The 56,226-nt window shown below is 64.4% G+C and carries 47 protein-coding genes and 9 pseudogenes (2 of these 56 running past the window's edge); 20 read left to right on the forward strand and 36 right to left on the reverse strand.

What is annotated here, in order from left to right:
* The 3 genes and pseudogenes from BAY1663_RS01255 to gloB form a co-directional block, all read right to left on the reverse strand.
* Positions 1-919 carry the 5' portion of an extracellular solute-binding protein gene (locus BAY1663_RS01255; RefSeq protein WP_037037446.1) on the reverse strand. Its footprint begins 908 nt before the window's first position, so the window shows 919 of its 1,827 coding nt (coding positions 1-919); its start codon is at positions 917-919; its stop codon lies off the left edge, out of view.
* 400 nt (positions 920-1,319) lie between these two features.
* Positions 1,320-2,896: pseudogene (locus BAY1663_RS01260) on the reverse strand (LysM peptidoglycan-binding domain-containing protein).
* 79 nt (positions 2,897-2,975) lie between these two features.
* On the reverse strand, positions 2,976-3,755 hold the full coding sequence (gene gloB / locus BAY1663_RS01265) for a hydroxyacylglutathione hydrolase (RefSeq protein ID WP_037037308.1): 780 nt from the start codon (positions 3,753-3,755) through the stop codon (positions 2,976-2,978).
* Between the two features lie 111 nt (positions 3,756-3,866).
* Here gloB and BAY1663_RS01270 point away from each other — a divergent pair.
* The 7 genes and pseudogenes from BAY1663_RS01270 to nudC all read left to right on the forward strand — a co-directional run bounded on the left by BAY1663_RS01270 (position 3,867) and on the right by nudC (position 11,773).
* Positions 3,867-4,620 (forward strand): annotated as a pseudogene (locus BAY1663_RS01270) (class I SAM-dependent methyltransferase).
* Between the two features lie 65 nt (positions 4,621-4,685).
* On the forward strand, positions 4,686-5,141 hold the full coding sequence (gene rnhA, locus BAY1663_RS01275) for a ribonuclease HI (protein ID WP_037037311.1): 456 nt from the start codon (positions 4,686-4,688) through the stop codon (positions 5,139-5,141).
* Positions 5,142-5,155: 14 nt separating this feature from the next.
* Entirely contained in the window at positions 5,156-5,899 is a 744-nt protein-coding gene (gene dnaQ, locus BAY1663_RS01280) for a DNA polymerase III subunit epsilon (RefSeq protein ID WP_037037316.1), read from the forward strand.
* 73 nt (positions 5,900-5,972) lie between these two features.
* A complete protein-coding gene (locus tag BAY1663_RS01285; protein WP_037037318.1) occupies positions 5,973-8,225 on the forward strand; it encodes an Orn/Lys/Arg decarboxylase N-terminal domain-containing protein in 2,253 nt (750 codons plus the stop codon).
* A 182-nt stretch (positions 8,226-8,407) separates the two neighbouring features.
* Positions 8,408-9,220 carry a crotonase/enoyl-CoA hydratase family protein gene (locus tag BAY1663_RS01290; RefSeq protein WP_037037321.1) on the forward strand — a complete coding sequence of 271 codons (813 nt, stop codon included), beginning with the start codon at positions 8,408-8,410 and terminating at the stop codon, positions 9,218-9,220.
* 37 nt (positions 9,221-9,257) lie between these two features.
* On the forward strand, positions 9,258-10,943 hold the full coding sequence (locus BAY1663_RS01295) for a hypothetical protein (protein WP_037037323.1): 1,686 nt from the start codon (positions 9,258-9,260) through the stop codon (positions 10,941-10,943).
* Positions 10,943-11,773, forward strand: coding sequence for an NAD(+) diphosphatase (gene nudC / locus BAY1663_RS01300; protein WP_037037325.1), 831 nt, complete (start codon positions 10,943-10,945; stop codon positions 11,771-11,773). Before BAY1663_RS01295 ends, nudC begins: the two co-directional genes overlap by 1 nt.
* Here nudC and BAY1663_RS01305 read toward each other — a convergent pair.
* Positions 11,741-12,526 (reverse strand): TSUP family transporter, encoded by a 786-nt coding sequence (locus tag BAY1663_RS01305; RefSeq protein WP_037037328.1) that lies wholly within the window; start codon positions 12,524-12,526, stop codon positions 11,741-11,743. The genes nudC and BAY1663_RS01305 overlap by 33 nt on opposite strands.
* Before the next feature lie 207 nt (positions 12,527-12,733).
* Here BAY1663_RS01305 and BAY1663_RS01310 point away from each other — a divergent pair, with 207 nt between their 5' ends.
* The 3 genes from BAY1663_RS01310 (at position 12,734) to BAY1663_RS01320 (ending at position 16,083) form a co-directional block, all read left to right on the forward strand.
* Positions 12,734-13,381: a membrane protein gene (locus BAY1663_RS01310; RefSeq protein ID WP_037037447.1), complete on the forward strand. Its 648-nt coding sequence runs from the start codon at positions 12,734-12,736 to the stop codon at positions 13,379-13,381.
* Between the two features lie 207 nt (positions 13,382-13,588).
* Positions 13,589-15,295 (forward strand): SagB/ThcOx family dehydrogenase, encoded by a 1,707-nt coding sequence (locus BAY1663_RS01315; RefSeq protein ID WP_037037330.1) that lies wholly within the window; start codon positions 13,589-13,591, stop codon positions 15,293-15,295.
* Positions 15,292-16,083, forward strand: a complete 792-nt coding sequence (locus tag BAY1663_RS01320; RefSeq protein WP_037037333.1) for an ankyrin repeat domain-containing protein — start codon at positions 15,292-15,294, stop codon at positions 16,081-16,083. Before BAY1663_RS01315 ends, BAY1663_RS01320 begins: the two co-directional genes overlap by 4 nt.
* Before the next feature lie 39 nt (positions 16,084-16,122).
* On the opposite strand, the gene BAY1663_RS01325 is transcribed toward BAY1663_RS01320, so the two are convergent.
* From BAY1663_RS01325 to BAY1663_RS01340, 4 genes and pseudogenes are all read right to left on the reverse strand, one after another.
* A complete protein-coding gene (locus tag BAY1663_RS01325) occupies positions 16,123-16,890 on the reverse strand; it encodes an SDR family oxidoreductase (RefSeq protein WP_037037335.1) in 768 nt (255 codons plus the stop codon).
* Positions 16,891-16,946: 56 nt separating this feature from the next.
* Positions 16,947-18,014 (reverse strand): phosphotransferase family protein, encoded by a 1,068-nt coding sequence (locus BAY1663_RS01330; protein WP_037037337.1) that lies wholly within the window; start codon positions 18,012-18,014, stop codon positions 16,947-16,949.
* Between the two features lie 205 nt (positions 18,015-18,219).
* The gene (locus BAY1663_RS01335; RefSeq protein ID WP_013982897.1) at positions 18,220-18,534 is read right to left on the reverse strand and encodes an SCP2 sterol-binding domain-containing protein; all 315 of its coding nucleotides are present in this window, start codon (positions 18,532-18,534) and stop codon (positions 18,220-18,222) included.
* Positions 18,535-18,593: 59 nt separating this feature from the next.
* Positions 18,594-19,294, reverse strand: a pseudogene (locus BAY1663_RS01340) (histidine phosphatase family protein).
* A 182-nt stretch (positions 19,295-19,476) separates the two neighbouring features.
* On the opposite strand from BAY1663_RS01340, the pseudogene sohB reads away from it, so the two are divergent.
* Both sohB and BAY1663_RS01350 read left to right on the forward strand, forming a co-directional pair.
* Positions 19,477-20,498: pseudogene (sohB, locus tag BAY1663_RS01345) on the forward strand (protease SohB).
* 15 nt (positions 20,499-20,513) lie between these two features.
* Positions 20,514-21,506, forward strand: coding sequence for a YhdH/YhfP family quinone oxidoreductase (locus BAY1663_RS01350; RefSeq protein WP_037037342.1), 993 nt, complete (start codon positions 20,514-20,516; stop codon positions 21,504-21,506).
* Positions 21,507-22,541: 1,035 nt separating this feature from the next.
* On the opposite strand, the gene BAY1663_RS01355 is transcribed toward BAY1663_RS01350, so the two are convergent.
* From BAY1663_RS01355 to BAY1663_RS01390, 8 genes are all read right to left on the reverse strand, one after another.
* Entirely contained in the window at positions 22,542-23,042 is a 501-nt protein-coding gene (locus tag BAY1663_RS01355) for a DUF934 domain-containing protein (protein ID WP_037037345.1), read from the reverse strand.
* Positions 23,026-24,684 carry a nitrite/sulfite reductase gene (locus tag BAY1663_RS01360; RefSeq protein ID WP_037037347.1) on the reverse strand — a complete coding sequence of 553 codons (1,659 nt, stop codon included), beginning with the start codon at positions 24,682-24,684 and terminating at the stop codon, positions 23,026-23,028. The genes BAY1663_RS01355 and BAY1663_RS01360 overlap by 17 nt, the downstream gene beginning before the upstream one ends.
* A 451-nt stretch (positions 24,685-25,135) precedes the next feature.
* On the reverse strand, positions 25,136-25,351 hold the full coding sequence (locus BAY1663_RS01365) for a DUF2970 domain-containing protein (protein ID WP_037037350.1): 216 nt from the start codon (positions 25,349-25,351) through the stop codon (positions 25,136-25,138).
* A 141-nt stretch (positions 25,352-25,492) separates the two neighbouring features.
* On the reverse strand, positions 25,493-26,020 hold the full coding sequence (locus BAY1663_RS01370) for an Hsp20/alpha crystallin family protein (protein ID WP_037037352.1): 528 nt from the start codon (positions 26,018-26,020) through the stop codon (positions 25,493-25,495).
* A 176-nt stretch (positions 26,021-26,196) separates the two neighbouring features.
* Positions 26,197-26,652, reverse strand: a complete 456-nt coding sequence (locus BAY1663_RS01375) for a hypothetical protein (RefSeq protein ID WP_037037355.1) — start codon at positions 26,650-26,652, stop codon at positions 26,197-26,199.
* Between the two features lie 22 nt (positions 26,653-26,674).
* Entirely contained in the window at positions 26,675-27,991 is a 1,317-nt protein-coding gene (locus BAY1663_RS01380; RefSeq protein ID WP_037037357.1) for a leucine-rich repeat-containing protein kinase family protein, read from the reverse strand.
* 98 nt (positions 27,992-28,089) lie between these two features.
* A complete protein-coding gene (locus BAY1663_RS01385; protein ID WP_037037359.1) occupies positions 28,090-29,112 on the reverse strand; it encodes an RNA methyltransferase in 1,023 nt (340 codons plus the stop codon).
* Between the two features lie 22 nt (positions 29,113-29,134).
* The gene (locus BAY1663_RS01390) at positions 29,135-30,283 is read right to left on the reverse strand and encodes an MFS transporter (protein WP_037037362.1); all 1,149 of its coding nucleotides are present in this window, start codon (positions 30,281-30,283) and stop codon (positions 29,135-29,137) included.
* A gap of 293 nt (positions 30,284-30,576) precedes the next feature.
* On the opposite strand from BAY1663_RS01390, the gene BAY1663_RS01395 reads away from it, so the two are divergent.
* Positions 30,577-30,873, forward strand: a complete 297-nt coding sequence (locus BAY1663_RS01395; protein ID WP_037037365.1) for a DUF1883 domain-containing protein — start codon at positions 30,577-30,579, stop codon at positions 30,871-30,873.
* A gap of 144 nt (positions 30,874-31,017) precedes the next feature.
* Positions 31,018-31,941 carry a DMT family transporter gene (locus tag BAY1663_RS01400; protein ID WP_037037368.1) on the forward strand — a complete coding sequence of 308 codons (924 nt, stop codon included), beginning with the start codon at positions 31,018-31,020 and terminating at the stop codon, positions 31,939-31,941.
* A gap of 87 nt (positions 31,942-32,028) precedes the next feature.
* Here the strand turns inward: BAY1663_RS01400 and BAY1663_RS01405 are convergent, their stop codons facing one another.
* The 4 genes and pseudogenes from BAY1663_RS01405 to metH form a co-directional block, all read right to left on the reverse strand.
* The gene (locus BAY1663_RS01405; protein WP_037037372.1) at positions 32,029-32,475 is read right to left on the reverse strand and encodes an SRPBCC family protein; all 447 of its coding nucleotides are present in this window, start codon (positions 32,473-32,475) and stop codon (positions 32,029-32,031) included.
* Between the two features lie 54 nt (positions 32,476-32,529).
* Positions 32,530-32,973 (reverse strand): SRPBCC domain-containing protein, encoded by a 444-nt coding sequence (locus BAY1663_RS01410; protein WP_037037375.1) that lies wholly within the window; start codon positions 32,971-32,973, stop codon positions 32,530-32,532.
* A gap of 103 nt (positions 32,974-33,076) precedes the next feature.
* A complete protein-coding gene (locus BAY1663_RS01415; protein WP_037037378.1) occupies positions 33,077-33,412 on the reverse strand; it encodes a DUF5629 family protein in 336 nt (111 codons plus the stop codon).
* Positions 33,409-37,100: pseudogene (metH, locus tag BAY1663_RS01420) on the reverse strand (methionine synthase). Before metH ends, BAY1663_RS01415 begins: the two are co-directional and overlap by 4 nt.
* A gap of 207 nt (positions 37,101-37,307) precedes the next feature.
* Between metH and BAY1663_RS01425 the strand changes: the two are divergent.
* From BAY1663_RS01425 to BAY1663_RS01440, 4 genes and pseudogenes are all read left to right on the forward strand, one after another.
* Positions 37,308-39,589 (forward strand): annotated as a pseudogene (locus BAY1663_RS01425) (fatty acid cis/trans isomerase).
* Positions 39,590-39,706: 117 nt separating this feature from the next.
* Complete coding sequence (nfuA, locus tag BAY1663_RS01430) at positions 39,707-40,291, forward strand: Fe-S biogenesis protein NfuA (protein WP_037037381.1); 585 nt, start codon at positions 39,707-39,709, stop codon at positions 40,289-40,291.
* Positions 40,292-40,456: 165 nt separating this feature from the next.
* A pseudogene (locus tag BAY1663_RS01435) lies at positions 40,457-41,439 on the forward strand (response regulator).
* Positions 41,440-41,441: 2 nt separating this feature from the next.
* Positions 41,442-42,398, forward strand: a complete 957-nt coding sequence (locus tag BAY1663_RS01440; RefSeq protein ID WP_037037382.1) for a sensor domain-containing diguanylate cyclase — start codon at positions 41,442-41,444, stop codon at positions 42,396-42,398.
* 74 nt (positions 42,399-42,472) lie between these two features.
* Here BAY1663_RS01440 and BAY1663_RS24910 read toward each other — a convergent pair whose 3' ends face one another.
* The 10 genes from BAY1663_RS24910 to BAY1663_RS01475 all read right to left on the reverse strand — a co-directional run bounded on the left by BAY1663_RS24910 (position 42,473) and on the right by BAY1663_RS01475 (position 49,706).
* The gene (locus tag BAY1663_RS24910) at positions 42,473-42,604 is read right to left on the reverse strand and encodes a hypothetical protein (RefSeq protein WP_256206495.1); all 132 of its coding nucleotides are present in this window, start codon (positions 42,602-42,604) and stop codon (positions 42,473-42,475) included.
* 31 nt (positions 42,605-42,635) lie between these two features.
* Positions 42,636-42,962, reverse strand: a complete 327-nt coding sequence (locus BAY1663_RS24915; RefSeq protein WP_256206496.1) for a hypothetical protein — start codon at positions 42,960-42,962, stop codon at positions 42,636-42,638.
* Between the two features lie 11 nt (positions 42,963-42,973).
* Complete coding sequence (locus tag BAY1663_RS24920; RefSeq protein ID WP_256206497.1) at positions 42,974-43,642, reverse strand: hypothetical protein; 669 nt, start codon at positions 43,640-43,642, stop codon at positions 42,974-42,976.
* Between the two features lie 24 nt (positions 43,643-43,666).
* Positions 43,667-44,656 (reverse strand): GlxA family transcriptional regulator, encoded by a 990-nt coding sequence (locus tag BAY1663_RS01450; protein WP_037037385.1) that lies wholly within the window; start codon positions 44,654-44,656, stop codon positions 43,667-43,669.
* A 142-nt stretch (positions 44,657-44,798) separates the two neighbouring features.
* Positions 44,799-45,884 carry a DNA topoisomerase IB gene (locus BAY1663_RS01455; protein WP_037037387.1) on the reverse strand — a complete coding sequence of 362 codons (1,086 nt, stop codon included), beginning with the start codon at positions 45,882-45,884 and terminating at the stop codon, positions 44,799-44,801.
* 74 nt (positions 45,885-45,958) lie between these two features.
* Positions 45,959-46,123 carry a hypothetical protein gene (locus tag BAY1663_RS24380; protein WP_164838419.1) on the reverse strand — a complete coding sequence of 55 codons (165 nt, stop codon included), beginning with the start codon at positions 46,121-46,123 and terminating at the stop codon, positions 45,959-45,961.
* A 95-nt stretch (positions 46,124-46,218) separates the two neighbouring features.
* The gene (locus tag BAY1663_RS01460; protein ID WP_037037390.1) at positions 46,219-46,911 is read right to left on the reverse strand and encodes a DUF421 domain-containing protein; all 693 of its coding nucleotides are present in this window, start codon (positions 46,909-46,911) and stop codon (positions 46,219-46,221) included.
* A gap of 60 nt (positions 46,912-46,971) precedes the next feature.
* The gene (locus tag BAY1663_RS01465) at positions 46,972-47,250 is read right to left on the reverse strand and encodes a hypothetical protein (protein WP_037037393.1); all 279 of its coding nucleotides are present in this window, start codon (positions 47,248-47,250) and stop codon (positions 46,972-46,974) included.
* Positions 47,251-47,382: 132 nt separating this feature from the next.
* Positions 47,383-47,649 (reverse strand): hypothetical protein, encoded by a 267-nt coding sequence (locus tag BAY1663_RS01470; RefSeq protein WP_037037396.1) that lies wholly within the window; start codon positions 47,647-47,649, stop codon positions 47,383-47,385.
* A gap of 422 nt (positions 47,650-48,071) precedes the next feature.
* The gene (locus tag BAY1663_RS01475; protein ID WP_037037398.1) at positions 48,072-49,706 is read right to left on the reverse strand and encodes a methyl-accepting chemotaxis protein; all 1,635 of its coding nucleotides are present in this window, start codon (positions 49,704-49,706) and stop codon (positions 48,072-48,074) included.
* A 375-nt stretch (positions 49,707-50,081) separates the two neighbouring features.
* On the opposite strand from BAY1663_RS01475, the gene BAY1663_RS01480 reads away from it, so the two are divergent.
* Entirely contained in the window at positions 50,082-50,912 is an 831-nt protein-coding gene (locus BAY1663_RS01480; RefSeq protein ID WP_037037401.1) for an undecaprenyl-diphosphate phosphatase, read from the forward strand.
* A 113-nt stretch (positions 50,913-51,025) separates the two neighbouring features.
* On the opposite strand, the gene BAY1663_RS01485 is transcribed toward BAY1663_RS01480, so the two are convergent.
* Entirely contained in the window at positions 51,026-51,919 is an 894-nt protein-coding gene (locus tag BAY1663_RS01485) for a LysR family transcriptional regulator (protein WP_037037404.1), read from the reverse strand.
* 101 nt (positions 51,920-52,020) lie between these two features.
* On the opposite strand from BAY1663_RS01485, the gene BAY1663_RS01490 reads away from it, so the two are divergent.
* Complete coding sequence (locus BAY1663_RS01490; protein ID WP_128576019.1) at positions 52,021-52,599, forward strand: GNAT family N-acetyltransferase; 579 nt, start codon at positions 52,021-52,023, stop codon at positions 52,597-52,599.
* Between the two features lie 358 nt (positions 52,600-52,957).
* Here BAY1663_RS01490 and BAY1663_RS01495 read toward each other — a convergent pair whose 3' ends face one another.
* From BAY1663_RS01495 to BAY1663_RS01510, 5 genes and pseudogenes are all read right to left on the reverse strand, one after another.
* On the reverse strand, positions 52,958-54,547 hold the full coding sequence (locus BAY1663_RS01495) for an ABC-F family ATPase (RefSeq protein WP_037037406.1): 1,590 nt from the start codon (positions 54,545-54,547) through the stop codon (positions 52,958-52,960).
* A 29-nt stretch (positions 54,548-54,576) separates the two neighbouring features.
* Positions 54,577-54,792, reverse strand: a pseudogene (locus BAY1663_RS24925) (site-specific integrase); the annotation flags it as partial.
* Between the two features lie 250 nt (positions 54,793-55,042).
* On the reverse strand, positions 55,043-55,441 hold the full coding sequence (locus BAY1663_RS01500) for a cupin domain-containing protein (RefSeq protein WP_256206498.1): 399 nt from the start codon (positions 55,439-55,441) through the stop codon (positions 55,043-55,045).
* A 57-nt stretch (positions 55,442-55,498) separates the two neighbouring features.
* The gene (locus BAY1663_RS01505) at positions 55,499-55,978 is read right to left on the reverse strand and encodes a carboxymuconolactone decarboxylase family protein (RefSeq protein ID WP_037037409.1); all 480 of its coding nucleotides are present in this window, start codon (positions 55,976-55,978) and stop codon (positions 55,499-55,501) included.
* Between the two features lie 69 nt (positions 55,979-56,047).
* Positions 56,048-56,226 (reverse strand): annotated as a pseudogene (locus BAY1663_RS01510) (SDR family oxidoreductase) (it continues 576 nt past the right edge of the window).

The following is a 56,226-nucleotide window of genomic DNA, read 5'->3' on the forward strand; positions in this document are numbered from 1 at the left end:
CGCCGCGCATCGCCGCCGGGAACTGATAGCCGTTCGCCCAGTTTTTCGCCTGGTGCTCGATATAAAAATCGAATTCGCCGACCTTGAATGCCTCGAAGGCGACCACATTGTCCCGGTAGAACTCGACCTCGATCCGGTTGAAGTTGTATTTGCCCTGATTCACCGGCAGTTTGGCGCCCCACCAGTCGCGCACGCGCTCGAACACCACCTGTCGTCCGGGTTGCACTCGGCTGATGCGGTAGGGGCCGCTGCCCAGCGGCGGTTCGAAGGTGGTGGCCTTGAAGTCGCGGTTCTTCCAATAGTGCTGCGGCAGCACCGGTAGTTCGCCGAGGCGCATGATCAGCAACGAATCGGGCTGCTCGAAGATGAAGCGGATGCGGTGGCGGTTGAGGATGTCGACACGCGCCACGCCGCGCAGGTTGGTGCGGTATTGCGGATGGCCGTCGCGGATCAGCAGCCGGTAGGAGAACGCCACGTCGTAGGCGGTGATCGGCTTGCCATCGTGAAAGCGGGCCTCCTTGCGCAGGTTGAAGACCACCCAGCTGTGGTTGTCGCTGTACTCCACCGACTCGGCGATCAGGCCGTAGCTGGAAGCGGGTTCGTCGCCGGAGGGATCGTAGAGGCCGGTGCCGACCATCAGCGGCTCGTTCAGCTCGCTGATGCCGTACTGCAGGAAACCCGGCGTCGCGCTCGGGCTGGTGCCCTTGAAGGTGTAGGGATTGAGGGTGTCGAAGGTGCCGGCCGCCATCAATTTGACCCGTCCACCCTTGGGCGCACGGGGATTCACCCAGTCGAAGTGGGTGAAGGAGGCTGGGTACTTAAGAGTGCCGAACTGCGCATAACCATGGCTTTCGCTGATGGTCGCGAGGGCGGGAAAGCTCAAGGCCAGACAGGCTAGTAACAGGGGCAGCAATCGCATCAGACAGGGAATCCGATCCATGGCGCTTTCGGGCTTCTCGGGCCGGTACAGTAACAGCTTGTATGCGCAGGAAAAAGGCTGGACAAACTGCCTGCCATGGGGGCGCGAACGGCGTTGGCGGGTGGCTTTGCGAAGGCCATGTCCGCGTCGGCTGTCGAGGCGGGGCAGCAGGGTGGACTTCAGCCCTCCCGGGGTCAGCATTTCGCCTGAGGTCACTCTCCCCGGGAAGGCGGCATGTACCCGCCGGCCCCGGGGGAGCCGGCTTGCCGGCGGGCGGTCATCGGCGTTGTGGTGGGTCGCCCGTAAGCGGGCTCCTAAAGCCCCCCCGGGCTTCGCTGGACCCGTGGTGGGTGCACGGCCACAAGGCTCCAGATTCTTGCCGCCAGGAGTGAGCCAGGGATCAGTTCGGCAGATAAAGGGTCAGCAACTGGCCGGGGCGCAATACTTCGGTGCCTTTCGGGTTCCAGATCTTCAGCTTGTTCAGCTGGACGTTGAAGCGCTTGGCGATCTGGTACAGCGAGTCGCCTTTCTGCACCTTGTAGTAGGTCGGCGAGCCACCCTTGCTTTTCGCTGTGGCAACGGCCGGTCCTTGCAGGAACAGCGCCTGGCCGACCTTGAGCTGGCTGCCGGAAAGGTTGTTCCAGCGTTGCAGGTCACGCACCGATACGCCCTGGGCCTTGGCGATGTCCCAGAGGTTGTCGCCGGACTTGACCCGGTAGCTGCGCGGAGTCGAGGCCGGTTGCCGGGCCACCGCATGTAAGAGCTCGCGTGAGGCGTTGGCATCGCTGCTGATGGGGAGGCTGAGCACCTGGCCGATACGCAGTGTGTTGCTTTGCAGTCGGTTGATGTCGCGGATGATGTTGACCGTCAGGTGGTGCCGGTTGGCGATGGCGCCGAGCGTATCGCCGGCGCGGACCCGGTACTGCTGCCAATCGACCAGTTCCTGCGGCTTCATCAGTGCCAGGTTGGCCGCCAGCATCTCGGCCTTCTCCAGGGGCACCAGCAACTGCTGCGGGCCGTCCAGGGTGATGCGGCGGGTGAAGGCCGGATTCAGCTGGTACAGCTCGTCCTCGTCGAGATCCGCCAGTTTGGCGACGCGCGCCAGGTCCATTCGCTGCTTGAGCGCAATGACCTCGAAGTAGGGTTCGTTGGCGATCGGGCTCAGATTGATGCCGTAGGCTTCGGGCGCCTCGATCAGCTGGGACAGTGCCAGCAGCTTCGGCACGTAGTCACGGGTCTCGCGCGGCAGCGGCAGGTTCCAGTAGTCGGTGGGCAGGCCGAGTTTCTGGTTGCGCTCGATCGCCCGGCTGACGGTGCCTTCGCCGGCATTGTAGGCCGCCAGCGCCAGCAGCCAGTCGCCATTGAACAGCCCGTGCAGGTAGCTCAGGTAGCGCAGGGCGGCATTCGTCGAGGCGGTGATGTCACGACGGCCGTCGTACCAGCTGGTCTGCCGGAGGTTGAAGTGACGGCCGGTGGAGGGAATGAACTGCCAGAGCCCTACCGCGTGCGCCGGCGAGTAGGCGAAGGGTCATAGGAGCTTTCGATGATCGGCAGCAGCGCTAGTTCGAGCGGCATGTCGCGCTCTTCCAGCCGCTCGACGATGTAATGGATGTAGGGGCTGCCGCGCTCGCTGGCGATCTTTATGTCGTTGGGGCGGCTGGCGAACAGCAGGCGCTGTTGCTCGATGCGGGGATTGTTTTCGAGGTGTTCCTGAAGCTTGTAGCCTTCGCGGATGCGTTCCCAGATATCCTTGTGGAGCGCTGTGGCGGTCTCGTCCGTCAGCCAGATGGGCTCCTGTTCCACCGCCGTCGCCTGGCGTCTGGTCTGCTCGAAGGAATCGTCACGCAGGGCGTTGCTTTGACAGCCCGCGAGGGCGATGCAGAGGGCGAGTGCCAATGCGCGACCAGAGGCTGCCAAGCGTCCGGTTCGTGGCGTTTCTTGGGAGCTGGCGGCATTGGCTGGAGGTTTCCCCGGAATCAAAATTCCGGGGATTCTAGGAATGCACCCAGATGGGGTCAAGCTTGCCCGTCCCGTTTCGGGAACTCGTCGACCTTGTTCAGAATCGATCCTTCCAGGCGCGCAGGGTCGCGAAAACCTCGACGTCGCTGCCCAGGCGGCTGCCGCAGTGCTGCTCGGCAGCTTCGCGAACCGCGGGGATAGCGCTGCGCAGGAAGGGGTTGGTGGCCCGTTCGATTTCCAGCGTGGTCGGCAGGCTGATACGGTCCGCGGCGCGCCACTGGGCTACTTCCCGTACCCGCTCGGCAATCTCCGGATTGTTCGGCTCGACGGCCTGGGCGAAGCGCAGGTTGCTTTGCGTGTATTCGTGGGTGCAATAGATGAGGGTGTTGTCGGGCGCGCGGGCCAGACGCTGCAGGGAATCGAACATCTGCGCGGCGGTGCCCTCGAACAGGCGGCCGCAACCGGCGGCGAACAGGGTGTCGCCACAGAGCAGCCAGGGCTGCTCGGCATCGGCATGGAAGTAGGCGATATGCCCGAGCGTATGCCCGGGAACCGCGATGACCCGCAGGTCCTGCCCGAGCACTTCGATGCGCTGGTTGTCGCCGAGCGCCTCGTCGCAGGCCGGAATGTTCTCGGCGGCGGGCCCGTAGACCCGGGCTCCGGTGGCTGCCTTGAGCTGTTGCACGCCACCGACATGGTCGTGGTGATGGTGGGTCACCAGGATCGTGCTCAACCGCCAGTCGGGATGGGCATGCAGCCAGGCCAGTACGGGGGCGGCGTCACCGGGGTCGACCACGGCGCAGGTCCGGGCGGCCTCGTCCTGGAGCAACCAGATATAGTTGTCGGTGAAGGCGGGGAGGGCTTCGATCTTCAACATGGGGCGGGTCGCCAAGTCTGTGACAAAGGCGCATCCTAGCAGGCCAATGGGAAAGTTGAACCCGAGCGAACTCATCGTCGAGCGAGCCCGCACGACGAACGGAGCCAAGCGATGAACGATCAACCGTCCACCCAATGCAGCGATTCCTGGCGGTCCCTGATCGACCAGGCCAGCCTCTGGTTCGAGGGGCCTCTCGGGCAGCAGCTGCTGGCGCAGGAACAGCACGTGCTGAACGAGGAGCTGAGCCGTTGTTTCGGCAGCTACCTGATCCACAATGGCCCATTCGCCGGAGCGTCGGTGGCGCCGCAGCACATCAAGCGCAGCGTTCGTCTCGGCGCCCCCTGCCCGGGGTGGAAATTCATTGCGAGGAGCAGGCCTGGCCGCTCGGTGAGCACGCCGCCGATGTGGTGGTGCTGCAGCATGCGCTGGACTTCAGCCTTTCGCCGCATGGGTTGTTGCGCGAAGCCGCCCGCGGGGTGCGCCCCGGCGGGCATTTGCTGATCGTCGGCATCAACCCTGGAGCGCCTGGGGCATGCGCCATCTGCTCTCGCGCGAGGCGCTGCGCGAGGCGCGCTGCATTCGTCCCTCGCGGGTAGGCGACTGGCTGAATCTGCTGGGATTCGCGCTGGAGAAACGCCGCTTCGGATGCTATTGTCCGCCGCTTTCTTCGAACGACTGGCAGGCCCGCCTGTCGCGACTCGAAACGCTGGGGCAGCGCTTGCAGGCGCCGACCGGCGGCTTCTACCTGCTGGTGGCGCGCAAGCTGATGATCGGCCTGCGGCCCTTGCGCCAGCAGCGGCGCGAGCGCATGGGGCAATTGCTGCCGATGCCTGTGGCGAAGGTCAGCCGTCGCGACGCGGAATAGCCGCTGCCGGGCATTTGGATACCGCGTCGGCTGCCGTGGCCCGATAGACAAGGCAAGTAATCTTCATGAGCGACGATTGGGTCGAGATCTACACAGACGGCGCCTGCAAGGGCAATCCCGGTCCGGGCGGCTGGGGCGCATTGCTCGTGTACAAGGGCGTCAAGCGCGAGCTCTGGGGCGGAGAGGCGGATACCACCAACAACCGCATGGAGCTGATGGCCGCCATCCGTGCCCTCGCCGAACTCAAGCGGCCTTGCAAGGTGCGCCTGGTCACCGATTCGCAGTACGTCATGCAAGGCATCAACGACTGGATGCCGAACTGGAAGAAGCGTGGCTGGAAAACCGCCAGCAAGCAGCCGGTGAAGAATGCCGATCTCTGGCAGCAGCTCGACGAGCAGGTCAATCGCCACCAGGTGAGCTGGGAATGGGTCCGCGGCCATAACGGCCATCCGGGCAACGAGCAGGCCGACCTGCTGGCCAATCGCGGCGTGGTCCAGGCCAAACGACAACCGATTGTGTAAGTGAGCGAAACCGTATGCGCAGCGTAGTGCTGGATACCGAAACCACCGGCATGCCGGTAACCGATGGCCACCGCATCATCGAGATCGGCTGTGTCGAAGTCATCGGCCGCCGCCTGACCGGCCGGCACTATCACGTCTACCTGCAGCCCGATCGCGAGGTGGACGAGGGCGCGATCGCCGTCCACGGCATCACCAACGAGTTCCTCCTCGACAAACCGCGTTTCCGCGACGTTGCCGACGAGTTCTTCGAATTCATCAAGGACGCGCAGCTGGTCATCCACAACGCGGCGTTCGACCTCGGCTTCATCAACAACGAGTTCGCCTTGCTCGGCCAGCAGGAACGGGCGGAGATCACCGACCACTGCACGGTGCTCGACACCCTGCTGATGGCGCGCGAACGCCACCCGGGGCAGCGCAACAACCTCGATGCCCTGTGCAAGCGCTATGGCGTCGACAACTCCGGGCGCGACCTGCACGGCGCTTTGCTCGATGCGGAGATTCTCGCCGACGTCTGGCTGACCATGACCGGCGGCCAGACCAACCTGTCGCTGGCCGGCGATGGCGAGAGCGCCGATGGCGGCCGGCCGCAACCGAGCCCGATCCGCCGCCTGCCGGCGGACCGGCCGCGTACCGCCGTGCTGCGTGCCAGCGAGGAAGAGACCGCGGCGCACATGGCGCGCATGGCCGCCATCGAGAAGGCGGCCGGGGCGGCGCCGCTGTGGCTGCAGCTGGAAACCGAGACCTCTACCCCGGCCTGAGGCCGGGCGCGCTGCGCTGTCGCTTTGCTGCGGACGCTTCTACCTGTAGGTGAATCGTTCGCAGAGCGCGCGCATGTATAAAGACCTGAAATTCCCCATCCTCATCGTCCATCGCGACATCAAGGCCGACACCGTGGCCGGCGAGCGCATACGCGGCATCGCTTCCGAACTGGAGCGCGACGGCTTCACCATCCTGCCGACGGCCAGCTCCAGCGAAGGTCGTATCGTTGCCTCGACCCACCACGGTCTGGCCTGCATCCTGGTTGCGGCCGAAGGTGCCGGCGATAACCAGCGGTTGCTGCACGACGTGGTGGAACTGATCCGGGTGGCCCGGCACCGTGCGCCGCGCCTGCCGATCTTCGCCCTCGGCGAGCAGGTCACCATCGAGAATGCGCCGGCCGAGGCCATGGCCGATCTCAACGAACTGCGCGGGTTGCTCTATCTCTACGAGGACACCGTGCCGTTCCTCGCCCGGCAGGTCGCGCGAGCGGCGCGCAACTACCTCGAGGACCTGCTGCCGCCGTTCTTCCGCGCCCTGGTGCAGCATACCGGCGAGTCCAACTATTCCTGGCACACGCCCGGCCACGGCGGCGGCGTGGCCTATCGCAAGAGCCCCGTGGGGCAGGCCTTTCACCAGTTCTTCGGCGAGAACACGCTGCGCTCGGATCTCTCGGTCTCGGTGCCGGAGCTCGGCTCGCTGCTCGACCACACCGGGCCGCTGGCGGCGGCGGAAGCCCGTGCGGCGCGCAATTTCGGCGCCGACCACACCTTCTTCGTGATCAACGGCACCTCGACGGCGAACAAGATCGTCTGGCATTCGATGGTGGCGCGCGGCGACCTGGTGCTGGTGGATCGCAACTGCCACAAATCCATCCTCCACGCGATCATCATGACCGGCGCGATACCGCTGTACATGAGCCCGACGCGTAACGAGCTGGGCATCATCGGGCCGATCCCGCTGGAGGAGTTCAGCCGCGAATCGATCCAGGCCAAGATCGCCGCCAACCCGCTGGCCCGCGGGCGACCGGCGAAGGTCAAGCTGGCGGTGGTGACCAATTCCACCTACGACGGCCTGTGCTACAACGCCAACCTGATCAAGCGAACCCTGATGGACAGCGTCGAGGTGCTGCACTTCGACGAGGCCTGGTACGCCTATGCGGCATTCCACGAGTTCTACGACGGCCGCTACGGCATGGATACGCGCGAGCAGGGGCCGCTGGTCTTCACCACCCACTCGACGCACAAGCTGCTGGCGGCCTTCAGCCAGGCCTCGATGATCCATGTGCTGGATAGCCAGACGCGCCAGCTGGATCGCGATCGCTTCAATGAAGCCTTCATGATGCACATCTCCACCTCGCCGCAGTACGGCATCCTGGCCTCCCTGGACGTGGCCTCGGCGATGATGGAGGGACCTGCCGGCCGTTCGCTGATCCAGGAGACCTTCGACGAGGCGTTGAGCTTTCGCCGGGCGCTGGCCAACCTGCGTCAGCACATCGATACCGACGACTGGTGGTTCAGCATCTGGCAGCCGCCGCTGGTCGATGGCGCCGAGGCGCTGGTAACGCCGGATTGGCTGCTGGAGCCGATGGCGGACTGGCATGGTTTCGGCGATGTCGCCAGCGACTACGTGCTGCTCGATCCGATCAAGGTCACCCTGGTGACGCCCGGGCTCACGGCGTCCGGAACACTAGGAAACAGTGGCATCCCCGCGGCGGTGGTCAGCAAGTTTCTCTGGGAACGGGGCCTGGTGGTGGAGAAGACCGGCCTGTACTCGATGCTGGTGCTGTTCTCGATGGGCATCACCAAGGGCAAGTGGAGCACGTTGTTGACCGAGCTGCTGGAGTTCAAGCGCCACTACGACGCCAATACGCCCCTGGTCGATGCCTTGCCCTCGATTGCCCGCCGGGGAGCGGCCGTCTATGCCGGCCTGGGGCTGCGCGATCTGTGCGATGCGCTGCATGCCTGCTATTGCGAGAACGCCACGGCCAAGGCCATGCGGCGGATGTACACGGCGCTGCCCGAGCCGGCGATGACGCCGTCGGAGGCCTATGACAAGCTGGTGCGCGGCGAGGTCGAGGCCGTGTCGATCGAGGCGCTGGAAGGGCGTATCGCCGCCGTGATGCTGGTGCCGTATCCGCCGGGCATCCCGCTGATCATGCCGGGCGAGCGATTCACCCGGGAGACCCGCTCGATTCTGGATTATCTTCGCTTCGCCCGGGATTTCGCCGAGCGCTTTCCCGGTTTCGATGCCGATGTGCATGGGCTGCAGCACGAGCTCGCGGTGAACGCCGGCGAATACACCGTCGACTGCATCCGTGAGGATTGAGACCCGCCGCGCGCGTATCCAGTCGGGATGCCCGCTATGCGGGGCGCTTGACGGCGTGGCCTGTTTCACATCGTCTGCATCGACATTCACCCGGCGCGGTGCCACTTGTTATAGTGGCCCACCGTCGTTGCAGGCCGCCTGCACGATGCTTTCCATGCGCCCTTGCTGTCGAGGATGATAGCGTGACCGAATACCAAGCCTTCCGCGTAGAGTTGGCAGACAAGATTGCCCGGGTCGTGATCAACAGGCCCGAGAAGATCAACGCGATGAATGCCGACTTCTGGTCGGAAATCATCGATATCTTCGACTGGATCGATGCCACCGACGCGGTACGCGTCGTGGTTCTCAGCGGAGCCGGCCAGCATTTTTCCTCCGGTATCGATCTGCAGCTGCTGGCGCAAGCCGGCAGTCAGCTGGGCAGCGACGTGGGGCGCAACGCCGAGCAACTGCGCCGCAAGATTCTTTCCCTGCAGGCCTCCTTCAACGCCGTGGATAACTGCCGCAAGCCGGTCATCGCCGCGATCCAGGGCTATTGCCTGGGCGGCGCGATCGACCTGATCTCGGCCTGCGACATGCGCTACAGCACGACGGATGCGAAGTTTTCCATCAAGGAAATCGACATGGGCATGGCGGCCGATGTGGGCACCCTGCAGCGCCTGCCGCGCATCATCGGCGACGGCATGATGCGCGAGCTGGCGTTCACCGGGCGTACCATCGATGGCGAGGAGGCCCGTGCCATCGGTCTGGTGAACCGCACCTATGCCGACCAGCAGGCGATGATGGAAGCCGTTCTCGACCTGGCCGGCGAAATTGCCGCCAAGTCGCCGGTGGCGATCCGTGGCACCAAGGAAATGATCCGCTACATGCGCGACCATCGTGTCGACGACGGTCTTGAATACATCGCCACCTGGAACGCGGCCATGCTGCAATCGGCGGACCTCAAGGTCGCCATCGCCGCCCACATGAGCAAACAGAAGCCGGATTTCGCCGACTGATGCGCCACTTCAACCTTGCGCGGGAGGCGCACTAGGCATGGTTACTGGAGCTACTTCACTCGGTCTGGTTCGCGACGAGCTGTTCGCCACCATGGAAGAGGCGGAACAGAGCCTCGAACACTTCATCATCGATCGCAATAATGGCGGCCTGCTGCAGCAGGCCGTGGAGAACCTCAAGCAGGTGCGCGGTACGCTCAACCTGATCGAACTGACCGGGGCGGAGCTGCTGGCGCAGGAAGTGTTGCAGCTGGCGACCGATATTCCGGTCGGCGCCGGGGAAGACCGCGACGTGCAGCTCGCCGCATTGAGCAACGCGCTGTACGTGCTACGCCGCTACCTGGAAAGCGTCGACGCCAGCCGCCAGGAAATCCCCGAACTGCTGTTGCCGGCCATCAATGTCCTGCGCCTGGCCTGCGGACAGCCGCCACTGCCCGAGAGCTTCTTCTTCAGCGTCCGCCTCGACCATGCCCGCCCGGCCGTCGAGGTACCGGCGCGCGCCGGCGGTGTATCCCGCGCCGAGGCCCGGCGCCTGCGCCAGATGTACCAGATCGGCCTGCTTGGCTTCATCCGCGAGGAGAACCTGCCGGCCAGCCTGAAGCTGATGGGGCGGGCGCTCAGTCGTCTCGATCACCTGTTCATCAATTCGCCGGCCAGCCGTCTGTGCTGGATCGGCAGCGCCGCGATAGAGGCCCAACTGGATGGCCAGCTTTTGCCGCGGAAGTCGCGCAAACAGCTGTTTTCCCGACTGGACCGGGAGCTGAAACAGATCATCGTCGGCAATGCCGCATACGAGGCGCCGCGCAGCTTGCTCAAGGAGCTGCTCTACGTGGTCGCCCTGGCAGACAGCAATGGCCCGGTCGCCAGCCAGGTGCGCCAGGTATTCTCGCTGAGCCCGCTGCCGTTCACCGACCACCTGCTCGAGGACGAGTCCCAGCGTCTTGCCGGGCCCGGGCAGGCGGTGATGCGTTCGCTGTCCTCGGCGATCCGCGAGGAACTTGCCAGCCTCAAGGATCTGCTGGACCTGATCGAGCGTGGAACGGCTCAGGCCGAGGCCTATTCGAATCTGCACAATCTGCTGGGCAAGATGGCCAAGACGCTGGGCATGGTCGGCCTGTCTTCGGCGGCCAGTACCCTGCAGGCGCAGTTGCCAGGCGTGTCCGGCTGGAGTCTCGAACAGGCGCCGCAGGCCGAAGCGCTGCAACGACTCGCCGATGCGGTGCTTTATGTCGAAAGCATGGTTGCCAGCCTGGAGCGCGGCGACCGTCGTGAAGCCAAGCCGCAAGTGGCGCGGCCCGGGATGGAGGCTGAGGCCTTTGCCAACCACCAACTGACCGAAGCCTGCATCGTGGTGATCGACGAGGCGACGGCCGGGCTGGCGTTGGCCAAGCGCGCCATCACCGCCTATCTCGAATCCAATGGTGAGAAGCTGCACCTGGCCAACGTGCCGTTCAGTCTGCAGGCGGTGCGGGGCGGGCTGCGTTTCCTCGAGCAGGAGCGCGCCGCCGAACTCATCGGGGCCTGTGCCGATTTCATCCAGAAACAGATGCTCGAATCGAACCAGATGCCGCCCGAGCAGATGCTGGAAACCCTCGCCGATGCCCTGACCAGCCTGGAGTACTACCTGGAGGGCGGTGCGGTGCTGCGCCGCGACGACTCGCGTGCCAGCGTGCTCGACCTGGCGAGCGAGAGCGTACGTGCCCTGGGCATGCCGGTAGCGGCCTGATGAGCCTGCGCTGGCAAGCGGCCCTGCTCGACCCGGCAATGCCCGGCGGCTGGGCGGTGGTGCATTGCCGGCAGCAGTTTCTTTTCGACAGTAACGGCGTGCTGTTTCCACGGGATTGGCTCAAGCGCCTGGCGCTGCCCTTGCTGAGCGAGCAGGGCCTGGGCTATTTCGACGGCGAGGCGGTATTTCTTTTCGAACTGGATTTTCCCGCCGAGGTGCCGGGTGCGCATTGGCAGGGGTTGCGCCAGTTCATGCAGGAGGGTGACCAGGATCTGTTTCGTCTGCTCGGGTACGCGGCGCAGATCGGTACCTGGGTCAGCCAGCACCGCTTCTGCGGCAGCTGCGGCTCGGCGATGCAGCAGCGAACGAACGAGCGGGCGATGTACTGTCCTGCCTGCGGCGCCCAGCAATATCCACGGCTTTCGCCCAGCATGATCGTCCTGGTGACGCGTGGCGACGAGCTGCTGCTGGCACGCTCGCCGCGCTTTGCTCCGGGTGTCTACAGCACGCTGGCGGGGTACGTGGAACCTGGCGAGTCGGTCGAGCAATGCGTCGAGCGTGAGGTCCGCGAGGAAGTGGGTGTGTCCATCCACATGCCGCGCTATATCGCCAGCCAGGGCTGGCCATTTCCACACTCGTTGATGCTGGGCTTCCATGCCGAGTATGCCGGCGGTGAAATCGTGCCGCAGCCCGAGGAGATCGAGGATGCCCGCTGGTTCGCCATCGACCGGCTGCCGGCGCTGCCCGCACGCCAGTCCATCGCACGCTATCTGATCGAGCTCTACCTGGCTCGCCGGTCAGGCCGTCCCGACCCAGTGCTGCCAGGCTAGGCGCAGGCTCATCGCCAGGACCACCAGGATGAACACCGGGCGAATGAACCGGGAGCCGCCTCGTATGGCCGTATGCGCCCCCAGATACGCGCCGCCCATCAGCGCCAGTCCCATGCCGATGCCGAGCACCCAGGCGACGTGGCCGCCGATGATGAATACCGTCAGGGCCACCGCGTTACTGACGAAGTTCATGGTGCGTGCCACGCCGCTGGCGCGCAGCAGATCCAGCGGATAGAGCAGCAGGCTGCTGACGGTCCAGAAGGCGCCGGTACCGGGGCCGGCGACACCATCGTAGAACCCCAGTGAAAGGCTCTGTGGCCATTGCCGGTTGCGGCCGATGCGCTGCGCACCGTTGGCGGAGGCTTCTGGCAGGCGGCTGAACAGCAAATAGATGCCGCAGGCGGATACCACCAGGGGCAAGGCCTGGTTCAACCAGCTCGCCGGCATGAACTGCGCGAGCGCCGCGCCGAGCCCCGCGCCGATGGTGGTGCCCGCGAGGGCGCGGCGCCAGAGCCCGGGTTCGAAAAGCCGGCGACGGTAGAAGGTGTAGCTGGCCGTGGCCGCGCCGAAGGTGGCGCACAACTTGTTGGTTCCCAGTACCAGGTGTGGTGGCAGGCCGGCGGTGAGCAACGCGGGGATGGTGAGCAAGCCGCCGCCGCCAGCGATGGCATCGATGAAGCCTGCAGTGAAGGCGACCATGATCAGGATGGCCAGGGTTGAGAAATCCAGCGTGAGCTCAAGGGTGAACGGCATGCAGCACTCGGTGAACGACAGGCAAGGGGAGGGCAGGATAATGCCGCGACAGGCATGGCGATAGCAGATTTATGTGCGCTCGTAGCCGGCATGGCCTGCGCACATTCAAAGAACTATGCCGACTCGTGATCGCCGTCCCACGCCGGTGCTGGCCGCTCGGATTGGCTCTGCGGATAATGGCGCACTCACTGGAAAGGACGCTTGGTCATGCAATATCTAGGGCTCGCGATCGTGGTCGCGCTACTGGCTGTGATCGTGTTGCTGGTCGCGCTGCGCTTGCTGCTGGGGGGGCGCTGGTTTCTCGGCTGGTTGCGCGGCACCTGTGGCTTCCTGATCCTCGCGTGCGCCGGGGTGATCGGGTTGGTGGCCTACGATGTCAGTCGCTATGTGCCGCTGCCCGCCGACCAGCCGCTGGTTACGCTGAGTTTCGAGGCTCAGGGGGCGCAGCGTTACGAGGTCAGCTTGCAGCAGGGCCAGGAGGCGCGCGCGGTCATCCTGGAAGGCGATCTGTGGCAGCTCGATCTTCATGTGCTTCGCTGGAAAAGTCTGGCCGAGCTGATCGGGCTGGAGTCCGGCTATCGGCTGGAGCGTCTCTCCGGACGCTATCTCGCTGTGGAGCAGCAGGATCGAGCTCGCCATGGCCAGGTTGCGCTGGCGGACAATCCGTTGGGTGTGGACGTATGGCAATGGCTGCAACTGGGGCAGCGTGATCTGTTCTTTTTCGAGGCGCAGGCCTTGCGTGTCAATTCCATGCCGATTGCCGATGGGGCGGTCTATGCCGTCGATCTGGCCCCCACCGGGCTGCTGGCCAGGCCGATGAATGAGGCCGCGACCCAGGCCATGCAGGACTGGTAATCCGGCGGCAGGACCGGAGCGCGGGCCTGGCGTTGGTGATCCTCCCGTTCAGCATGCTGAACGACTGGATGCGTTTCCCGCCACCCCACCTGCGTGTGTCGCAAAGCCGACAATGCCGGTTTCCCTGAACCCCCCGAATCATGTGGTCTGACGCACTGGTATCGCTCTTGCAGAAGCGTCTCGCAGAGACGAACGGAAGAGCGAGCCATGCAGAGCCAGGACCTGTCCGAATGCACCGCGGCGCGTGCCGCGGTGCACGCCTATCACCAACGCAGCAAGCACCGTTTCGCCGGATATGCCGCTGGCCCGGAGACGCTGGACTGGGAGGCGCAGCCCGCAACATTTCGCCATTTTCAGGGGGCGCCGCAAATCAGGCTGCCTCTGCTGGCCACGGCACCGCCCGGTAGCGCGTTGCAGCAGGCGCTGCAGCGGCCCTTCCGAAGCCTGGATGCCGCAGATGCCAAGGCCCTGCGGCCCGACTTGCATGGTATCGGCGCCCTGTTGCAGCTCTCGCTCGGGCTCAGCGCCTGGAAAACGCTTGGCCCTGACCGCTGGGCGGTGCGGGCCAATCCCTCCAGCGGCAATCTACATCCGACCGAAGCCTACCTGTTGGTTGCGGGCGTCGCGGGGCTGGAGAATGGCCTCTATCACTATCGCCCCGAAGATCACGCGCTGGAGCTACGGGCCCGGCATACCGTCGAAGCCGGCACCCCCAGGCTGGCGGTCGTGCTGACTTCCGTGATGTGGCGCGAGGCCTGGAAATATGGAGAACGGGCCTTTCGCTACTGCCAGTTGGACGTCGGGCACGCAGTGGGGGCGCTGCGCTATGCCGCCGCGGTGCTCGGCTGGCGATTGCAGGAGCAGGCGCAGGTCGGCAATGCGACGCTGGCGCGGCTTGCCGGTGTGGATCGGCTGGAGGAATTCCCGGCCCACCGCTGGCCGGATACCGAGTGTGAGGAGAGTGAAGTCCTGCTCTCGCTGGGGTTTTCGGATGGTGCGCCGCCGCCTGTGACGACCGCCGAACTTCGTGCCCTGGCGGAGACGGCATGCTGGCATGGGCTGGCTTCCGCCATCGATCGGTATCCACTGTACCGATGGCCGAGCATCGCCGAGATAGCCGCGGCGACCCGCCGTGAGGATGCTCCGGTGGAGCCTGTCGTGCTGCTCCTGGCGCCGGCTGCATCGGTGCAATCGGAACCATGGGGCGGCGCCGTGGCGGCCGGAGAACTGCTGGGCAACCGCCGCAGCGCCCAGCGCTTCGACCGTAACCACCGTATGAGCCTGGTCTGTTTCGCCACGCTGCTGGCTCGCCTTCGGCCCACGTCGCAGCTGCCCTGGGATGCGCTCGACGGCACGCCGCGGATAGCCCTGGTCCTGTTCGTGAGGCATGTCGAGGAGCTGGCTCCCGGCCTTTACCTGCTACCCCGCACGGATGCCCTGCTGGCCAGCCTGAAGCCCCATTTGGCGAAGCGGCTGCGGCTCGAACCGGTGCCCGGCTTCGACACGCTGCTGCTGCTCGAGGAGATGGAGCCGGGAATGCTGCAGCGGATTTCGCGCAGCCTGCATTGCCACCAGGAGATCGCTGCCGGCGCCTGTTTCGCCCTCGGCATGCTCGCCGAATTCGACGGGACGTTGCGCCGACAGGGGCCCGCGGCCTACCGCAGCCTGCATCGCGAAGCCGGCCTGCTCGGTCAGGTGCTCTACCTCGAAGCCGAGGCCCGGGGCCTTCGCGGCACCGGCATCGGTTGTTTCTTCGACGACCCTGTACATGAGCTGCTGGGCCTGCAGGACGACGCCTGGCAGAGCCTCTACCACTTCACCGTTGGTCTGCCGGTGCTGGATTCACGCATCGAGAGCGCGCCCGCCTACAGCCAACGCGACACCCCTGGACCGACAGAAGGGAGATTCCCATGAGCAGTGCCGAACGGTTTCCATATCAATGCCTGTGCGCGCCCGACGCCGCGGCCCTGATCCGCTCCGAGCCGGGCCTGACCCTGTTCGATGTGCGTGATGCCCACAGCTACAGGCAGGAGCACCTGGAAGGTGCCATGCACCTGAGCGAGGGCCGCGTGGCGGTCTGGCTCGATCGCCTGGCCAAGGATGCGCCGGTGCTGATCTATTGCTACCACGGCAACGCGAGCAGGACCTTCGCCCAGATGTTTTCCGACTTTCGCTTCCGCAGGGTCTACAGCGTCGACGGCGGCTACCGGCCGCTGGCCACCGCGTTGCTGGAACCCTCCGCGAACGTGTCCGGAACAACCGGCAGTCCCGAGCTGCTGGCCTTCCTCGCCGAATGGCAATTCGATCCTGCCAACCTCGATGCACCGCGCCTGCACGGCCTGACACCGTTGATGCGGGCCGCCCTGCAGGGGCAGCGCGCCCTGGTCAGGGAGCTGCTCGGTTTCGGGGTGGACGTCCATACCCGCAACGATGACGGCAATACCGCGCTGTGGCTGGCCTGTGTTTCCTGCGACGCTGGACTGCTGCAGGACCTGATCGACGCCGGGGCCGAGCTCGACAACCGCAACGACGCCGGCGCCACGGCGCTGATGTACACCGCTTCCAGCGATCGGCCGCAACTGTTGCAGCTATTGCTGGAGGCGGGGGCAGACCCTCAGCTGAAGAATTTCGACGACATGCGTGCCGTGGAGCTGGCGGCATCCGTTGCCTGCCTGAAACTGCTGCGTCATACCGCTGCCTGAGCCCCGGCGGGCTTCACGCTTTCCGCCGGGGCGTACCGGTCAGGCCAGGTAGCCGCCGTCGACGTTCAGCGAGACGCCGGTGGTGTAGCTCGAGGCATCGCTGGCCAGATAGAGCACGGCCCCGGCCATTTCGCTTGGCTGAGCGACGCGGCTCAGCGGAATGTGCTGCAGGGCCGTTTGCAGGATCGAGTCGTTCTTGACCAGCGCCGAGGCGAACTTGGTGTCGGTCAGGCCGGGCAGCAGCGCGTTGCAACGGATGCCGAACTGCGCGCATTCCTTGGCGAAGGCCTTGGTCATGTTGATCACGGCGCCCTTGGTGACGGAATAGATGCCCTGGAAATTCCCCGGCGACACGCCATTGATGGAGGCGACGTTGATGATGCTGCCGCCGCCGTGCTCGCGCATCAGCTTGCCGGCCTCGATCGACATGTAGAAGTAGCCGCGGATGTTCACGTCGACGGTTTTCTGGAACGCCGATACGTCGGTATCGAGGATGTGGCAGAACTGCGGGTTGGTAGCGGCGTTGTTGACCAGGATGTCGAGGCGGCCGAACTCTTCGCGAATCCGGGCGAACACCGCCTGGATCTGTTCCATCTCGCCAATATGGCAAGCCACCGGGGTCGCCTTGCCGCCAGCGGCGACGATGGCGTCGGCGACCGCCTGGCAGCCCTCGAGCTTGCGGCTGGAGACGATCACGTGGGCGCCTTGCTGGGCGAGCAGCTTGGCGATGGCCTCGCCGATACCGCGGCTGGCGCCGGATACGAAGGCGATCTTGCCGTCAAGGTTGAACAGGGTGGTCTTGGACATGGTCGTTCCTCTTTTCTTGTTCGTTCCCGTGGCAGGCCACAGGCAGTGGGTTGGCTTCAGAGCTTCGATTGCCCGATCACTTGCAGGGCCTTGTATTCGAGCAGCTTGTTCATCTGGATGAACTGGGCAAAACGCTTGTCCTGGGTCTGGCCGTGATGGAAGCGGTAATAGATCTGCTGGACGATTCCAGCCAGGCGGAACAGGCCGTAGGTGTAATAGAAGTCGATGCAGGGGATTTCGATGCCGGCGCGCTGGGCGTAGTAGTCGACGAAGCCCTGCCGGGTATGCATGCCGGGCAGATGGCTGGGCTGCCGGCGCATCGCCTGCATCGGCGGCGGATCGTTGGCCTCGATCCAGTAGGCGAGGGTGTTGCCCAGGTCCATCAGCGGATCGCCGATGGTGGTCATTTCCCAGTCCAGCACGCCGATGATTTGCATCGGGTTGTCCGGGTTGAGGATCACGTTGTCGAAACGGTAGTCGTTGTGAATGATCCCAGGCTTGGGGTGGTCGGCCGGCATCTTGTCCTTCAGCCAGGCCTTGACCGCGTCCCAGGCCGGCGCGTCCGGGGTCATGGCGCGTTCGTAGCGCTCGCTCCAACCTTCGATCTGGCGCTTCACATAGCCTTCCGGCTTGCCCAGATCGCCGAGCCCGCAGGCCTGGTAATCGACGTTGTGCAGTTCGACGAACTTGTCGATGAAGCTTTCGCACAGGGCGCGGGTCTGGGATTCGTCGAAATTCAGCTCCGGCGGCAGCTCCGAGCGCAGGATGATGCCGTTGACGCGCTCCATCACATAGAACTCGGCGCCGATCACCGATTCGTCGGTGCAATAGACATAGGCCTTGGGGCAGTAAGGAAAGCCTGCGTTGAGCTGATTGAGAATTCGGTATTCGCGGCCCATGTCGTGGGCGGACTTGGCCTTGTGGCCGAACGGTGGGCGGCGCAATACCAGGTCCAGGCCGGGGTATTGCAGCAGGTAGGTCAGGTTCGATGCGCCACCGGGGAATTGGGAAATCCGCGGCGTCCCCTCCAGACCCGGGATATGCGCCTTGAGGTACTGGTCGATGACGTCGGCGGGCAATTCCTCGCCCGCACGAACACCGGTGCTTTGATCGGTAAGCGCCATTGTTATCCCTTCTGCTTATGTTCGGTGCCCAAGATGATTCAACAATCTAATGCTCGCGGTGCCCGGGACCAAGCGCTGCCGGCCGTTATTGGCCGGAGTGTTGCCGGCCAATCAAGGGCCCTGATTCGCGGGTGGCCGGTTCGCCGGCATAAAAAAACCGAAGCCGGGCTTCGGTTTTTTCGTCTCGCGGCTACCGGCTCGCGCCTCAGGCCGGGAACAGCTCGCTGAGCTTCAGGGCCAGCATCATGTCGCCTTCGGCGCGCAGCTTGCCGCCCATGAAGGCCTGCATGCCATCGGTCTCGCCGCTGACGATGCCCTGCATGGTTTCGCTGTCCATGATCAGGGTGACGTTGGCGTCGCTGGAATCGCCCTGCTGCAGGTCGCAGGTGCCGTCCTTGACGACCAGGTAGTAATTCTCGGCATCGGTGATGTTGAACTGGAAGACCAGATCCAGGCCGGCAGCGGCGCTGGGGTTGAACTTCGACTGCATGCCTTTGAAGGTCTCGGCGACATTGCTCATGGGAATTTCCTTTTGGACGTTAGGGGTAACACGCAGCCTTGGGCCGCTATGGGCTGAGCTCATCTGTGGGTGACGAGCTCCGGATTCTTCAACAGTTGCAGATGCGCATGACTGTTGAAGGAAGCCAGGGCGACCTCGCGGTCGCGGAATTTCAGCAGGCTGAGCGAGGTGTTGACGATCTGCCAGTTCATCTCGAACGCCTTGACCGGCGGCACGCCGATGATCAATTGAAGCAGTGCGGTAATGGTTCCGCCAGACGTGAAGATGGCGATTCGATCATGCTTGCCCGCGCTTTCCAGCACCCGCTCCAGGCCGCCGCGAACGCGGTCGAGAAAACCCTGCCAGCTCTCCAGTTCGTCCTTCTCGTGCTCGCCGGAGATCCAGCGATGCACGACATGGCTGAACAGGCGCTGGAAGTCGGCACGGTGATCGGCGGCGTTGCGCAGGATGTGCATGGCGTTCGGTTCGAATTCGAGCAGCTCGGGCAGGTGCGCACGGATCACCGCGTCGGCATGGAATTCGTTGAAGGCGGCATCGATCTCCAGTTCGGGCCGGCGTCCGCCCAGCCTGGAGAGCGTGGCGCGGGCCGTATCCTGCTGGCGGTTCAGTTCCCCGGCGAGGCAGCGATCGAAGCGATATCGAGCTGGGCCAGGTAATCGCCCAGCGCCTCCGATTGGCGGTAACCGAGGGGGGACAGCACATCGTAGTTCTCTGCGCCGAAAGACGCCTGACCATGTCTGATCAGGTAGATACTGCCCATGCTCTGCTCCGGCTGGCTCTGTTTTTTCGCGAGGGTAGGGACATCATTTGGGAGTGTCAACGATAATTCGAACGTTTGTTTGAATTGTTCCCGACTGGCTCAGGCACGGGGGCGCCGGTATGCTGGCGGCTTGGCGCCCAGTGGAAAACTGCCGGCGACTGAATCTCACCGAGGAGGGGTACGTGGAATTTCTTGCCGACTACGCCAGCTTTCTGGCCAAGACCGTCACGCTGGTGGTGGCCATTGTGATCGTGCTCATTGCGTTGGCATCGCTGCGGCGTGGCCGCAGCAAACAGGGCGCCGGGCACCTGGAGGTGCACAAGCTCAACGAGTTCTACAAATCGATGCGCGAACGCCTGGAGCAGGCGGTGCTGGAGAAGGATCAGTTCAAGGCGCTGCGCAAGCGGGAGGCGAAGGCCGCCAAGCAGGCGAAGAAGACGGAAACGCCCTCGCGGGTCTTCGTGCTCGACTTCGACGGCGACATCCGCGCCTCGGCGGTGGACAGCCTGCGCCACGAGGTGACCGCGTTGTTGACGCTGGCGACGCCGCAGGACGAGGTGGTCCTGCGTCTGGAAAGCGGCGGCGGCATGGTCCATGGTTACGGCCTGGCGGCCTCTCAACTGGTGCGCATACGTGATGCGGGCGTGCCGCTGACCGTTTGTGTCGACAAGGTGGCGGCCAGCGGCGGCTACATGATGGCCTGCATCGGCGACAGGATACTCACCGCACCTTTCGCCATTCTCGCTCGATCGGTGTGGTCGCCCAGCTACCCAATCTCCATCGCCTGCTAAAGAAGCATGACGTCGACTTCGAGGTGCTGACCGCCGGCGAGTACAAGCGAACGCTGACCGTGTTCGGCGAGAACACCGAGAAAGGCCGGGAGAAATTCCAGGAAGACCTGGAGACGACCCACGAACTGTTCAAGAACTTCGTCGCCCGCTATCGCCAGCAGGTTTCCATAGACGATGTGGCGACGGGCGAGGTCTGGCTCGGCATTTCCGCACTGGGCAAGCATCTGGCGGATGAGATCAAGACCAGCGACCAGTACCTCGCCGAGCGCGCCCATGAGGCGGAACTGTTCCAGCTGCATTACGTCGAGAAGAAGAGCCTGCCCGAGCGCTTCGGCATGGCTGCCAGCGCGGTCATGGAACACGGCCTGGTGAAGGGCTGGAGCCGCCTGAACGAACAACGATTCTGGCAATAATCGAGGAGAACCATGATGGGCAGCTTCAAGGCATTGCAAGTCAGCGAGACGGCCGAAGGCCGTTTCGAAACCCGGATCGTCGAGCGCGGCATCGACGACCTGCCGGTCGGCGAGGTGCTCATCCGGGTGCGCTATTCCTCGCTGAACTTCAAGGATGCACTGTCGGCCAGCGGCAACCGCGGGGTTACCCGCAGCTATCCGCATACCCCCGGGATCGATGCAGCGGGCGTCGTCGCCGCGTCCGGCGTCGCGGAATTCGCCGAAGGCGACGAGGTGATCGTCACCGGCTACGACCTGGGCATGAACACCGCGGGCGGCTTCGGCCAGTACATCCGGGTGCCGGCGGCCTGGGTGATCAAGCGGCCCCAGGGGCTGTCGCTGCGCGAGGCGATGGTCCTCGGCACAGCGGGGCTGACCGCGGCGCTATGCGTGGACAAGCTCGAGCAGGCGGGGCTGGAGCCGGGCGAGGCGCCCGTGCTGGTCACCGGTGCCACGGGCGGCGTCGGCAGCATCGCGGTGGCGCTGCTGGCCAGCCTCGGCTACAAGGTGGCGGCGGTGACCGGCAAGGCGGATCAGGCCGAATTCCTCACGCGCCTGGGCGCCAGCCAGATTGTCGAGCGTGCCGCGCTGCAGGCCGGCGTGGAGAAGCCGCTGCTCAAGGAACAATGGGCCGGTGCGGTGGATACCGTGGGCGGCGATATCCTGTTCAACGTGGTCAAGTCGCTGCAGCGCGGCGCCAGCGTGGCCTGCTGTGGACTCACCGCGGGTACTCATTTCCAGGCCAGCGTGCTGCCGTTCATCCTGCGCGGCGTCAATCTGCTGGGCGTCGATTCGGTGGAGATTCCGCTGGTGGTCAAGGCGTCGATGTGGGACAAGCTTTCGCTGCAGTGGAAGCTGGCCAACCTCGACGAACTGGTCCATGAAATCGGTCTGGAGCAATTGCCCGAAGCCATCGAGCGCATCTTGGCGGGCGGGCAGGTGGGCCGTGTGCTGGTGCGGCTGGATTGAAGCGCGAGCGTTTATCGGAGCGATAGCCGCAATGAATTTCACCGGCCGGCCCGGTTGGCGGATCCTGGCGACCATTCCTGATCGCAACCGAGGAAATCGCTCATGAAGAAGCTGGCTGAAAAAATCATGCAGGTCGCCTTCGCCAAGAAGGCCGCCGTGGCTAACGTTCCGGTCGACCATCCCAACTTCTGGATGTACCAGTAAGCGGGCCCTCTGTGGGTGGCACGTCCTCGCGGTGATACGGGCAGCAGGACTGCCGAAATCCTGAAACCTGCATGCAGCGTGAGGCCTGAAACTCGAAAAGCATCGCCCCGAGGTCGGGCCTCCCACGAAAGCAGCCGGTGCACACCGGACCTGTAGGCGCGCCTTCGCGGCGATGCAGTCCGAAGGACTGCCAAAGCTTGAAGCCCATCGTCCAACTGAACGGCATGACGCCGGAGGGTGGGCTTATTCCGGGGGCTGTATTCAGCCTGGCGGCGCCGGAACAGCGGCCGGTCGTCGTCGGCGGCGGCCTCCCACGAAAGCAGCCGGCGCACACCGGGCCTGTAGGAGGCGCGCCCTCACGGCGATGCAGGCCGAAGGACTGCCAAAGCTTGAAGCCTATCGTCCAACTGAACGGCATGACGCCGGAGGGTGGGTTTATTCCGGGGGCTGTATTCAGCCCTGGCGGCGCCGGAACAGCGGCCGGTCGTCGTCGGCGGCGGCCTCCCACGAAAGCAGCCGGCGCACACCGGGCCTGTAGGCGGCGCGCCCTCGCGGCGATGCAGGCCGAAGGGCTGCCAAAGCTTGAAGCCCATCGTCCAACTGAACGGCTTGACGCCGGAGGGTGGATTTATTCCGGGGTCTGTGTTCAGCCTGGCGGCGCCGGAACAGCGGCCGGTCGTCGTCGGCGGCCTTCCACGAAAGCAGCCGGTGCACACCGGGTCTGTAGGCGGCGCGCCCTCGCGGCGATGCAGTCCGAAGGGCTGCCAAAGCTTGAAGCCTATCAACTGAACGGCATGACGCCGGAGGGTGGGTTTATTCCGGGGGCTGTATTCAGCCCTGGCGGCGCCGGAACAGCGGCCGGTCGTCGTCGGCGGCGGCCTGGTAGGTCACCGAGAAGTCCTTAAGGCCTTGCAGGGCGTCGAGCGGATCGCGATCGGCTCTCACGGCGAAGGCGTCGAAACCGCAGCGGCGCATGTAGAACAGCTGGTCGCGCAGCACGTCGCCGATGGCGCGAATCTCACCCTTGTAGCCGTAGCGCTCGCGCAACAGGCGTGCGCTGGAGTAGTGGCGCCCGTCGGTGAAGCTCGGGAAGTTGAGCGCAACGACCTGGAAATGGGCCAGGTCGTCGGCGATGTCTTCCACCTGTTCGTCGGCATCCAGCCAGACCCCGAGGCCACCGTCGCGCGCCTTGAGGGCGTGGGCATGGTCGAGCCAGAGGTGCAGCGGGACGATCAGGTCGTCGCTGTTGCACAGCTCGTCGAGCGTCTGTTCCTTGGGTAGCAGATGCCAGGTTTCGTCGACGAGCTGGTCGTTCTTAATGATTCGCTGCATAGACGTGTTCCTTGAAGGGGTCGATGCCGATGCGGCGGAAGGTGTCGATAAACTGTTCATCTTCGGTACGCTGCTCCACGTAGACGGTGATGATCTTCTCGATCACGTCGGGCATTGCATCCTGGGCGAAGGACGGGCCGAGGATCTGGCCGAGGCTGGCGTTGCGGCCCGAACTGCCGCCCAGCGAAACCTGATAGAACTCCGCGCCTTTCTTGTCGACGCCGAGGATGCCGATGTGGCCGACATGGTGGTGCCCGCAGGCGTTCATGCAGCCGGAGATGTTCAGGTCGATGTTGCCCAGGTCGAACAGGTAGTCGAGGTCGTCGAAACGGCGCTGGATGGCCTCGGCGACGGGAATCGACTTGGCATTGGCCAGCGAGCAGAAGTCGCCGCCCGGGCAGCAGATGATGTCGGTCAGCAAGCCGATGTTCGGCGTGGCCAGGCCCAGTTCGCGCAGTTCGTGCCAGAGTTCGAACAGCCGGGCCTGCTCGACGTCGGCGAGAATCATGTTCTGCTCGTGGGAGTTGCGCACTTCGCCGAAGCTGTAGCGATCGGCCAGGTCGGCGATGGCATCGAGCTGCTTGTCGGTGACATCGCCCGGCGCGACGCCGGTGCTCTTCAGCGAAAGGGTGACCGCGGCGTAGCCGGGCTTCTTGTGCGCGACCACGTTGCGCTGGCGCCAGCGGGCGAAGCCGGGGTGTTCGGCATCGAGCTGGGCGAGGGCGGCGTCCTGGTCTTGCAGGGCCTTGTAGTCGGGATCGACGAAGAATTTGCCGACGCGCTCGACTTCGACTTCGGTCAGGGTCGTCGGGCCGTCTTTCAGGTGCGCCCATTCGGCGTTGACGCGTTCGGCGAACACTTCCGGGGTCAGCGCCTTGACCAGGATCTTGATGCGCGCCTTGAACTTGTTGTCGCGACGGCCGTAGCGGTTGTAGACCCGCAGGATGGCGTCGAGGTAGCTGAGCAGGTGCTGCCACGGCAGGAATTCGTTGATATAGCTGCCGACGATCGGCGTCCGGCCCAGGCCGCCGCCGACCGAAACGCGGAAGCCCAGCTCGCCGGCGGCGTTCTTCACCGCCTCCAGGCCGATATCGTGCACCTCGATGGCCGCACGGTCGCTGGCGGCGCCGTTCACGGCGATCTTGAACTTGCGCGGCAGGAAGGCGAATTCCGGGTGGAAGGTCGACCACTGGCGGATGATCTCGCACCAGGGACGCGGATCGATCAGCTCGTCCTTGGCCACGCCGGCGAACTGGTCGGTGGTGGTGTTGCGGATGCAGTTGCCGCTGGTCTGGATGGCATGCATCTGTACGGTGGCCAGTTCGGCCAGGATCTCGGGGACGTCTTCCAGTTCCGGCCAGTTGAATTGCACGTTGGTACGGGTGCTGACGTGGGCGTAGCCCTTGTCGTAGTGACGGGCGATCTGCGCCAGCTTGCGCAACTGGGTGGAGGACAGCAGCCCGTAGGGAACGGCTATACGCAGCATGGGCGCATAGCGCTGGATATAAAGGCCGTTCTGCAGTCGTAGCGGGCGGAACTCCTCATCAGCGAGCTCGCCGGCCAGGTAGCGGCGGGTCTGGTCGCGGAACTGCCGCACCCGATCCTCGATGATGTGTTGGTCGTACTGATCGTAAACGTACATAAATGTCCTGTTCTCAGGCTGTCTACAGCTTTCGCGCGCACGGCCGCGCACCCATTCAGGGAGTCGGGCACGATACCAGCTAGTGGTTATGCGCAAAAGTGATGTTTGGGAATATGTTTAGAACGAAATAGAGCGAAATCGTAGGGAGAAGAGGCCTGCCTTGAGCGATCCCGGGAGCTGGTCTTAACTGCTCAACAGTGGCTATGCGATCCCGCATGCGAAGAGGAGGCATCCCTTGAGAAACGACCAGCGCGACAGTTTGGTGGACGCCGCGGCGATTTTCAGTCTGATCATGCTCGCCGTCGGCACGGCCATTTTCTGGGTCAGCCATCAATAAACGGGCGTGAGGCTTTGCCGGTAGGGGCATGGCCGCGCCCAGCCTTTGCTGGCTCGATGAGCGAACCACCGGGCTCGACCGGATTGCCGTCCGCGTTCCGCTTGGCGGCGCGCCTCAAGGCGCAGCCAGGTAGAGCGCCAACTTGACCACGCCGAGAATCACCAGCACGAAGATTGCTGTGAACCCCAGGCCGAGGAAAATGAAGTGGCTGGGTTTGCCGTGGCTGAAATCGCGGGCGCGGTTCTTGCCGCTCTGCACACCGAGGGCTGCGGCCAGCACGCTGCCGAGCATCTGGCGCAGGGTGAGGGGTTTATCCTGTTCGTCGCTCATGCCTACCTCGAACCGCCGGGTTTTCGGGAAGTCTAGCCGAGTCGGCGGATCGGGATGACGGAACGCGTCAGCGGAAGGGGGCTGAAGTGGTTTGTCCGCCGAAGGCGGGTCGGCGATGCCGATCCGCCTTCGGTGCCAGAGCTACTCGGTCTTGATGGAGATGCTCTTTTCGCCTTCCGGCGCGCCCGCTTTCTTCGCCAGGGACAGCGTCAGCACACCCTTGCCGAACCTGGCATCGATCTGCTCGCGGTCGACACCCTCCGGCAGGGCGAAACTGCGCTGGAAGCTGCCGTAGGAACGTTCGGAAAGATGGTAGCCATCCTTTTCCTCCTTGCGTTCCTGGCGCTTCTCGCCCTTGATGATCAGGTTGTTGCCGACCAGCTTGACCTCCACGTCCTTCTCGTCCATGCCCGGCAGCTCGGCGGTGATCTCGAAGGCCTTGTCCTTCTCTACCACATCCATCGCCGGCATCCGTGCGAGGCCGCCCTGCCAGAATGGCGTGGTCTCGAAACCATGGCGCGAGAAGGGCAGGTGCCAGGGGCGCTCGAAGTCGTCGAACAGCCGGTCGACCTGGCGCCGCAGGGAGTCGAAGGGGCGCCACGCCTCCGGCGGGGCCGGTGTTTTGTTTTCGTCACTACTTACTGCAGGTTTGTTCGAAGTGTCGTTCATTTCGGAACCTCCATTAAGCTCGTGGAAACGGGAGCCCATTCATTCTCGGCATGCCCCCCGGGCGCCGCTATGATCCCGATCAATGCCGATCGAACCGGGCGCTCCGAAAGTCGATGCCAACCATCCTTGATGGGCTGCCACCTGGGCCCGTACAGCGGCGCTCTTGCAAGTGTGTGTCAGAAATTGGCCTTGAACCAATCCCAGAGGCCGAGCGAGACACCCGGCAGCAAGTCGATACCCAGCGCCGACTTGAGCAGGTAGAGGATGACCAGCCCGAGCAACCCGGAGAACAGCAGGAACAGGGTGATCAGCGCCGCCTTGGCCAGCAGCGAGAGGTTCTGCTGGGGGCGCGTCAGGTTGCGCTTGTTGCGCCCGGCGAGGATCGCGAAATAGAACTGGTTGCCCCACAACTTGACGGTGCCGCGCAGGTCGACGCGGTGCCTGACCCACGAGCGGGCGCCGAAGACGCTGCGCAGCGCGTCCAGCTGCTCGCCGCTGAAGGATTCGCGCAGGTGCTCGGGCAAGCGCTGCTTGAGGCCGCGGACGAAGGGATCCTGTTCCAGTGGCCGGTCGGCGAAGGGTTTGGGATAGGGCGTGCGATCGCTGTTGGCGTCTGCGTCGGGTGAACTCATCGTCGGGGTCCGGTTGGGCGCATCAGAGCGCGGCGAGGTGGGCGTCGAGCTGGGCGAAGTCCGGGCGCAGCTCCGGGCGTTCGGCCAAGCACTGCTGCTGCAGCTGGATGAGGCGCCGTACGCGCTCATCCTGCCTGTCTTCGCGGCATCGCTGCAGCAACTCCTCCAGCAGGCAGCCGAAGGCGCGTGCCTCGATGCGCTGCAGGGCATGTCCGGCGGCGCTGTTCGGATCGAAGAACGAGGCAGCGCCGAAATCGCTGAGCAGGCAGTCGCCCCGTGGGTCGACCAGCAGGTTGTGCGCGTAGAGATCGCCATGCAGGATGCCGCGCTCATGCAAGTGCACCACTGTCGAGGCGACGCCGCGGACGATGCGCAGGACCTGTTCGAGGCTGAACCGCTGATGCTCGGCATAGCAGTCCCGGGTGCAGCTGGCCAGCGAGGGCGGGCCGGCCAGCGGCTGGAACGCCGGATCGATCAGCTCCATCAGCAGGCCCGGGGCTTGCCCGGGCGCATCGGCCAGCGGTCCGGCGACGCCGATCAGGTTGGTATGCGTGCCGGCGGCGACGCAGGCGGCCATTTCACTATGGGGCAGGCCATCGCTGGTGAGAGGGCCCTTGAACAGCTTGGCCGCCATCTGCGTCGGCGGCCGGTCGGTTCGGCGCCATTCGGCGCGGTGGATGACACCGGATGCGCCCTGGCCCAGTACTTCCTGCAACAGGACGTCGTCGCGGGGCACCGGTGGCAACGGATGGCGGGCCAGCGCTGCGGCTTCGTTGGCGTCGCTGAAAGGATTGCCGGCGAAGGCCAGCCAGCTTAGCCGGGGCAAGGCCAGCAGCCACTCGGGCAATGCCTCCAGGCGATTAGCGGCGATTCGCAGCAATTCCAGGTTGGCGCAGTCGGCCAGGTTTTCCGGCAGCGCGTGCAGCCGATTGCCGGCGAGCATCAGCTTCTGCAGGTGGTGGCAGTGGCCAAGCTTTGGCGGCAGCGCCTGCAACCGATTGTCGGTGAGAATCAGCCAGCGCAATGCCGGCGGCAGGGCGGCGGCGGGCAGGTGATGAATGCGGTTGGCCTTGAACCCGATCATCTCCAGCCGTGGGCAATCGCCAAGGCTCTCCGGTACGACGCTGAAGGGGTTGTCCGAGCAGAACAGGATGCGCAGCCTGTGCAGGCGCGACAGATCGGCGGGCAGCTCGCTCAGCTGGTTGCCGGAAAGATTCAGCACTTCCAGGGTGTCGGCCAGCCCGTAGATTTCCTCGGGGAATTCGCGCAGACCGGCCGAGAGATCGAGGCGTCGCGCGCCGGCCAGATCGCCACGCTTGAGTCGTTCCAGGGTGTGCATGTTGCTCGTAGGCTTTCCTTGCTATCGATGATCGGCGGCTACGGGCCGAGTCGACTTCGCCGGGGCCCTGCGCTGGGACAGTGGATGGCCGGGAGGGTTCAGCGCTTGCGTGCGATGACCTGCTCGGCCCGTGCGCGCAACTGCCCGCAGCCGCCATCGATGTCCTGGCCGGCCGAATTGCGCACCTTGGTCAACACGCCGCGGCTGTGCAGGTAGCGCACGATCTGCACGATGCGCTCGCCATCGGGACGCTGGTAGTCGTCGGCTTCCAGGCTGTTGTAGGGGATCAGGTTCATCACCGCGTACTTGCCCTTGAGCAGGCGCAGGATGCCATCCATCTCGTCCTGGTGGTCATTGATGCCCTTGAGCAGCGTCCACTGGTACTGGATCGGGAAACCCACGCTGCGCGCATAGGCCTCGCCGAGCTCGACCAGCTCATCCGGCGCGATCCGTGGCGCGCGTGGCAACAGGACCTGGCGCAGCTCGGCGTCGGTGCTGTGCAGCGAGAGGGCCAGGGCGGGCTTGACCCGCTCATGCGGCAGGCGTTCGAACACGCGCGGGTCGCCGACCGTGGAGAACACCAGGTTCTTGTGGCCGATGCCGCCGTCTGTGCCGAGCAGGTCGATGGCCTCGAGCACGTTGTCGAGGTTGTGCGCCGGCTCGCCCATGCCCATGAACACCACCTTCTTCACCGGCCGGAAGCGCCGGGCCAGGGCGACCTGGGCGACGATTTCGGCGCTGCCCAGCTGGCGCAGCAGGCCGCTCTTGCCGGTCATGCAGAACAGGCAGCCCACTGCGCAGCCGACCTGGCTGGAGACGCACAGGCCGTCGCGGGGCAGCAGCACGCTTTCCACCATCTGCCCGTCGGCCAGCTCCACCAGCAGCCTTGCCGACCCATCGGCAGCCGGATGCTCGGAGCGCAGGCGGGCGAGTGCATCGATTTCCAGGCTCAGCGCCGGCAGGCCTTCGCGCACGCTCAGTGGCAGGAAGTCCTCGGCCTGCTGCTGGCGACGCCCGACATCGAGCGGCAGGCCCTTGAGCCAGGCGCGGGTCATCCGCCCGATATGACGGGGCTTGGCGCCGATGTCGGCGAGACGTTGCTGGAAGTCGGGGATGCGCATAGGGCGCGCATTCTATCCGGGCTCAGGCGGGGAAGCGACGGCTGAACGGCACGATACCCAGCAACAGCAGCGCGAGCAGGCCGAATGCCAGCCCCAGCGAGCCGAGATGGGCCACCACGCCCATCATCGCCGGGCCGGCGAGCACGCCGGCAAAGCCGATGGTGGTGGCGACGGTGACGGCCAGATGCACCGGCATGCCATCCTGCCGGCTCAACGACGAGATCAGCACCGGCGAGACATTGGCGCAGCCCAGCCCGCACAGGCCGTAGCCGACCAGGGCCAGGGCCCAGTGCCCGGCTACGAGGCTCAGGGCGATGCCGATCGCCGCCAGCAGCCCGCCGAAGGCGATGACGCGAGCGGTGCCCAGGGCATTGAGCAGCGGCCCGCCGGCGAAACGGGCGATGGTCACCATCAGGGCGAACGCGGCATAGCCGAGGCCGCCCTTGGCGACTTCCAGGCCTTTCGTGCCGGTGAGGTAGAGCGCGCTCCAGTCCAGCACTGCGCCCTCGGCCAGGTAGACCACGAAGCACATCAGCCCCACCAGCAGCACCATGGTGGTGGGCCGCACGAAGGCGAAACCGCCGCCCGGCGCCCGGTTCGGCAGGAAGCCGCGGGCGAAGCCGAGGTTCGCCAGCACGACTGCGCCGATCATCAGGAAACTGCCGACCTCGGGCGTCAGGCCGAGGGTCAGCAGCCCGGTGAGCACCAGCGCACCGCTGATGGCGCCCAGGCTGTACATGCCGTGGAAATTCGACATCAGCCGGCGGCCGACGGCGGTCTCCACCAGCACCGCCTGGATGTTCATGATCACGTCGATCACGCCCAGGCTGCCGCCGAAGCAGAACAGCGCCAGGCCCAGCAGCCAGATCGAATCGGTCAGGGCCATGCCGGCCAGGGCCAGGGCGAGCAGCGCGACGCTGCACAACTGCACCGGACGGATACCCCAGCGGGCCACCAGCACGCCGGAGACGGGCATCCAGCTCAGCGAGCCGATGCCGATGCACAGCAGCAACAGGCCGAACACCGCGTCGCTCATCTCGATGCGCTCTCGCACGTAGGGCACCAGCGGTGCCCATACCGACAGGCCGAAGCCGGCCATGAAGAAGCCGCAACGCGTCGCGTGGCGCACGATGGGGGTATCGATCTGGACGGTGTTACGAACCGCAGGCATGCGGTACTCCTCGATGGGCTGGATGGACGACTCGAGCGGATGGCTGACGATCTGCCGTCACCAGAGCGCCAGCAGTCCCGTATCGAAGAGAAACAGCAGCCGGCATCCCGCGGGCAGGTTCGAGGAACAGGGGATGCGTGTGCTGTGCATGGGAAGTTGGAAGCGATTCGGCTGATGGCTGTGAGGATACACGCCCCGCGGCGCGGAACAACCTGGCCCGGGCCGTCCGGCGGCTGATTCGGAAGGTACGCATGCTATCGTTCGCCTTTGCGCCATGAGTGCCGGAGCCGTACATGAAGTTCATACACCAGCGTGAGCATCTCGAAGAAGGCGACATCGTCGTCATCCAGTGCTCGCAAACCTGCAATATTCGCCTGATGAACGATGCGAATTTCCGCAGCTTCAAGAATGGCGGCCGCCATACCTACCACGGCGGCGCCTTCGACCGCTTTCCAGCGAAGATCGTGGCGCCGAGCTCCGGGTTCTGGAACATCACCCTCGATACGGTCACGCGGCGGGCCATCAGCGTGACGCGTAAACCGAACCTCACCTACTCGATCAAGGTCATTCGACGGTCCGCCTCGCGCTAGTGTTGCGCGAAACCAAGGAGCGGCCTGTGAGCCAGCAACAAAGAACGCACGTCATCCACTGGCTGTCCATCCGGCGCCATCCAGTCTCGTGCGTTCCCGGTCTATGCAGCCGGGAACGCATATGCTCGACGAAGGCCGCCGTACATGCCTGATGCCCTGAGCGGGACCAGCCGCGCACACCTGGGCATGCTGCTCTGGGCGCTGTTCGTCGGCCTGTCGTTTCCGGCGGTGGGCCTGCTCAGCGAAGGGTTGCCGCCGTTGCTGCTGACCGCCATGCGCTTCGGCATCGCCGCGCTGGTGCTGGGGCCGCTGGCCTGGCGGCAGAGCGACGGCCGACCGGGCTTGCGCACCCTGCTGCTCTACGCGGCGATGGGGCTGTGTCTGGCCGGCTTCTTCGGCACCATGTTCTGGGCGGCGCACCGGGTCAGCGCGCTGTCGATGGCGACCCTGTTCGTCAGTGTGCCGTTGCTGGCCTATTGCCTGGGGCGTGGTCTCGGTGTCGAACAGCCGGCCGGTCGGCTGCTGGCCATTCTCGCCCTGGGGGCGATCGGCGCGCTGGGCCTCGCCTGGGCGGAAAACGGTGGCGATTTCGTGGGCATGCAGCTGGGGCTGGGCGAACTGGGCTTCTTCCTCGGGTGCGTCGCTTCGGCCTTGTATCCGGTGCTCAGCAAATGGGGCCTTGCCGGGGGGACGCTGCCGCGCCAGGCCGGCTTGCGCACGTTCTGGAGCCTGGTGGCGGGCGCGATCCTCATCGGCCTGATGGGGTTGTTGTGGGAACGGCCCGCGGCACTGCTGCACATGAACCTGCTGGACCTGCTGCTGGTGATCTATCTCGGCGTGTTCTCCAGCGCTATGACCTTCTTCCTGCAGCAGCGGGCGACTGCCGCTCTCACGCCGGGAGCGGTGACCGCCTACAGCTACCTCGTGCCGTTCGTGTCGATGCTGCTGCTGTTCTTCGACCAGCCGGCGCGCATGGGCTGGCATTGGCTACCGGGGAGCCTGTTGGTGGTGCTGGCCATCGGCTTGCTGCTGCGGCGCGATGCGCGGGGCGCGTTCAGGGGCGCCTAGGGGTCTGTTGCCGTTTCGTCGCGAGCCGCGTTGCTGCGGCAAATGGCAACAGACCCTAGATGACGAGGCGTTCTTCCGGCCTGGGGATCAGCCCGAAATTTCCGGCTCAACGAGATTGGCGAGCTGCATGAGCGATTCCTGCCAGCCGAGATAGCACATCTCGGTCGGGATCATCTCGGGAATTCCGCTCTGTTCGATATTCACTTCCGTGCCGCACGAAACCCGCTTGAGGTTCACCGTGACCAGCATGGTGCCCGGCAGGTTGGGATCATCGAAGCTGTCGGTGTACTCGATGAGTTCACCCGGAACCAGCTGCCGATACTCGCCGCCGAAAGCGTGTTCCTGGCCGGTCGTGAAGTTTTCGAACGACATCCTGAAACCGCCGCCGACGTGCGGATCCATCCGCTGGACCTTGCAGACGAAACCGTATGGCGGAAGCCATTTGGCCATTGCACCGGCATCCACGAATGCGCGGTAGACCTTGTCCGGGGTGGCGCGAAGCACGCGATGAAGACGAACGGTTCCAGTGGCCATGGCGAAAACTCCTCTCAAGGTAAGCGAAATGCTTCGAGGCTGTTGCGACGGCCTCTAGGCATGCTCGCCCATGCGCTTTTCAAGCTGAGCGAGCACCAGGGGCCAGGCCTGCTCATGCCGGTCCCTGGAGGCTTCATCCGGAAAGCCGGCATGAACGAGTTTGACCAAAGTCGCATCTTCTTGCGGCGTGAATTCCAGGGTTACGACCGTCTCGGCTCCTTTGGTCCCGTCTTCTCCGTTGACCCAGGTAAGTTCTATCAATCGCGGGGCTTCGAGTTTCAAGAACCGCCCGTAATGAGGATGCAGATTCCCCTCGAAGTCGGTAGCAAAGTAGAAGGGAGCATCGACCTGTGGTTTCATCAGGACGCTAGCCGGTACGGCAAACCAGCGATCGAGCTCCTCGGTCCACGCCTTGAAAAGGGTTTTAGCCGAAAGGCGCAGCCTGCGCTCGACCGTAAGTCGAAATGGCCGCGAGGATAAATCGGGTGGCATGGGCATGGTTTCTCTCCTTCCGCTGTCTGGCTGTGAAGTAGACAGCGAATAGCGCGAGAAACGCTCGGCGTTCGCGGATGGATCGGCCCGTGCGACGGACGGCGCTGCGTTATTCGTCGTCAGCGCCAGCGCTGATCGCGCCCAGGCAGCGCAGCCGGTGCGTTGGCTCTTCGCCGAGCTGCCAGCTGTCGTCCGCCGCGTCGTGCTGCGCCTCCATGACCGTGTTGTAGCTGAACTGCCAGCGTCGCTTGCTGCGACCGTCCAGCGCGTCGATCTGCAGGACGATCTGTTCGCTGGAAAACGGCTCGCCCGCTTCGGCGGCTGCGTCTGCCTGGTCCAGCAGGGCGTCGTTCAGCGTGAATGCGAAAGCATGCAGGCCATCGATCTCCAGCATGTCGGCGGTTTCGAGCTGGTCGAGCAGGTAGGGGCTCACGGTAGTGCTCATGCGTCGTACCCCAGGTTCGGCATCAGCCAGCGCTCGCTGACCGCGAGGTCCTGGCCCTTGCGCTGGCTGTAGCTTTCCACCTGATCCTTGTCGATCTTGCCGACAGCGAAGTACTGCGCCTCGGGATGGGCGAAATACCAGCCGCTGACCGCCGCGGTGGGCAGCATGGCGTAGTGCTCGGTGAGGGTGACCTGGCTGATGCCGTCGGCATCCAGCAGCTGGAACAGCGTGCCCTTCTCGGTGTGATCGGGGCAGGCCGGGTAACCGGGGGCAGGGCGGATGCCCTTGTATTGCTCGCGGATCAGTTCCTCGTTGCTCAGCTGCTCGTCCTTGGCATAGCCCCAGTGCTGCTTGCGCACCTGCTCGTGCAGCCATTCGGCACAGGCCTCGGCGAGGCGGTCGGCCAACGCCTTGACCATGATCGAGTTGTAGTCGTCGCCCTTGTCCTGATAGGCCTTGGCGACTTCCTCGGCACCGATGCCAGCGGTGCAGATGAACCCGCCCACGTAGTCGGTGATGCCGGTGCTCTTCGGTGCGACGAAATCGGCCAACGACAGGTTCGGCTTGGCGTCCGGCTTGATGGTCTGCTGGCGCAGGTGATGCAGGGTGGCCAGCTTCTCGCCGTTGTCACCGTACACTTCCAGGTCATCGTCCTGGACCTGGTTGGCTGGCCAGAAGCCGAACACCGCACGTGCGCGGATCAGCTTCTCGTCAACCAGCTTTTTCAGCATGGCCTGGGCATCGTTGAACAGCGAGGTGGCCGCTTCGCCAACCACCTCGTCTTCGAGGATGCGCGGATACTTGCCGGCCAGGTCCCAGGCAATGAAGAAAGGCGTCCAGTCGATGTAGTCGACCAGGGTGCGCAGATCGATGTCTTCCAGCACCTGGCGGCCGGTGAAGCTCGGTTTGACCGGGGCGTAGCCGCTCCAGTCGAACGGCGGCTTGTTGGCGATGGCATCGAGGTAGCTCAGGCGTTCGGTGCGCGCACTGCGGTTGGCGGTGCGCTCGCGGATCATCGCGTACTCCTCGCGGGTCTTGTCGACGAACGCCGGCTTGAGTTCCTTGGACAGCAGGGTGGTGGCCACGCCCACCGCGCGCGAGGCATCGGTGACGTAGACCACTGCATCGTTGCTGTACTGCGGGTCGATCTTCACCGCGGTGTGCGCCTTGGAGGTGGTGGCGCCGCCGATCATCAGCGGCAGCGAGAAGCCCTGGCGCTGCATTTCACGGGCAACGTGGACCATCTCGTCCAGCGACGGGGTGATAAGGCCGGACAGGCCGATGACGTCGCACTTCTCGGCGATGGCGGTCTGCAGGATCTTTTCCGCCGGCACCATCACGCCCATGTCCACCACGTCATAGCCGTTGCAGCCGAGTACCACGCCGACGATGTTCTTGCCGATGTCGTGCACGTCGCCCTTGACGGTCGCCATGAGGATCTTGCCCTTGGCTTCCGGCTTGTCGCCCTTTTCCGCCTCGATGAAGGGGATCAGGTGGGCCACGGCCTGCTTCATCACGCGGGCGGACTTGACCACCTGGGGCAGGAACATCTTGCCCGCGCCGAACAGATCGCCCACCACGTTCATGCCGCTCATCAGCGGGCCTTCGATCACCTCGATGGGGCGTGCGCACTGCTGGCGGCACTCCTCGGTGTCCTCCACGATGAAGGCGGTGATGCCCTTGACCAGCGCGTGCTCGAGGCGCTTGTCCACCGGCAGATTGCGCCATTCCTCGGTCTCGGCTTCCTTGACCGAGCCATCGCCCTTGTACTTATCGGCGATCTCCAGCAGCGCCTCGGTGCCGCCGGCGCTGCGGTTGAGCACCACGTCCTCGACCGCGTCGCGCAGCTCCTTCGGGATCTCGTCGTAGATCTCCAATTGGCCGGCGTTGACGATGCCCATGGTCAGGCCCGCCTTGATCGCATGGAACAGGAACACCGAGTGGATCGCTTCGCGCACCGGGTTGTTGCCGCGGAAGGAGAAGGACACGTTGGACACGCCGCCCGAGGTCAGGGCATAGGGCAGGTTGTCGCGAATGAAGGCGCAGGCTTCGATGAAGTCGACGGCGTAGTTGTTGTGCTCTTCGATGCCGGTGGCGATGGCGAAGATGTTCGGGTCGAAGATGATGTCTTCGGGCGGGAAGCCCACCTCGTTGACCAGGATGTCGTAGCTGCGCTGGCAGATTTCGCGCTTGCGTGCAGCGGTATCGGCCTGGCCGGCTTCGTCGAAGGCCATCACCACCACCGCGGCGCCGTAGCGCTTGCACAGGTGGGCGTGGTGCTTGAACTGCTCGACACCTTCCTTCATGGAGATGGAGTTGACGATGCCCTTGCCCTGGATGCACTTGAGGCCCGCCTCGATCACTTCCCACTTGGAGGAGTCGATCATGATCGGCACGCGGGAGATGTCCGGCTCGCCGGCGATCAGGTTGAGGAAGGTGACCATGGCCGCCTTCGAATCCAGCATGCCCTCGTCCATGTTGATGTCGATCACCTGGGCGCCGGCTTCCACCTGCTGCAGGGCCACTTCCAGCGCCTCGGTGTAGTTCTCCTCGCGGATCAGACGGGCAAACTTGGCCGAACCGGTGATGTTGGTGCGCTCGCCGACGTTCACGAACAGCGAGCTGCGGTCGATGGTGAAGGGCTCCAGGCCCGACAGGCGGCAGGCCTTGGGAATGTCCGGGATCACGCGCGGCGGGTACTTGGCCACCGCCTCGGCAATCGCCTGGATATGCGCCGGCGTGGTGCCGCAGCAGCCGCCGATGATGTTGAGGAAACCGCTGGCGGCGAACTCCTCGACCACCGCGGCCATTTCTGCCGGCGTTTCGTCGTACTCGCCGAAGGCATTGGGCAGGCCGGCGTTGGGGTGGGCGGACACGTGGGTGTCGGCCTTGTTGGCCAGCTCTTCCAGATAAGGGCGCAGGTCCTTGGCGCCCAGGGCGCAGTTCAGGCCTACGGAGATCGGCTTGGCATGGCGCACCGAGTTCCAGAACGCTCGGTGGTCTGGCCTGACAGCGTGCGGCCGGAGGCGTCGGTAATGGTGCCGGAGATCATGATCGGCAGCTCGACGCCATCTTCCTCGAATACCTGCTGCACGGCGAAGATCGCCGCCTTGGCGTTCAGCGTGTCGAAGATCGTTTCGATCAGGATCAGGTCGGCGCCGCCCTCGATCAGGCCACGGGTGGCTTCGGTGTAGTTCTCCACCAGCAGGTCGAAGGTGACGTTGCGGTAGCCGGGATTGTTGACGTCCGGCGAGATGGAGCAGGTGCGGCTGGTCGGGCCGAGCACGCCGGCGACGAAACGCGGGCGATCCGGCGTCTCGGCGGTCTTGGCATCGGCCACTTCCCGGGCCAGGCGCGCACCTTCCACGTTCAGCTCGTAGACCAGTTCTTCCATGCCGTAGTCGGCCTGGGAGACCCGGGTGGCATTGAAGGTGTTGGTTTCCAGAATGTCGGCGCCGGCATCGAGATAGGCCTTCTCGATGGCCTGGATGACGTCGGGGCGGGAGAGCAGCAACAGGTCGTTATTGCCCTTCACGTCGCTCGGCCAGTCGGCGAAGCGTTCGCCGCGGTAGTCGGACTCCTCCAGCTTGTAGCTCTGGATCATGGTGCCCATGCCGCCGTCGAGGATCAGGATGCGCTCCTTTAGAGCATGCTGAAGGGCCTGAAGGCGAGCGTTGCGAGTGGACATGGGGGACTACCTGAAAAGCGGGGAGGAAAGTGCGCGAATGATAGCAAAGCTGCATGCTTTTCGAGCTCTCGCTCTTTTGCATGAATAATATTCAGGTTGCCGCAGCGCGGCGGCAGCGATCCGAAGAGCCGGTAGCGGCACGGCCAGGTGCTCGCCTCGGCCGGCCCGGCTGGCTAGAATGCCGGCTTCCCTCAAGGTGCGTTCATCATGACCTTTCGCTGCTGGCTCGGCTGCCTGTTCCTGCTTTGCACCACCCTGGTGCGGGCGGAACCGCTCTCCTACCAGCGCGATATCCAGCCGATCTTCACCGCCAAATGCGTTGCTTGCCACGCCTGCTACGACTCGCCATGCCAGCTCAATCTCGGTAGTGCAGAAGGCGCGGCGCGCGGCGGCCACAAACTGCCGGTCTATAATGGCGCACGGGCCAAGGCGCAAACCCCCACACGGCTTTTTCTCGACGCCGAAGACGAGGCCGGCTGGCGGCGCAAGGGCTTCCATTCGGTACTCGAGGCCCAGGGCAGTCAGGCGGCGCTGATGGCCCGCATGCTGGAGCTGGGGCGCAGCCAGCCGCTGACGCCCAACGCCAAGCTGCCAGCCGACCTGGATATCGGCATTGGCCGGGAAAACAGTTGCCCACTGCCGGGGGAGTTCGACGACTACGCCCAGCAGAATGCCCATGCCGGCATGCCATTCGCGGTCACCGGACTCAGCGACGCGGAGTACGAGCGCCTGCAACGCTGGCTGGAGCAGGGCGCCCCGGTCGATTACCAGGCACCGAAACCGCCGGCCGCCGAGGCGGCGCAGATAGCCGAATGGGAGCGCTTGCTGAACGCCCCTGGCCCGCGGGGAACGCTGGTCGGCCGCTGGTTGTATGAGCATCTGTTCATCGCCCATCTCTATTTCGAAGGGACGGGGACGGGAGGCCGGCATTTCTACCAGCTGGTACGCTCCCGCACGCCCAGCGGCGAGCCCGTCGATGCGATCGCCACGCGCCGCCCCAACGACGATCCCGGTACGCACTTTCATTACCGGCTGCGGCCGATCCCCGATGTGATCGTGCACAAGACGCACATCACCTATCCGCTCAGCCCCGCGAAGCTGGCGCGGGTCAAGGCGCTGTTCTTCAGCGACGACTGGCGCGTCGATGCGGTACCGGGATACGGTGCCGGCCACCGGGCGAATCCGTTCCGGGCCTTCCAGGCGATTCCGGCGCAGGCGCGCTACCAGTTCATGCTGGATAACGCCGAATATTTCGTGCGTACGTTCATTCGTGGACCGGTGTGCCGCGGGCAGATCGCCACCGATGTGATTCGCGACAACTTCTGGGTGTTGTTCCAGGACCCGCAGTACGACCTGTACGTCACCGACCGGCACTTTCGCGAACGAACCACGCCGCTGCTGGCGATGCCTGGGCAGCTCGACGAAGTTGGCGATCTGCTCGGCTTCTGGCAAACCTATCGAGTCAAACGCAACCAGTACGAGCAACTGCGCATGCAGGCCTATGCCGGCGAACCGGCGCAATGGCGGCATCTCTGGGCGGGCAACGACAATGCTCTGCTGACGATCTTCCGCCAGCATGACAGTGCGTCGGTGCGCAAAGGGCTGATCGGCGAGATCCCGCAGACGCTCTGGTGGATGGACTTTCCGCTGCTCGAACGCACCTACTATCAGTTGGTGGTCAATTTCGACGTGTTCGGCAACGTCTCCCATCAGGGCAGACGCGGTTGTATTTCGACCTGATCCGCAACGGCGCCGAGCTGAACTTCCTGCGCCTGCTGCCGGCGGCTTCGCGCCAGGCCATTCTCGATGGCTGGTACGAGAAGAGTGGCCAGTTGAAGCTGCTGCTCGCTTATACGGCGATCGACAGCGCGACGCCCTCGCTGCTGGAACTGGACAAGGGCGACCCGAAGCAGGCCTTCGCTCGGCAATTGCTGGCGCGTCGTGCTGACATCAATGCCGCGCCGGACCCGATCAACCGCTGCCCGGGCAGCCATTGCTACCGTACCGATCAGCCGCCAGCGCTGCAACGCGCCGAGCAGGCGCTCAGCCGCCTGACCAACCGCCTGGCAGCCGGACTGCCGGTGATCCGCAGCCTGCCCGAGGCCACGCTGCTTCGCGTCGAACAGGGCGACGGCCGGCGCGAGATCTACAGCCTGCTGCGCAACCGGGCCCACAGCAACGTGGCGTTCATGTACGGCGAATCGCTGCGCTGGCAGCCGCGCCTGGATACGCTGACGGTCTATCCGGGCATTCTCAGCAGTTATCCCAATTTCATCTTCAACCTGCCGGCGGCGGAGGTGCCCGCGTTCGTCGCGGCCCTGGAGCGGGTGAAGGAGGGCGAGGACTTCGAACGCATCGTCGAGCGCTGGGGCGTGCGCCGCAGCCACCCGAGGTTCTGGGATTACTTCAATGACCTGGCACGTTACCTGGAGGAGACCGACCCCCTGGAAGCCGGTGTGCTGGATATGAACCGCTACGAGAACCTCTAGGGTGGCAAAGGCGGCGTTGCGAACGGCGCTCGAATGGAGTATTCCTACCAAAATACTAGGACTTAACCGCGGCAGTGGTTTGGCGTAAACTGCCGCGCATGTCTGCGAGGAGTTCCCATGAGCGCGATCACCATTACCGAAGCTGCACACGATTATTTGGCCGACCTGCTCGAAAAGCAGAACACCACCGGCATCGGCATCCGGATTTTCATTACCCAGCCGGGCACCCCTTATGCGGAAACCTGTATCGCCTATTGCAAGCCGGGCGAGGAAAAACCGGACGATATCGCCCTGGCACTGAAGAGCTTCACCGCCTGGATCGACGGCACCAGCGAGCCGTTCCTGGAGGATGCGCTGGTCGACTACGCGACCGACCGCATGGGCGGCCAGCTGACCATCAAGGCGCCGAATGCCAAGGTGCCGATGGTCAATGAAGACAGCCCGCTGAACGAGCGGATCAATTACTACCTGCAGACTGAAATCAACCCGGGCCTGGCGAGCCACGGCGGCCAGGTTTCGCTGATCGACGTGGTCGAGGAAGGCATTGCGGTGCTGCAGTTCGGTGGCGGTTGCCAAGGCTGCGGCCAGGCGGACGTGACGCTCAAGGAAGGTATCGAGAAAACCCTGCTGGCGCGAATTCCGGAGCTCAAGGGCGTGCGTGACGTGACCGACCACACCAACCGCGAAAACGCCTACTACTGATAGCGGCGTTTTTCCCTGGGCGGAGCGCGAGACACCCTGCGCATCCGCCCCTCGCAGGCTTTTTGGGCAAAATGCCACTATTTTGCCTTCATGGTGCACACACCATGCGCTGCGTGCGCTAAGCTCTGTCGCTTCGGTTGACCGGGCAACGAGAGCTCGCACCAGATGTCTGCCATTTCGCTATTGATCTGCGACGATTCGAGCCTGGCACGCAAGCAGCTGCTGCAGGCGCTGCCGGCTGGCTGGCCGGTGACGGTCAGCCAGGCAGCCACCGGCCTGGAGGCGCTGGAGCGCATCCGCCAGGGCGATATCGATGTGCTGCTGCTCGACCTCACCATGCCCGAACTGGATGGCTATCAGGTGCTCGCGCAGCTGCGCCAGGAAGGGCTGGACTGCAAGACCATCGTCATCTCCGCCGACATCCAGGATGAGGCCGTACGGCGGGTGCTCGAGCTCGGGGCGCTGGCCTTCATCAAGAAACCCGCCGACCCCGTCCACCTGCACCAGACCCTGGCCAGCCTCGGCCTGCTCGACGACCTGTCGGCGCTGGTCGGCCGTAGCGAAGGCGAGTCGATCGGCTTTCGCGACGCCTTCCGCGAGGTGGTCAACGTCGCCATGGGGCGCGCGGCGGCCCTGCTGGCGCGCGTGCTCGGCGTGTTCATCCAGTTGCCGATCCCCAACGTCAACATCCTCGAAGTCGGCGAGCTGCACATGGCACTGGCCGATGCCGCGCGCGGCGACAAGCTGACGGCCGTCTGCCAGGCTATATCGGTGGCGGTATCGCCGGGGAAGCGCTGCTGCTGTTCCATGACTCTGAGGTGGCCGACATGGCGCGCTTGATGCGCCGGCAGGATTATCTGGAAATGGAGATGCTCCTGGACCTGTCGAGCCTGCTGATCAGCGCCTGCCTCAGTGGCATCGCCGAGCAGATCGAGGTGGTGTTTTCCCAGGGGCATCCGCAGGTGCTGGGGCAGCACGCCTCCATCGACGAGCTCATCCGGCTCAACAGCGCCCGCTGGAAAAAGACCCTGGCCGTGGAGATCAGCTACAGCCTGGAGGGGCACGATATCCATTTCGACCTGTTACTGCTGTTCACGGAAGACTCGGTCGAGCTGCTGCGCCGCAAGCTCGCCTACCTGATGGATTGAACATGAGCCATTCGAGCGAGCTGAACGAACTGCACTGGCTGCTGGCCATTGTCCAGAGCATCGATGTAGGCGTGGTGGTGCTGGACCGGGACTACCGTGTCGAGGTCTGGAACACCTTCATGGAGAACCGCTCCGGTCGACCGCCGGAGCGGGCGCGCAACTGTTCGTTCTTCGAGCTGTTTCCCGAGGTGGACGAGGACTGGTTCCGGCGCAAGGTAGAGAGCGTGATGACGCTTGGCACACCGTCCTTCACCATCTGGGAACAGCGGCCCTACCTGCTGCGGTTCAAGAATTACCAGCCGATCACCGGGCTGGAAGACTTCATGTACCAGAACACCACGCTGCTGCCGCTCAAGGGAGTCAATGGCAGCATCGATCAGGTCTGCCTGATCATCTACGACGTGACCGACGTGGCGGTCAACCGGCGCCAGTTGCAGGCGGCCAACGCCGAGCTGCAGCGGTTGTCGAGTACCGATCGCCTGACCGGGCTCTACAACCGCGGACACTGGGAAGAGATGCTGCGCCTGGACTACGCCCGTCATCGTCGCTACGACAGCCTGGCGGCGTTGGTCATGTTCGACATCGATCACTTCAAGGCGATCAACGACAACTACGGCCACCAGGCCGGGGATGCGGTCATCCAGCAGGTGGCCGAACTGATTCGCGAGAACCTGCGCGACTCGGACGTTGCGGGGCGCTACGGCGGCGAGGAGTTCGTCGTGTTGCTGCCGGACACCGACAAGCAGGGTGCGCTGACGTTCGCCGAGCGGCTGCGGCATGCGGTCGAGTCGTGCGAGGTTTGCCACGAGCAGCATCGCATCCGCTTCACCATCAGCCTGGGGGTCGCCGACCTCAGCGTGCCCAGCAGCGGTCACGCGCAGTTGATCGAATGGGCCGACTCCGCGCTGTACGCATCTAAGGCCGGCGGGCGCAACCGCGTCACCCTGCATCAGCACTAGTGGCCCGTGCGGTTAGTTGGTTGGCCCGGAGCGCCGGAATTGGCTAACTGAACCGCCCAAACAGGCCGCTAGCATCAGGCGGCGGCTTCGGCAGCGCTTTGCCGCCCGCAAAGCAGCAGCACGGCGACGGCGAGCAGGCCCAGCATGCCGACGTTGACGGCCGACCAGCCGATGCCGGTGATCAACGCGCCGCAAGCGAACGACATGAGGCTGCCGCATAGCCGTTGCCCAGTTCCATCAACCCTGCGCGGCGGAGCGCTCCTCGGGCCGGTGGCCGCTTCCGAGCAGGGTGGTTCCGGCCACCAGCATCAGGTTCCAGCCCACGCCCAGCAGGCAGGAGCTCAGCAGGAAATGCTCGAAGCTCTCGCCGGCAATGGCGATTGCCGCACTGGCCGCCAGGGTCGCAGCCCCACCCAATGCGACACGCACGCTGCCCAGGCGATCGACCAGCGTGCCGGCGACGAATGCGGGCAGGAACATTCCCAGCAGGTGCCACTGGATCACCGTCGCACTGTCATCCAGCCCCAGGTTGCAGAAGCTCATCGCCAAGGGCGTGGCGTTCATTACCAGGATCATCAGGCCGTGGCCGACAGCGGTGGTGATGATCGCCGTGCGTACCACCGGCCGGCGCAACAGCTCCCGGGCGCGAACCGTGGCCGCTGCCGATTGCATGGGCGCGTGGGGGCTGGCGGGTAGCGAGGCCGCCACCAGCAGGCCCATCGCGGCCAACCCCGCCATGAGCAGGTAGGCGCCCGCGAAAGGCACGGGCAATGCCTCGCGTGCCAGGCGCCGAGGCTCGGTGCCAGCAACGCCGCGCAGACCCCGCCGCCGATCACGCAAGCGGTGGCGCGGCCTTTCTCGGCATCACCTACCGTCTCGAGCGCGGCGAAGCGGTAGAACATCGCCGATGCCTGGTAGGCGCCCAGCGGCAGCGCCCCCAGGCATAGCAGCAGAAAGTCGCCGAGCCAGACGCCTGCGCTGCTGAGCAGGCCGCCCAGCACTCCCGCCAGCGCGCCGAGGACGAAACCCTGGCGGCGGCCGCGCAGTTGCATCCGCCGCGACAGCGGCTGGATGGCGAGCAGATTGCCCAGCACCAGCAAGGCGACCGGCAGCGTCGCGAGGCCATTGACCGGCGCCAACTGCAGGCCGATCAGCGCGGTCAGGGTGATACCGGTCATCGAACAGGTCCAGAACAGCGCCTGGGCAATGAACAGGCGCAGGATGACAGGATTGCCGATCAGCATGGTCGTCTCCTTTCTCGTAGCGGTTCAGGCGAAGCGCGCCGCATATTCCTGCGGGCTGATCGACAGGTGTTTCTGGAAGGTGCGCCGCATGTTCTCCGGGTGACCGTAGCCGGCCATCCGGGCAACCGTGGCGATGCACGCCTGGCCGTCCGACAGCAGACTTCTCGCGGCTTGCAGGCGTACCTGCTCGACGTAGCGACCCGGGCCGATGCCCAGCTCGGCCTTGAACAGGCGGCACAGGCTGCGCGGTGACATATGCGCCTGGCGCGCGAGCGCCTCGATGCCGAGATCGCCGTCCAGGTGCGCGGGGATCCATTCCAGCAAGGCGCCGAGCCGGGAAACCTCGCTGCTCGCCGGAGGAAGCAGGGCGCTGAACTGTGCCTGGCCACCGGGGCGCCGCAGGAACATGACCAGCCGGCGCGCCACGGCCAACGCCGTGACACGGCCCAGGTCGGCTTCCACCAGGGCCAGGGCGAGATCGATACCGGCGGTCACGCCGGCCGAGGTGAACAGGTGCGCGGCCTCGTCGTCCTTCGGGTCGTAGGTGTGCAGCCGATCGACATCCACCTGGACGGCGGGATAGTCCTGGCGCAAGGCTTCCACGTCGGCCCAGTGGGTAGTTGCCGTGCGCCGGTCGAGCAGGCCGGCGGCGGCCAGTATCAGTGCGCCGGAACAGACCGAGCCCAAGCGGCGCACCTTCGGCTCCGCCGCCTGCAGCCAGGCGAGCAGGGCGGCGTTGCGGCACTGCGCCTCGACGCCGGCACCGCCTGGCACCAGCAGGGTGTCCAGAGTCGCCGGCGGAACATCCTGCCAGCACGCATCCACGCACAGACGGATGCCGCACGAGGTCGCCACCGGGACGGGGTGCTGGCCAAGCAGCAGCAGTCGATAGCACTCGGGCAGGCCCTGGCGCGTACGTTCCACGTTGGCAGAGGCGAACACCTGCATGGGTCCGGTTACATCGAGGCTCATCACCTCGGGAAATGCCAGCGTGGCAATGGTTCGAAGGCTCATGGCACATCTCGCTGAATGGGTAGAGCGAGTGTGGCGAGAGGAACTGATGGCGACAATGACAAACATCCCATGAATCTTGCCAATGGGCTGGGAGCGACTGCCGTTTCGTCGCGGCCAGGTTGCGGCGCCGAATGGAGTAGCCTTAGCGCGCAGCCTCCCGAAGGAACGTCAGCAATGCGACCTCTTCGCTGCTCAGCCATTTGCGCTTGCGCGCAGCACGCAGGCCGCTCAGCGTGCCTGCGCTGAAGGCTTGCAGGATTGCCGGATGGATGTAGCACTGGCGGCACACGGCGGGCGTGTTGCCCAACTGGCTGGCGACCTGTTTGACGGTTTCGACCAGGTTCTGTCGTGCCCTGGCCTCTGGTGAGGTCTCCAGCTTGCGCAGGCGCTCCAGCGCCAGCGCGCTGCCGGCCCAGGTGCGGTAATCCTTGGCAGTGAAGTCGCGGCCGGTCATTTCCTGCAGATAGAGGTTCACGTCGTTGGAGCTGACGGCGCGGCGCTGGCCGGCTTCGTCCAGATACTGGAACAACTGCTGCCCCGGCAGCTCCATGCAACGGCGCATGAGTGCGGCCAGGCGTCGGTCGCGCAGGGTGACCTTGTGCTCCACGCCGCTCTTGCCGCGAAACTGGAAGCGTATCGACGTGCCCCGGATATCCACATGGCGGGTGCACAGCGTGGTCAATCCGTAGGAACGGTTGCTGCGGGCGTAGCGTGGATTGCCGATGCGGATCAGCGTCGACTCCAGCAACGTCACCACCAGGGCCATGACCTTCTCGCGTGGCAGGCCGCCGAGCGCCAGGTGTTTTTCCAGGCGGCTGCGCAGGTTCGGTAGCGCCTGGCCGAATTCGAGCATGCGTTCGTATTTGTTGCTGTCGCGAATCTCGCGCCAGCGCGGATGGTAGCGATACTGCTTGCGCCCGCGGGCATCGCGTCCGGTGGCCTGCAGATGGCCTTGCGGGTGCGGGCAGATCCATACGTCCTGGTAGGCCGGCGGGATCGCCAGCTTGGCGATCCGTTGGATTTCGCCGGCATCGCGGATACGTTCGCCCTGTGGGCCGAAATAGACGAACTTGCCACGCAGGCGCCGACGGCTTATGCCGGGCTGGCTATCGTCGACGTAATGCAGGTCCGGCGGCAGCTCGGGGCAGAGCGGGGTGCCGGTGTCGCCGGCTTCATCGCGGGGAACCGGGCGCTTGCCCTCGGCAAGGGGCCGGCGTGGAGCATTCACGGCGTCGCGGCGCCCGCGCGGTGTCGCCGAGGACGCGGCCCCGCCAGGTGGCCTGGCGAGGCGGTCTCACGCATTCAGTTGTCCTTCTCGGCGCTGTTGCGCATCAACAGGCGGATCGCTGCGACCAGCTCGTCGACGGCTTCGCGGTAAAGTGCGGGCTTGGCTTCGGTTTCCGCCTGGTCGGCGTGTTTGCGGGCAGTATCGAGGTGGTCGTTAATCGATGAGTAGTCACCGAGCATGGCGTGCTCCTGATGTCGTTCGCGAAATGAAAAGCTGCTTCGAGCGAGTGCCCGAGTAGCCGCCTCTTTAACTGACCGAGCGCGCGTGCGGCGGTTCACCGGGTACGCTGAGTTGCAAGGGCCTTCGACCAGGAGGGATTGTTGCATCGCGGGCAGTGCAGTTGCTGATGCGTTTCGAGAGCCTGGGGAAAGCCGCAACGGCTGCAGGCATACATACCGCTCGCCGGTATCTGCTGAAACACCGGGCGATATTCCGCCGGCAGCACGGGTAGGCCTGGGCGAACCGCGTCGGGGGCGTGAAAGAACAGGCTGACGTTCCCGTCGTTTTCCAGGATGCCCAGGCGTACCTGGCCGAGATGTTCGACCCCCTGCTGGCGCAGCTCCATGAAAAACTCGTCGGCGGATATGTTCAGGCCGTCGAGGCTGCGCAGCTCATAGATGCCGTCGCGGATGATGGTGACCGGCTTGCCCTCCAGCCAGGCGCCAAACCGCCCGCTGCGGTTCATGAAGTAGACCGTCAGCCGGTAAAGCGCCAGCAGCGTCGCGAAAACGGCCGCGACCGGCAGCAGCGGCACGTCCTCGTAGAAGGACACATCGCCGGCGGCCGAGCCGAGCGTGAGGATGATCACCAGTTCGAACACCGATAGCTGACGAATGCCACGACGGCCGCTGACCTTGAGGAAGATGAAAACCGCGACGAAGGCGAACAGCGCCCGCAGTGCCACCTCGGCGATGAACATCAGCGGAAAGTCGTGCAGCAGCATGCGCTGCAAGTCGAATGGAGTCATCCCGGCCTCATCCTTCCAGGTAAACCAGGCGGGCTCGCAGGGCGAGCGGTGGATCGCCGGTCATTCAGGCGCTACGGTGAACTCCAGTTCGATGCCGTCGCCGCTGCCATCGCCGACCACCGAACCCACGACGGGCTTGTGGGTGACTTCGCGGCCTCGGTAGAACTCGCACAGGTGCCGCTGTGCCACTGCGCATATGCGGGTGAGCAGGCCGGTGAACTGGGCGTCGCGCGGGACGATGAAGCGGAGTTTCACGCAGTGGGCGTCTGGCCCGTTCGGCAGGTTCGCCAGGCCGCTGCTTTGCCATTGATCGTTGACATAGGCTTCGGCGCCTTTCATGGGATTCTCCTGTTTCGCGTGTTGTAGATCAGACCGTCAAACAGGCGAATGGATCAGTCGGGCGGGCGGCCGTCCCATAAAAGAAAAGGCCCGGAGCAACGCGTGCTGCGGGCCTTCTTGTCTATGCCTGGATTACTCGGGCATGTGCCACGGTGAGAGGTGGGCGCCGTCGCGGCTCATTTGCTCGCGGGTCTGCTCCAGGGTCTCGCCGAGCTTGATGGGGTCGGTGAAGACGCTGCTGGACATCTTGCAGCGGCCCAGCAGGCGTTCGGAGCGATCCACGACGGTGATGCTGACGTCACCGTTCCCTTCAGGCAGCGTCCAGGCGACGCACTGAAAAGGCTTGAACGCACGGTCGGTGATCAAAAGGGCTTCGTTGATACGCAGCGGGGTGTGCATGGGGCATATCTCTCTGTGTGATACCCAAAATACGAATTTTCGCCTGCCGCCAGGTGTTGGCAGCGACCTTACATGCAGTTGATGTAACCAGAGGACTTGGGAGTCACATCGGAAGTTCGAAAAATCAGTATTTTTTTTGCAATTAGCCAAAGGTATAACGCCTTCGGTTTTTCGTCAGCGGCCGTGGCGTACAGCTAAGTTGTTGTTTCGAGTGATTTATTTCGATTCGGCAGGGCGAAATGGAGTGCGCTCGGCGGACAAAAGAGCGCGACAACTTGCCACGCTGGAGAGGTGAAAATAATTTTTCGCCGACTGTGACGAAGCGTTGCGCGGGTATATCGCTGCACGGCAGGAGTGCAGATGTCGGTGGGGGGGCTCGGAAGCACTCGGCCCGCCCCGTTGGGGGGCGGACCGTTGGCGGGTCAGACCCTGAATTGACTCAGCAGGCGGTTCAATTGCTCCGCCAGTTCGCCCAGGCGCTTGCCGGCTTCGCTGGACTGCTCGGCCGCGCAGGTGCTGTCCTGGGCGAGCCCGGCAGCCTGGGTCACGTTCTGGTTGATTTCTTCTACGACATGGGATTGCTGCAGCGTTGCGCTGGCAATCGAGGCGTTCAGTCCGGACAGGTTGCGCAGGGCCTGGGCAATTTCGCCGAGGCTGGCGCCCGCCTGGCTCGCCTGCTCCACGGTGAGCTGGGATGCGCGATTGCTCTCCAGGATGACATTCACGGCGGCGCCGGAATTCTTCTGCAGCCGTTCGATCATTGCGTGGATTTCGGCGGTGGACTGCTGGGTGCGCTGGGCCAGCAGGCGGACCTCATCGGCCACTACTGCGAAACCGCGGCCCTGTTCGCCAGCCCGTGCCGCTTCGATTGCGGCATTGAGCGCGAGGAGATTGGTCTGCTCGGCAATCGAGCCGATCACTTCCAGTACGGTGCCGATCTTGGTGGTTTCGTCAGCCAGTGACTGGATCACTTCGACCGCCTGGCCGATCGTCACCGAGAGCTGGTCGATCTGCTGCAGGCTGGTTTCGATGTTGCGCTGACCCTGGTCGGCCTGGCCTTCGGCCGCGCCCACTTCGCTCGAGGCATGCTCGGCGTTCTTGGCGACTTCCTGTACCGCATAGGTCACTTCGTTGATGGCGGTGGCGACCTGTTCCATCTGCAGCATTTGTTGCTGGCTCTGTTCGTGCGCCTGGCCGGACAGCTGGCTGAGCGAGCGCGAGGACTGATCCAGGGCTCCGGCGGTTTCGAACAGCTGGCCGACCACGGTCCGCAGTTTCTGGGTGAAGGTATTGAAATCACGGCCGAGCGTGGTCAGCTCATCGTTGCCGGACACATCCAGGCTGCGGGTGAGATCGGCCTCGCCGCTGGCGATGTTGGCCATCGCGGACATCGTGTGGCGCAGCGGCTGGGTGATGCTGCGAATCAGGATGGCGACCAGCACGGCCATGATGGCGGCGATGAACAGGCCGATCAGGGAGAAGCGGATCAGGTAGTTCATGAACTCCTGTTCCACGTCGTCGACATAGATGCCGGAACCGATGATCCAACCCCAGGGCTTGAACAGCTGGACGTAGGAGATCTTCGGTACCGGATCGGCCTCGCCCGGCTTGGCCCACATGTAGGCGACCGGGCCGGCCCCGTCGCGCTTGGCGATGGCGACCATTTCGTTGAACAGCTCCTTGCCCTCCGGGTCCTTGACGCGGGACATGTCCTGCCCATCCAACTTGGGCTGGATCGGGTGCATGATCATGGTCGGGCCGAGATCGTTGATCCAGAAATAATCCTCGCCGTCATAGCGCAGCAGACGCACCTGTTCGATCGCGGCCCGCTGGGCCTCGGCGGTGCCCATGGCCCCGCTGGCTTCAAGCTGCCGATAGTGCTCGAGGATGCCCGCCGCAGTCTCCACGACATGCTGGGTCATCTTCTGTTTGCCTTGATAGAGGTCGGTACGGACCTGCTGGATCATCAGCAGCCCGAGGACGAACAACATGGCGATGGCGACCACCGGGATCAGCCACAGACGCTTGCTGATGGGGAAATTGCGCAGCAGATTCATTGCTATAGCTCCTGGTGGGGGTCTTTCTTGTCGTTCTTTTCTGGCGTGGCACCGGCGTGGAACCTGCCTCCCCCTGAGGCCTGTATCTGTTCGCATCCGCGAGAAGTGCCATCGCTTGTTTTTTAGGACTGTTGGCTTGCGCGCTGGCGCCGGTGTGCCGGGACGAGGTGCGCACCGTGAGGCTCAAACGAGCATTGGTGAAAACCAACAGTTCCTGTGTAGCTTTTCGGCAGGCTGTGACTAAAAATGAGCGCCCGTTTCGCTCGCGGTGGAATTTACTGCCCCGCAACGAGTCAGAACAGCGGCCAGATGGTTATCTGGCCTATACCTTGGTTGTATTCATGCGCGATGGGCTGCATCGCTGATGGGGAGTAGATGGATCTTTGGATTGCCGTACAGGCACTGATTCTGGGTGTGGTCGAAGGCCTGACGGAGTTTCTCCCGGTATCGAGTACCGGTCACCAGATCATCGTTGCGGACCTGATCGGGTTCGGTGGCGAAAGGGCACTGGCGTTCAACATCATCATCCAGCTCGGCGCGATTCTCGCGGTGATCTGGGAATATCGGCGCAAGATCATCGATGTGGTGGTCGGTCTGCCCAGGCAGCGCCAGGCACAAAAGTTCACCGCCAACCTGCTGGTGGCGTTCATGCCCGCCGTGGTGCTGGGTGTCGCCTTCGCCGACACGATTCATGAATACCTGTTCAATCCGATCACCGTGGCCACCGCGCTGGTGATCGGCGGGGTCGTCATGCTCTGGGCCGAGAAGCGCGACCATACCATTCGCGCCGAAACCGTCGACGACATGAACTGGACGCTGGCGTTGAAGGTCGGGTTCGCCCAGTGCCTGGCGCTGGTGCCGGGTACCTCGCGCTCGGGCTCGACCATCATCGGCGGCCTGCTGTTCGGCCTGTCGCGCAAGGCGGCGACCGAGTTCTCGTTCTTCCTGGCGATGCCCACCATGGTCGGCGCGGCGGTCTATTCCGGCTACAAGTATCGCGACCTGTTCCAGCCGGGCGATTTCGCCGTCTTCGCCATCGGCTTCGTCACCTCCTTCGTCTTCGCCATGCTGGCGGTGCGGGCGCTGCTCAAGTTCATCGGCAACCACAGCTACGCAGCGTTCGCCTGGTACCGGATCGCCTTCGGGCTGCTGATTCTAGGCACCTGGCAGCTGGGAATGATCGACTGGAGCACGGCGGTCGGTTGATGCCGGCGTGTCGAGCCACTCGGCCTCACGCCAAGACCTCGAGTCAGCCCCGCTCACTGACAGCAAACGGCCCGCTGCCCGACCGATTCGGGCAGCGGAGCCGTATATGACCCTCAGTTAGCCGCGCTGGAAAGATGCTTGAAGCTTCGCAGGATATGGGCGAGCCCGGCATGAAGGCGTTTGTCGCGCCTGATCACGCTGGCCAGCTGGCGCTGGAGCCTCGGCTGCAGCGCGTGAACCTGGATGTCGCCGGAGGTACGCATGTTGCGAACGGCAAGTCCGGGAAGAATCGCGCAGCCCAGACCAGCACCGACCAGTTCCTTGATCGCCTCCACGCTCCCCAGCGACATGATCGGCTGGAGCTGAACGCCGCCGTGCGAGAACCAGGCATCGGCGATCTTGCGCGTGTTTCCGCCCGGCTCGAACAGCAGGACCGGCCTGGTCGCCAGCGTCGCGGGGGTGACGCGATCCGGCAATGCCACATCGACCGGTGCGATCAGCATGAATTCGTCATCCATGACGGGGGTAATCTCGAGGCTGCGGCCCGATACCGGCAGCGTGACGAGCCCGACATCCAGGACGTTCTCCTCGATCGCCTTGACGATATCGGCGGTGTTGCCGGTCGTCACCGTGATTTCCAGCTTCGGGAACGTCTGGCGTAGCTCCTTGAGCAGGGGCGGGAGCAGGAATATGCATGCCGTGGCACCGGTGCCGATACGGACCCGTCCGGCGCCTTCCGCGGAGCGGCGGCCGACGGATTCGGTCGCGGCGGTGACGGCGGCGCCGATATGGACGGCATGCTCGAGCAATTCTTCGCCCGCCGGCGTCGCCTTCGCCACCCGCCCCACGCGCTCGATCAGCCGCGCGCCAAGACTCCGTTCCAATTGCCGGACCTGCAGGCTCACGGCGGGCTGGGAGAGCCGAAGGCGGTCCGCTGCTGCCGAGAAGCTGCCGTGCTCGACGACCGTGACGAAGGTTTTCAGGTAATTCAGGTTCAGGTCTTTCATGCCTAAGAAATTCTTATGCATTGCATAGGAAGTCAAACCTTCTTTTATGTGGGCAATTGAAGCAGCATCGCAGCTTCCACGATGACAGCGAAGGAATACAAATGACCGACAGGGGAATTTCTGCCGCGGACAACGGCATCCGGATCCGCGATGCGGTCCACGGCGATATGGCGGTCATACAGCGCATTTATGCGCATTACGTGCTGAACGGAACCGCTACCTTCGAAGAGGTTCCGCCATCGCCCGAGGAGATGGCGGGGCGCCGCGAGGCCGTTTTGCAGGCCGGCCTTGCGTACCTGGTGGCGGAAGTGGACGGCAGGGTAGCGGGCTATGCCTATGCTACGGCCTATCGCCCGCGCCCGGCCTACCGCTACACCGTCGAGGATTCCATCTATGTCGAGGTGGACATGGGCGGCAGAGGCATAGGAAGCGCACTCCTGCGCGAGCTGATCGCACGCTGCGAAAAAGGACCGTGGCGGCAGATGATCGCGGTGATCGGCGACAGCGCGAATGCCGGTTCCATCGCGCTGCATCGCAAGCAGGGTTTCCACGAGGCTGGAACGCTGGCCACCGTGGGTTTCAAACTGGGGCAGTGGGTGGATACGGTGCTGATGCAGCGCGCGCTGAACACCGGTGCCGCTACGCTGCCCAGCGCCGCCGAGCCTGAAACGAAAAGGTGATTTCTCGCCGAACCGTCGTTTGCCTCGGCCTCTCCCAACTGGTGTCCTGGGGCGTGTCGTACTACCTCATCATTCGATCAGCGTGTCTACGGCGAACTGGTCGGCGAGCTGATTGCACCAAGCTTCGTATTCTCGGCAATGGCGCCCGTGGTCTTTGCCTGGGTGATCGAGCGTTTCGGCGTTGCATCGGCCTTGCTGATGTCCATGGGCTGTGCCGCCATGCTCATGGGCGCGGGGGCATGGCTACTCTTGGTTCATCGAAATCGCCGGCGTGTGGCTGCCAGCGATCGGGGCGACCGGTAAAGGTGCTACGCCGCCAGCTGGCGCCGTGCGGATGCCGTCCGCACGGCGCAGCGACTCAGACAAGCACGCCCTGGCTGCGCAGATAGTCGTCGTAGCTGCCGCTGAAGTCGGTGATGCCGTTTTCCGACAGCTCGATGATGCGGGTGGCCAGCGAGCTGACGAACTCGCGGTCGTGGCTGACGAAGATCAGCGTGCCCGGGTAGTTCTCCAGTGCCAGGTTGAGCGCCTCGATGGATTCCATGTCCAGGTGGCTGGTCGGTTCGTCCATGACCAGTACGTTGGGCTTCTTCAGGATCAGCTTGCCGAACAGCATGCGGCCCTGTTCGCCACCGGAGATCACCTTCACCGATTTCTTGATCTCGTCGTTGGAGAACAGCATGCGGCCGAGGGTGCCACGCACCAGCTGTTCGCCGCCCTGGGTCCACTGGCTCATCCAGTCGAACAGCGTCACGTCGTCTTCGAAGTCCTCGGCGTGGTCCTGTGCGAAATAGCCGACGTCGGCGCTTTCGGTCCATTTCACCTCGCCGGACATCGGCGGCATCTCGCCGACCAGGGTGCGTAGCAGGGTAGTCTTGCCGATCCCGTTGGGGCCGATGATGGCGACACGCTCGCCGGCCTCGACCTGCAGGTTCAGGTTCTTGAACAACTCGCTGCCGTCGTAGCCCTGGCTGACGCGTTCCAACGTGACCGCCTGGCGGTGCAGCTTCTTGTACTGCTCGAAGCGGATGAACGGGCTGACGCGGCTGGACGGCTTGACTTCCTCGAGCTGGATCTTGTCGATCAGCTTTGCGCGCGAAGTAGCCTGCTTGGCCTTCGAGGCGTTGGCCGAGAAGCGGCTGACGAAGGTCTGCAGCTCGGCAATCTGCGCTTTCTTCTTGGCGTTGTCCGACAGCAGGCGCTCGCGTGCCTGGGTGGCGGCGGTCATGTATTCGTCGTAGTTGCCCGGGAACAGCCGCAGCTCGCCGTAATCCAGGTCGGCCATGTGCGTGCAGACGCTGTTGAGGAAGTGACGGTCGTGGGAAATGATGATCATGGTGCTGTTGCGCGCGGTGAGCACCGACTCCAGCCAGCGGATGGTATTGATGTCCAGGTGGTTGGTCGGCTCGTCGAGCAGCAGTACTTCCGGATCGGAGAACAGCGCTTGGGCCAGCAGCACGCGTAGCTTCCAGCCGGGGGCGACGGCACTCATCGGGCCGAAATGCTGCTCGAGCGGAATGCCCAGGCCGAGCAGCAGCTCGCCGGCGCGCGATTCGGCGGTGTAGCCGTCGTACTCGGCGAACTGCACTTCCAGTTCGGCGACGGCCATGCCGTCTTCCTCGCTCATTTCCGGCAGGGAATAGATGCGGTCGCGCTCGGCCTTCACCTTCCACAGCTCGACATGGCCCATGATCACCGTGTCGATCACGCTGAACTCTTCATAGGCGAATTGATCCTGGCGCAGCTTGCCCAGGCGCACGTTGGGTTCGAGCATCACCTGGCCGGCGGAAGGCTCCAGCTCGCCGCCGAGGATCTTCATGAAGGTCGACTTGCCGCAGCCATTGGCGCCGATCAGGCCGTAGCGGTTGCCACCGCCGAACTTGACGGAAACGTTTTCGAACAGCGGTTTGGCACCGAACTGCATGGTGATATTAGCGGTGGAAATCAAAGCCAGTAATCTCGCGGGTTTCAGAGGGGTTAGGTTTCGCTTCGGACCAATTTCGGACCAATTTGCAATTTCTGCATCTCGTCCCAATCGCCTTCTCCATCCAGCCAACGGGCGTACCGAGATAGGAGAATTTGTAACGAATGGCCAAGCTGTTTAGCGATGAAAGCAGGGCGCATGCCAGCCATCAGGCACATGGTTGCATAGGTGTGGCGCGCATTGTACGGAGGACGGTAGCGAATACCCAGACCGGAGTTCGCTCTGATCACTTCTCCCCAGTGGCTGGAGAAGAGCCTTGTACAGGAGTCATGGACATGACTATACCCGCAAGCGTACCGACCACAGGCCTCGGATTCGATTCGGGAAGAGTCCTCGGGACTATTCATCCGGGTGGCAGTGCGGGCGAGCCAAGTCGTCTGCGTGTGCTCGGCCCCCGCACTAGCCGGCTACCCGAGCCAGCATCGATAGCGAGAGCCTTGCAGCAAACCCCGCCCACCATCAGGGCAGCGGCGTCAGGATCGGCGCGTCGCTGTTCTTCAGCAGGAAGACCAGGAACCTGGCGGGTTCGGTGAGGCTGGTGTTGCGTCCCACCGTATGGATGTCATCCGGGCCTTCGTAGAAGGTCTGGCCTGGTGTCAGCGTCACGGTTTTGCCGCCACGCACGCCCATCTCGATCGAGCCTTCCAGCACATAGATGAAGCCGTGTGCGTCGTGTTTGTGCACGGGGTCGCCGCCGCCCGGCGGATAGGTCACTTCGATGGCCACGGCTTCCTTGCCCGGGTACTCGGCCAACGCTTTGCTCAGTAGCGGGGATACCTGGACTGGCGGGGGCGCCTGTTCTGCGTTGGCGGTGCAGACAGCCAGCATCAGGATGGCGCAGAGTCTGGACGTGGACACGATTCGTTCCTCCATCATTGGTTCGCGAGTGGCGGGGCACCGAGGTGCCCTCCACGGTCATTCCAGCCCGGACTTGTCCACGCCGAACGCCTTGTCATAGGTGCCAGGCACGACCCGGAAGCCTACGTTGACGCGGTTCCAGGCGTTGATCGACATCACCTGGAAGGTCAGGTCGGACAGTTCCTTCTCGGACAGCTGCGTACGAACGCGTTCATAGACGTCGTCAGGCACGCCTTCGGCGGGAATCCGGGTCAGGATTTCGGTCCAGGCCAGGGCGGCGCGCTCGCGTGGGCTGAACAGGGTCGATTCGCGCCAGGTGGCGACATGGTGCAGCCTGAGCGCCCGCTCGCCATGCATCGTCGCCTCCTTGACGTGCATGTCCACGCAGAATGCGCAGCCGTTGATCTGCGAGGCGCGGATTTCCACGAGATCGCGGATCGACTGCTCGATGACGGAGGTCCTGAGGGCAAAGCTGAACTCGACGAGTTTCTTGAACAGCTCGGGGGATTGCTGCTGGTAATCGATGCGCTGGGTCATGGTGAAACCTCGATGGGTGTGGAGTGGCGGTTGAAGAGGGCGAGCGGGCGCACGGCCTGCCCGCCCGGCTCATCCCCTTGCGGAGGAACGGCTGAGCCAGTTCTGGAAACGGGTCGGGCCGATGCGCGGGCTGGCACCGGCAACCAGCGAGCGATCGTCCAACGCGTTGCCGAAGTAGTGCGCGTGAACGTCGGCGATCACCCGGCGCTTGTCCGCCCGTGCGGCGAGAAACTTGCGCGCCAGTTCGT

The organism is Pseudomonas sp. BAY1663, assembly GCF_000582595.1.
GTDB lineage: Bacteria > Pseudomonadota > Gammaproteobacteria > Pseudomonadales > Pseudomonadaceae > Stutzerimonas > Stutzerimonas stutzeri_AF.

Excerpts from the sequence above, each read along its gene's own strand:
- BAY1663_RS01330 (WP_037037337.1), bottom strand. The coding sequence starts at position 18,014 with ATGGCGCTTACCGATCAAAGCACCGGTGTTCGTGCGGGCGAGGAATTG.
- rnhA (WP_037037311.1), top strand. The coding sequence starts at position 4,686 with ATGAGCGACGATTGGGTCGAGATCTACACAGACGGCGCCTGCAAGGGC.
- BAY1663_RS01470 (WP_037037396.1), bottom strand. The coding sequence starts at position 47,649 with ATGCACACCCCGCTGCGTATCAACGAAGCCCTTTTGATCACCGACCGT.
- BAY1663_RS01465 (WP_037037393.1), bottom strand. The coding sequence starts at position 47,250 with ATGAAAGGCGCCGAAGCCTATGTCAACGATCAATGGCAAAGCAGCGGC.
- BAY1663_RS01395 (WP_037037365.1), top strand. The coding sequence starts at position 30,577 with ATGAAGTTCATACACCAGCGTGAGCATCTCGAAGAAGGCGACATCGTC.
- dnaQ (WP_037037316.1), top strand. The coding sequence starts at position 5,156 with ATGCGCAGCGTAGTGCTGGATACCGAAACCACCGGCATGCCGGTAACC.
- BAY1663_RS01405 (WP_037037372.1), bottom strand. The coding sequence starts at position 32,475 with ATGGCCACTGGAACCGTTCGTCTTCATCGCGTGCTTCGCGCCACCCCG.
- BAY1663_RS01320 (WP_037037333.1), top strand. The coding sequence starts at position 15,292 with ATGAGCAGTGCCGAACGGTTTCCATATCAATGCCTGTGCGCGCCCGAC.
- gloB (WP_037037308.1), bottom strand. The coding sequence starts at position 3,755 with ATGTTGAAGATCGAAGCCCTCCCCGCCTTCACCGACAACTATATCTGG.
- BAY1663_RS01485 (WP_037037404.1), bottom strand. The coding sequence starts at position 51,919 with ATGAAAGACCTGAACCTGAATTACCTGAAAACCTTCGTCACGGTCGTC.
- BAY1663_RS01350 (WP_037037342.1), top strand. The coding sequence starts at position 20,514 with ATGGGCAGCTTCAAGGCATTGCAAGTCAGCGAGACGGCCGAAGGCCGT.
- BAY1663_RS24915 (WP_256206496.1), bottom strand. The coding sequence starts at position 42,962 with ATGAACGCCACGCCCTTGGCGATGAGCTTCTGCAACCTGGGGCTGGAT.
- BAY1663_RS24920 (WP_256206497.1), bottom strand. The coding sequence starts at position 43,642 with ATGCTGATCGGCAATCCTGTCATCCTGCGCCTGTTCATTGCCCAGGCG.
- BAY1663_RS01360 (WP_037037347.1), bottom strand. The coding sequence starts at position 24,684 with ATGTACGTTTACGATCAGTACGACCAACACATCATCGAGGATCGGGTG.
- BAY1663_RS01370 (WP_037037352.1), bottom strand. The coding sequence starts at position 26,020 with ATGAACGACACTTCGAACAAACCTGCAGTAAGTAGTGACGAAAACAAA.
- BAY1663_RS01325 (WP_037037335.1), bottom strand. The coding sequence starts at position 16,890 with ATGTCCAAGACCACCCTGTTCAACCTTGACGGCAAGATCGCCTTCGTA.
- BAY1663_RS01355 (WP_037037345.1), bottom strand. The coding sequence starts at position 23,042 with ATGCAGCGAATCATTAAGAACGACCAGCTCGTCGACGAAACCTGGCAT.
- nudC (WP_037037325.1), top strand. The coding sequence starts at position 10,943 with ATGAGCCTGCGCTGGCAAGCGGCCCTGCTCGACCCGGCAATGCCCGGC.
- BAY1663_RS01385 (WP_037037359.1), bottom strand. The coding sequence starts at position 29,112 with ATGCGCATCCCCGACTTCCAGCAACGTCTCGCCGACATCGGCGCCAAG.
- BAY1663_RS01460 (WP_037037390.1), bottom strand. The coding sequence starts at position 46,911 with ATGACTCCATTCGACTTGCAGCGCATGCTGCTGCACGACTTTCCGCTG.
- BAY1663_RS01400 (WP_037037368.1), top strand. The coding sequence starts at position 31,018 with ATGCCTGATGCCCTGAGCGGGACCAGCCGCGCACACCTGGGCATGCTG.
- BAY1663_RS01390 (WP_037037362.1), bottom strand. The coding sequence starts at position 30,283 with ATGCCTGCGGTTCGTAACACCGTCCAGATCGATACCCCCATCGTGCGC.
- BAY1663_RS01490 (WP_128576019.1), top strand. The coding sequence starts at position 52,021 with ATGACCGACAGGGGAATTTCTGCCGCGGACAACGGCATCCGGATCCGC.
- BAY1663_RS01415 (WP_037037378.1), bottom strand. The coding sequence starts at position 33,412 with ATGAGCACTACCGTGAGCCCCTACCTGCTCGACCAGCTCGAAACCGCC.
- BAY1663_RS01315 (WP_037037330.1), top strand. The coding sequence starts at position 13,589 with ATGCAGAGCCAGGACCTGTCCGAATGCACCGCGGCGCGTGCCGCGGTG.
- BAY1663_RS01365 (WP_037037350.1), bottom strand. The coding sequence starts at position 25,351 with ATGAGCGACGAACAGGATAAACCCCTCACCCTGCGCCAGATGCTCGGC.
- BAY1663_RS01310 (WP_037037447.1), top strand. The coding sequence starts at position 12,734 with ATGCAATATCTAGGGCTCGCGATCGTGGTCGCGCTACTGGCTGTGATC.
- BAY1663_RS01410 (WP_037037375.1), bottom strand. The coding sequence starts at position 32,973 with ATGCCCATGCCACCCGATTTATCCTCGCGGCCATTTCGACTTACGGTC.
- BAY1663_RS01440 (WP_037037382.1), top strand. The coding sequence starts at position 41,442 with ATGAGCCATTCGAGCGAGCTGAACGAACTGCACTGGCTGCTGGCCATT.
- BAY1663_RS24380 (WP_164838419.1), bottom strand. The coding sequence starts at position 46,123 with ATGCTCGGTGACTACTCATCGATTAACGACCACCTCGATACTGCCCGC.
- BAY1663_RS01480 (WP_037037401.1), top strand. The coding sequence starts at position 50,082 with ATGGATCTTTGGATTGCCGTACAGGCACTGATTCTGGGTGTGGTCGAA.
- nfuA (WP_037037381.1), top strand. The coding sequence starts at position 39,707 with ATGAGCGCGATCACCATTACCGAAGCTGCACACGATTATTTGGCCGAC.
- BAY1663_RS24910 (WP_256206495.1), bottom strand. The coding sequence starts at position 42,604 with ATGTCGTTCGCTTGCGGCGCGTTGATCACCGGCATCGGCTGGTCGGCC.
- BAY1663_RS01475 (WP_037037398.1), bottom strand. The coding sequence starts at position 49,706 with ATGAATCTGCTGCGCAATTTCCCCATCAGCAAGCGTCTGTGGCTGATC.
- BAY1663_RS01505 (WP_037037409.1), bottom strand. The coding sequence starts at position 55,978 with ATGACCCAGCGCATCGATTACCAGCAGCAATCCCCCGAGCTGTTCAAG.
- BAY1663_RS01285 (WP_037037318.1), top strand. The coding sequence starts at position 5,973 with ATGTATAAAGACCTGAAATTCCCCATCCTCATCGTCCATCGCGACATC.
- BAY1663_RS01335 (WP_013982897.1), bottom strand. The coding sequence starts at position 18,534 with ATGAGCAATGTCGCCGAGACCTTCAAAGGCATGCAGTCGAAGTTCAAC.
- BAY1663_RS01450 (WP_037037385.1), bottom strand. The coding sequence starts at position 44,656 with ATGAGCCTTCGAACCATTGCCACGCTGGCATTTCCCGAGGTGATGAGC.
- BAY1663_RS01295 (WP_037037323.1), top strand. The coding sequence starts at position 9,258 with ATGGTTACTGGAGCTACTTCACTCGGTCTGGTTCGCGACGAGCTGTTC.
- BAY1663_RS01380 (WP_037037357.1), bottom strand. The coding sequence starts at position 27,991 with ATGCACACCCTGGAACGACTCAAGCGTGGCGATCTGGCCGGCGCGCGA.
- BAY1663_RS01305 (WP_037037328.1), bottom strand. The coding sequence starts at position 12,526 with ATGCCGTTCACCCTTGAGCTCACGCTGGATTTCTCAACCCTGGCCATC.
- BAY1663_RS01375 (WP_037037355.1), bottom strand. The coding sequence starts at position 26,652 with ATGAGTTCACCCGACGCAGACGCCAACAGCGATCGCACGCCCTATCCC.